The organism is Sphingomonas aerolata, from assembly GCF_023935825.1.
GTDB classification, from domain to species: Bacteria; Pseudomonadota; Alphaproteobacteria; order Sphingomonadales; family Sphingomonadaceae; genus Sphingomonas; species Sphingomonas aerolata.
Window position 1 is genome coordinate 3911590 of record NZ_CP098762.1, and the last position, 55375, is coordinate 3966964.

Consider the following 55375-nt stretch of genomic DNA (forward strand, 5'->3'; position numbering starts at 1 on the left):
GTCACCGGCCGCGGCATGCTGAGCTTTTTCAAGAAGCTGCAGCAGCAGGAATATCGCTTCGGCACCGCCAATATCGACCCGTTCATGCAGTCGCATCCGCTGTCTGGCGAGCGTGTCTCGGCACTGACCGCCGATCTCCAGGCGTCGCCCGCCTGGGCGAACAAGCCTGATGCTGCGCTCGAGGAACGCTTCCGCCGCGTGAAGGCCAAGCTTGCCGGTTATGTCCTGCCCGCGCCGCGCACGCTACAAAGCTATCCGCCGAGCGACCAGTCGATCTATGCGCACTACGCCCGGGCCTATGCCTATCATAAATCGGGCTATCCCGACAAAGCCGATGCCGAGGCGGACGCGCTGGTGAAGGCCAGGCCCGACGATCCCTATTTTCTCGAGATCAAGGGCCAGATCCTGCTCGAGGCGGGCAGGCCGGTCGAGTCGCTCGTTCCGTTGCGCGAGGCGACCGAAGGCTCGCGCAACAATCCGCTGATCGCCACGACGTTCGGCCACGCGCTGATCGCGACCGAGAACAAGGCGAATTATCCCGAGGCCACGAAGGTCCTGCGCACCGCGGTCGGCCGCGACGATCAGAACCCGTTCGCCTGGATGCAACTCGGCACCGTCTACGAACTGACCGGCGATACCGCGCGTGCGGCGCTCGCCACCGCCGAGCGCGCGAGCATGGGCGGCGACATGCGGACCGCATCGGCCAGCGCGCAATATGCGCTCGCCAACATCCCCGCCAACACCCCCGACTGGATCCGCGCGCAGGATATCGCGATGGCCGCGCAGAACGAGATGGACGACAATCCCAAGCAGTATAAGCGGCGCCGATGAACAAGATGATGTTGCCCGCCATCGCGGCGGTCGGGGCGGTCCTGGGCGGATTCGCGGTGTGGGGCTATGATCGCCAGGGCGGTGGCGTCGAGCGCGCACAGGTCGAGGCGATCGTCCACGACTACATGCTCGCGCATCCCGAGATCCTGCCCGAAGCGATGGAGAAACTGCGCGACCGCGAGTCGGGCAAGACGGTCGCTGCCAACCGCGACGCGATCGTCACGCCGTTCGGCAGCGCCTGGGCGGGCAACCCCAAGGGCGACGTCACGCTCGTCGAATATTTCGATTATAATTGCGGGTATTGCCGCGCGAGCCTGCCGATGATCGCAAAGCTGATCGCCGCAGACCCCAAGGTCCGCGTCGTCTTCCGCGAATTGCCGATCCTCAGCGCGGACAGCCGCGTCGCTGCCCGCGCGAGCCTCGCGGCCGCCCAACAGGGCAAGTTCGCAGCCTTCCACGACGCGCTCTACGCCGGCGGTCGGGTCAGTGACGCGACGATCGCGGCGGCGGCGGCGAAGGCCGGGGTCGACATCAATCCGGCCGGCTTCACCAAGACCGCCGATGCCGAGATCGGCAAGAACATGGAAACCGCGGCCAAGCTCGGCATGACGGGCACGCCGAGCTGGGTGGTCGGCGACCGCATCCTGTCCGGTGCACTGCCGCTCGAAGACCTGCAAAAGGCGGTCGCCGCCGCCCGGGTGAGCTAACGCCCGTCATCCTGACGAAAGTCAGGATCCAGAGCCACAACCGGGACGCGTGTGGCTCTGGATCCTGGGTCGAGCCCAGGATGACGGCAATGGGGGCTGACGGCCCCTATCAATATGACCCCACCGCCCCCATCTTCCCCTCACTTAAAAGGGGCCCCAATGACCGAACCGATCCTGTCCGTTGCGGGCGTCACGAAGACCTACAAAAGCGGTACCACCGCACTCCACCCCGTCGATCTGGACATCCGCAAGGGCGAGATCTTCGCGCTGCTCGGGCCCAATGGGGCGGGCAAGACCACGCTGATCAGCATCATCTGCGGGATCGTCACGCCCAGTGCAGGAACGATCACCGTAGCGGGCTTCGATGCGATCCACGACTATAAACAGGCGCGCAGCCGCATTGGTCTGGTCCCGCAGGAACTGAACGTCGACATGTTCGAGACGGTGCTCGCCACCGTCACCTTCAGCCGCCGCCTCTTCGGTCGCTCGGGCCACAGCGCCTATATCGAACAGGTGCTGCGTGACCTGTCGCTCTGGGACAAGCGCCATGCCAAGATCATGGAACTGTCGGGGGGGATGAAGCGCCGCGTCCTGATCGCCAAGGCGCTGAGCCACGAGCCCGAGATCCTGTTCCTTGACGAACCCACCGCGGGCGTCGACGTCGCGCTGCGCCGCGACATGTGGAAGCTCGTCCACCGCCTGCGCGAGGGCGGCACGACGATCATCCTAACCACGCATTATATCGAGGAGGCCGAGGAGATGGCCGACCGCGTCGGCGTGATCAACAAGGGCAAGCTGCTGCTCGTCGACGACAAGGCATCGCTGATGAAACAGCTCGGCAAGCGCGAGCTCGATCTGGCGTTGCAGGAGCCGATGACCGCGATCCCGCCCGAGCTGGCCGAATGGGACGTATCGCTGCAGGACGAAGGCAAGCGCCTGCGCTATGTGTTCGACGCACAGGCGGACCATACCGGCATCCCCTCGCTCCTGCGCAAGCTTGCCGAACTCGGCATCGGCTTCAAGGATCTCGAAACCAGCAAGTCGAGCCTCGAGGACATCTTCGTCGATCTCGTCGGAGAGCGCGCATGAACACCCCCTTCCTCAACTGGCACGGCGTCTGGGCGATCTATCGCTTCGAAATGGCTCGGGCCCTGCGCACGCTGTGGCAGAGCCTCGTCACCCCCGTCCTCACGACGTCGCTCTATTTCATCGTCTTCGGCGGCGCGATCGGCAGCCGGATGCAGGAGGTCGGCGGCGTCGGCTATGGCAGCTTCATCGTCCCCGGCCTGATCATGCTGTCGCTGCTGACGCAGAGCATCGCGAATGCATCGATCGGCATCTACTTCCCGAAATTTACCGGCACGATCTACGAACTGCTCTCCGCGCCCGTGTCCGCGATGGAGATGGTGATCGGCTATGTCGGGGCGGCGACCACCAAGTCGGTGATCATCGGCCTGATCATCCTGGCGACCGCCGCCTGTTTCGTGCCGCTGCATATCGCGCATCCGTTCGCGATGTTCGCCTTCCTGATCCTGACGGCCGTCGCGTTCAGCCTGTTCGGCTTCATCATCGGCGTGTGGGCGAACGGCTTCGAACAGCTGAACTTCGTCCCCGCGCTGCTGATCACGCCACTGACGTTTCTGGGTGGCGCCTTCTACTCGATCGACATGCTGCCCCAGCCCTGGCGCACGCTCAGCCTGGCCAACCCGGTCGTCTATCTGATCAGCGGGTTTCGCTGGAGCTTCTTCGGGCAGGGTGATGTCGCGGTCGGCATCAGCCTCGCGGTGACCGCGGCGTTCCTCGTCGCCTGCCTCGTCGTGATCGCGTTGATCTTCAAGACCGGTTGGCGGATGAAGAACTAGGCGCGCCACGCCCCGCGCGCCATCGGCCGCACGACCAGCGCGTTGAGGTCGATCGCGATGTGAAACGCGATCGCCATCCATACGCTGTTCGTCAGGCCGTAGAGCACGGACAGCGCCACGCCCGACAGCGTCGTCGCGACGACGCCGCGCCACCCCTGATAGCGGTGCACCCCGCCAAAGCATAAGGCGGCGATGATTGTCCCCGCCAGCGCGCTCCCGGACACCAGCGCGATCAGCAGCGGGAGGAACAGGCGGAAGAACAGTTCTTCGCTGATCCCGGCACTGATCGCGAGGGCGATGGCCGGGAGAATGTCCTCCCGCGTCTTCGGCAGGACATCGGGGAAGGTGCCGATCTGGAACGCGCGCCGGCCGCGGCGCCACAAGGCATGCGTGATCGCCGCGTTCGCGAGCGTGCCAAGCGCCATGCCGAGGATCAGTGGCGCGATCGGCAGGCGCGGCCAGTCGTCCGGCACCAGCGCGATTGCCGCCGGCTGCGCCGCCGCGAGCGGGTTCTGGCCCAGCAGGACAAGGCCAACCAGCGCGGGCAGGCCGAGCGACACCGCCAACCCGACCGCCCAGTCCGTCATGCGCCTTGCGGGGCTACGGCCCGGTCGTGTCGGCAGGCGAACGCGAAACGTCCGCCCCCGCCACAGGATCGCCAGCATGTAGACAGCGACGATCGCGAGCAGTGTCTGCGCGACCATCACCGCAACCGGTCTAGTCGCGCAGCAGGTCGTTGATGCTCGTCTTCGACCGCGTCTGGGCGTCGACGCGCTTGACGATCACGGCACAGTAGAGCGCGGGCTTGCCCTCCCCGCCGCCGATCGAGCCCGGCACGACGACCGCATAGGGCGGCACTTCACCCTTGAAGACTTCGCCGGTCGCGCGGTCGATGATCTTGGTCGAAGCGCCGAGATACACGCCCATCGACAGCACCGCGCCCTCGCCGACGCGCACGCCCTCGGCGACCTCGGCACGCGCGCCGATGAATGCGCCGTCGCCGATGATCACGGGGTCCGCCTGAAGCGGCTCGAGTACGCCGCCGATGCCGGCACCGCCCGACAGATGGACGTTCTTGCCGATCTGCGCGCAGGATCCGACGGTCGCCCAGGCGTCGACCATCGTGCCCTCACCGACATAGGCGCCGATATTGACGAAGCTCGGCATCAGGATCGCGCCCTTGGCGATGAAGCTGCCGCGGCGCGCGACCGCACCGGGAACGACGCGGATGCCGGCCGCGCGGAACTCTGCCTCGCCCCAGCCCGCGAACTTCGACGGCACCTTGTCGAACGCGGGTGCGCCGCCCGATCCGCCGTCGATCACGACATTGTCGTTGAGGCGGAACGACAGCAGCACGGCTTTCTTCAGCCACTGATTGACCTGCCACCCGTCGCCGGCGGGCTCCGCGACCCGCGCGGTACCCGCATCGAGCATCGCCAGCGCGCTGTCGACCGCATCGCGGATCTCGCCCTTCGTCTCCAGACCGAGATTTGCCCGGTCGTCCCAGGCGGCGTCGATGATCGTCTGCAGGTTGCTCATGATGTCTCCAGGATGGTTTCCAGCCACGGCGCGAGCACCGGGATGGTGAAATCGATATGGTCGCGTTCCGCGCCCGGCGACTGTTCGGACCCGTTGTCGACCCACACCGTCGTCATGCCGATCGCCTTGGCGGGCAGCAGATTGCGGACCATGTCGTCGACGAACAGCGATTGCGCGGGGTCGATGTCGAACGCGGTACAAAAGCCTGCATAGGCCGATGCATGCGGCTTGGGCATCAGGTCCATCGCATGGATGTCGTGGATCGCCTCGAAACTCGCGCCAAGCCCGAGACGGTCGAGGATCTTCAGAGCATAGGGCGTGTCGCCATTGGTGAAGATCAGCTTGCGCCCGGGCAGCTTGGCGATCGCCGCGACCAGCGGCGCGTCATGCTCCAGCACGTCCATCTCGATGTCATGGACATGCGCGAGGAACGCGTGCGGATCGACGTGATGCTCGGTCATCAACCCCGACAGCGTCGTGCCGTGATTGTGGAAATAGCCCTTCTGCACGCGCCGCGCCTCGTCATGCTCGAGCCCGAGCAGGTCCTGGATGAACCCGGTCATCCGTGCGTCGACCTGCGAAAACAGATCGGCGCTCGCCGGATACAGCGTATTGTCCAGATCGAAGATCCAGTTGCGGACATGGTCAAGTCGGGCAAGCATCGGAGCGAACCTCTAGGCATCGCCGCGCGCAGGGACAAGCCGGCGCGGTCGGATCGCGCGGGCCCCCCGGCAGCAAATTTGCCGGACACTGGATAAGCTACCGCTCGGTACCTATATCCAATGCATGACACGCTATTCCCTGCTCGATCTCGTCCCCGTCGTCCAAGGCGGCACCGTTTCACAATCGCTCGCCAACGCGGCCGACCTCGCGCGGCATGCCGAGAGCGTCGGATTCCAGCGTTACTGGGTTGCCGAACATCACGGCATGACCGGTATCGCCTCTGCTGCGACCGCCGTCGTGATCGCGCATATCGCCGCCGCGACCAGTACGATCCGCGTCGGATCGGGCGGGATCATGCTCCCGAACCACGCACCGCTGGTGATCGCCGAGCAGTTCGGGACGCTCGACGCGCTGTTCCCGGGCCGGATCGACCTCGGCCTCGGCCGCGCGCCCGGTTCGGACCAGCGGGTGGCCCGCGCGATGCGCCGCACGCTCGAAACCGACGCCAACGCCTTCCCGCAGGACGTGATGGAGTTGCAGAGCTATTTCGCCAATGACGGCCAGACCGGAATCGTCGCGACGCCGGGCGCGGGCGCGGATGTCGAGATGTGGATTCTCGGCTCGAGCACCTTCGGTGCGCAGCTCGCCGCCGCACTCGGCCTGCCCTATGCCTTCGCTTCGCATTTCGCGCCCGATGCGCTCGATGCGGCCCTCGCCATCTATCGTCGCGATTTCCGCCCCTCCGCGCGGCTGGCAAAGCCGCACGTCATGGCAGGGTTCAACGTCTTTGCCGCGGATACCGATGCCGAGGCCGAACTGCTCGCCAGTTCGCAGCAACAGTCGTTCGTCGCGCTCCGCACCGGCAATCCGCGCCAGTTGCCGCCGCCGGTCGCGGGTTATCGCGAATCGCTCGGCGCGCAGGGCAACCAGATTCTCGACCATGTCCTGCAATGCTCGGCCGTGGGCAGCCCGGCCAAGGTCGCGCGCGGGATCGCCGCGTTCGTCGAGCGCACCGGCGTCGACGAGGTGATGGTGACGAGTGCGATCTTCGATCACGAAGCGCGCAAGCGGAGCCTGTCGATCACCGCCGACGTGATGCAGGAGTTGAAGATCGCGGCCTGATCAGCTCGCGGCGGGCAACCTCAGGCGGACCATAAGTCCGCCGAGGTCCTCGCTCTCCTCGAGCCCGACTGTGCCCTCGTAGATCTCGGCGACGTCGCGGACGATCGCGAGCCCGAGACCCGTACCCGGCTTGCCCGTATCGAGCCGGACGCCGCGGTCGAAGATGCGGACGCGCTGTTCCTCGGGAATGCCGACGCCGTCGTCTTCGACCAGGAACTCGACGAACCCGGCCTGCGCGCCGACCGTCACGAAGACGCTGCCACCGCCATATTTGGCGGCGTTCTCGATCAGATTGCCGAGCATCTCGTCGAGATCCTGGCGTTCGACATGAACCTTGAGCGTCTTGTCGCCGGTGATGTCGATGCGGACATGCCGATACAGCCGGGCGACTGCACGCTCGACCGATTCGAGGCTCGGCCAGACATCGGCCCGGCTATGCGCCGAACCGCGCCGGCCGACCGCACGCGCACGCGCGAGGTGATGATCGACCTGGCGCCGCATCGTCCGCGCTTCACGAATGACGGTATCCGCCAGATCGTCCGATTGCGCGGTCGCGGCGTTCATGATCACGGTCAGCGGGGTTTTCAGCGCATGCGCGAGATTGCCCGCATGCCGTCGCGCTTCCTCGGCCTGGCGTTCGTTATGTTCGATCAGCGCGTTCAGTTCCTCGACCATCGGCGCGACCTCGATCGGCATCGCACTGCCCACCCGGTTGGACTGGCCCGCGCGCATCCGGCCGATTTCCTCGCGAACGCGACGCAACGGCCAGAGGCCGTAGAAGGTCTGGAGCGCAGCCAGTACGATGAGCCCGAGCGCGAGCAGTGCAAAGCTGCGAACCAGCGTACGTCGCAGGGTAGTGATCTGCGCGTCAAGACCGTAGCGACTCTGCGCAACCTGAAACCGCCAGCGAACCTTTGATCCCGGAATAACCGCGTCACGCTCGACGATCCGCAGCTTTTCATCCGGAAACTGCGTGCTGTCGTAAAAGTGAACATTGCGATCGTCATGCGCCGATCCGAACGCCAGCCGACGATCCCATAGCGATCGCGAGGTGTAGTCTAGGTCGGCGGCGCCCCTTCCCGCAACTTGATAATAGAGGCCCGACCCTGGCTCGAGGAACCGCTGGTCGGCGACCGCCTCGCGCGAGAATAGCACCTCGCCGTCGGGCCCGATTTCCGAAGAATTGAGCAACGAACGCAGGACGTATTCGAGCTGGTCATCGAAATTGCGCGTCACCGCCTGGGCCAGTACCCGGTCGAGCGCATACCCGCCGCCGCTCAACAAGAGGCCAATCCACACCGCTGCGATCAGGATCATCCGCCTTGAAAGCGATCCCTTCACCGCCGCGGGCACACGAATTGGCCCATCTGATAATGTCGACGCGGTCATAGATTGGGATCAGGCGTCCGGATCTTCGAGGCTGTAGCCCAGCCCGCGGATCGTGGTGATCACGTCCTGACCCAGCTTCTTGCGAATACGCGTCACGAACACCTCGATCGTGTTTGAATCGCGATCGAAATCCTGATCGTAGATATGCTCGATCAGCTCGGTTCGGCTGACGACCTTGCCCTTGTGGTGCAGCAGATAGCTCAGCAGCTTATATTCCTGCGCGGTCAGCTTCACCGGCTCGCCCGCACGCGTCACCTTGCCGCTGCGCGTGTCAAGGCGGATGTCGCCAGCAGTCAGTTCGGAAGAGGCATTGCCGCTCGCACGGCGGATGAGCGCCCGCAGGCGCGCGATGAGTTCCTCGCTCTGGAAAGGCTTGGCGACATAGTCGTCTGCGCCCGCGTCGAGCCCGGCGACCTTGTCGGACCAGCTGTCGCGCGCGGTCAGCACCAGGACGGGCATGACCTTGCCCTCCTTGCGCCAGCGGTCGAGCACGGTAAGGCCGTCGATCTCGGGCAGGCCAAGGTCGAGCACGACGGCATCGTAATTCTCGGTCGAACCCAGGAAATGCCCCTCCTCGCCATCGACTGCGAGGTCGATCGCATAGCCGGCGCCCTCGAGGGTATTCTTGAGCTGAGCCCCAAGATTCGGCTCGTCCTCGACGATCAGAACGCGCATGATAATCCTCTCGCTTGAATTGCCCGCTACCGGGTTACCGGTCGGTGCGGCCGACGATCTGGCCAGTCCGGCCGTCGACATCGACCCAGATCACGGTTCCATCGCGCAGGAACTTGAGCGTGTAAATGGCGCTGCCCGAATCATAGTCGAAGCCAATATACTGCGAGCCGCGCATCGTCGGGATCACCCGCGCCTCGATTTCGCGCAACGACAGGGACCGCCCCGTCTTGCGGGCTTCGAAGGCGGATCGCTGGTCGCCATGCCGCTGATCGGGCGCCTGCGCGACGGCGACGCCCGTCAGCACCGGGAAAGCAGCAAAAGCGGTCAGGAACAGCAGCATCTTCATGGAGGTGGCATAGGCCCGGCGCATTGAACAGCCTGTGAATGAGGGCGACAGCAGGACGACAGCATAGTGTAACTTGCCTGCATCACCCGGCGACCCTAGGTGACCCGGACATGGCAGCACCTATTCTCGCATTCGAAGGCCTCGGCCTTGTCCAGGGTTCTGGATGGCTTTTTCGCAACCTTGACATCCATATCGGTCCGCGCGATCGCCTCGCGCTGATCGGCCGCAACGGCGCAGGCAAGACGACCCTGCTCAAGCTGCTCGGCGGCAGCATCGAGGGCGATGAGGGCCGCCGGACGATCGTCCCGAGCACCCGGGTCGTCATCCTCGAGCAGGAGCCCGACCTGCGCGGCTTTGCGACCCTGCGCGATTACGTGATGGGCGGCGACGATGCGCCGGTCAGCTACGAAGCCGACTCGATCGCCGACCAGCTCGGCATCGATCTGTCGCGTGAAGCCGCATCCGCGTCGGGTGGCGAGCGCCGCCGCGCGGCGATCGTCCGTGCGCTGGCGCAGGACCCCGACGTGCTGCTGCTCGACGAGCCGACCAACCATCTCGACATCGGCGCGATCGAATGGATCGAGGACTGGCTCAAGCGCTTCCGCGGCGCGTTCGTCGTTATCAGCCATGACCGTACCTTCCTGACGCGTCTCACCAAGCAGACCCTGTGGCTCGACCGCGGCGCGATCCGGCGTGCGGAGATCGGTTTCGGCGGATTCGAGGCGTGGACCGAACAGGTCTATGCCGAGGAACAGCGCCAGGCCGAGAAGCTCGACGCACGCCTGAAGCTGGAAGAGCATTGGCTGCTTCGCGGCGTCACCGGGCGGCGCAAGCGCAACCAAGGACGCCTGACCAAGCTGCACGAGATGCGCGCCGAACGCGCCTCCATGATCGGGCCGCAGGGTTCGGCCAATCTCGTGACGGGCAGCGACGACACCAAGTCGAAGGTGGTGATCGACGCCAAGAACGTCACCAAGGCGTATGGGGACCGGACAATCATCGGCGACCTGACGCTGCGCGTCACGCGCGGCGACCGGATCGGTATCGTCGGTCGCAACGGCGCGGGCAAGTCGACGCTGTTGAAGCTGCTGACCGGCGAGATCCAGCCCGACAGCGGCTCGATCAAGCTCGCCCAGACGCTCGACGCGGTCGTGATCGACCAGCAGCGCAGCCTAATGGCGCCTGAAAAGACGGTCCGCGAGGTCGTCGTCGATGGCGGCGAATGGATCGACGTGCTTGGTGTGCGCAAGCACATCCACGGGTATCTCAAGGAATTCCTGTTCGACCCGAACATGGTGGACGCCAAGATCGGGTCGCTATCGGGTGGCGAGCGATCGCGGCTGCTGCTCGCGCGCGAATTCGCCAAGCCGTCGAACCTGCTCGTGCTCGACGAGCCGACCAACGATCTCGACCTCGAAACGCTCGACCTGTTGCAGGAGGTGATCGGCGATTATGACGGCACCGTCCTGATCGTCAGCCATGATCGCGACTTTCTCGACCGGACCGTGACGATCACGCTCGGGCTCGACGGGTCCGGGACCGTCGATGTCGTCGCCGGCGGATATGAGGACTGGGAAAAGCGCCGTGCGACCCAGACCAGCGGCAAGCGGGCCTCGAAGAAGGTTGCCGCGACCGCGCCGCCGGCCCCCGCGCCGCGCGCGAAACTGACCTACAAGGATCAGCGCGATTATGAATTGCTCCCCAAGCGGATCGAGGCGCTTGACGCCCAGATCGCGAGCGATGCCGCAAAGCTTGCTGCGCCGAACCTGTACATGCGCGACAATGCGACCTTCGCCAGGCTGACCGCCGCGATCGAGGCGGCGCGCGCCGAAAAGGAGGCTGCGGAACTCCGCTGGCTCGAACTGGCTGAGCAGGTTGGCGAATAGCGGCGGCTAAACCGTTCCGAACCATTTGGAACTTGACACATGTTACTGCGTTGCAGCATCCCGCCATTGTACGTTTTGGAGAGTCTTATGAAGCTGAAGAACCTGACCGGTAGCGCGCTCGCTATCGCTATGATGTCCACGTCGGTTGCAGCCGTTGCTGCGCCTGCCAACCCTGCGTCGAGCCTGTCGGTTTCGAAGGCACGCGTCGGTTCGGCAACGACCGGCAAGAACAAGGCTGCAGGCGCTGGCGTGATCGCCGGCCTGATCGCAGCTGGCGTCGTTGCGATTGGCGTTGTCGCCATCGTCAAGGACGACAACGACAACGATTCGGACAGCAACTAAGCTGTTCTGTGGGTCGGCGCTTCGGCGCCGGCCCTTTTTACGTTATTTGCTGATCGCGCGCCGGGACCGCCCCGCTAGATCAACGATATACTGCCAGCCAACACGCCCGGAACGACTTCCCCGCTGCGTTGCCCATGTCAGGGCCTCGTCGGGCCGAAATGGCAGATCGTGTAGCGCCGCATAGCCCGCGACGATCGCCAGATAGCCGTCCTGATCGACGGCATGAAACCCCAGACTGAGTCCGAACCGATCCGCCAGCGCCAGTTGGTCGTCGATCGAATCGCGTGGATTGATGGCGCTTTCCTGTTCGGCCATATCGCGTGGCGCCAGATGCCGGCGGTTCGCCGTCACGGCCAGACGCACATTGGCGGGACGTGGCTCTGCACCGCCTTCGAGCACGGATCTCAGCACACGCGCCTCGGACGGAGTATCGATGCCGAGATCGTCGACGAAGACGATGAAGGCGCGATCCACAGGTGCCAGCATCGCGAACAGGTCCGGCAGCGCGGTCATGTCGGCGATCTCGATCAGCGCGACATCGCGCTGTTCGGCCTGGACCGCGGCGACGACGCTTTTCACCAGCGCCGATTTACCGGTACCGCGCGCGCCCCATAGCAGCACGTCATGCGCCGCGTGGCCGTGGGCGACCCGCCGGACCATGTCCAGCAGCAGGTGCTTCTGCCGATCGATACCTATAAGCAGATCGAGCGGCAGCGGGGCGAAACCGCGGATCGGGACAAGCGCCCGGTTGCGCCACACATAGGCGGGAAACGCCAGACAGTCCGCTACTGGCGGCGGCGGCGGCGAGAGGCGTTCGAGGGCGGCGGCGATCCTGTCGAGCGGGTCGGTCATCGCGCGGTCATGACGACACCGCCGCCGTGCGACAAGGTCTAACGGAGCTGGGCGAGATGGCTGGCGATGGCGCGATCCCCGGGGGCCAGCGCCACCGCCTTGGTCAGCACCTGCCGCGCACCGTCCAGCTTGCCCACGCCCGCCAGCGCGATGCCATAGGCGTCGGTCGCCGCTGCATTCATCGGCGCAAGCGCATGGGCGGCGCGCGCATAGCGAAGCGCTGCCGTATCTGCGCCGTCACGCGGCGCCGCCCCGGCATAGGCGCGCGCGAGATCTGTCAGCAGCCCCGCGTCACGATTGCCGATCCGCCTGCGCACCGCTTCGAGCGTCTCGATCGCCGCGGTCCAGTTGCCCGCCATCACGTGCCAATGGCCAAGGATGCGCTGGCCGGTCAGGCTCTGCGGATTTTGCGAAAGATACAGGGCCAGCGCGGTCGATGCCTGGCGCTGTCGCGAGACCCGGCTCAGAGCATCGACCAGGCGCAGCATCGTCGGTTCGTCGAAGCTGAGATCCGCGGCGCGCGCATAGAGCGGTGCAGCGTCCGCGTAACGTCCCGCCACCGCGAAGGTGTCGCCCAGCGTCGACTGGGCGGCGGGCGCGCCGGGGCTTGCCCGCGCAAGGCTGCGCGCGCGGGCAAGCGCATCACCCGGCGCGCGCGCCTGAATCCGGCCACGGATCGCCGCCAGCAGCGCGCCCGGATCCCCCGGGGCCTGCAGGATCGCGGCGTCGAGCGTGCCGACCTGATCGTCGATCGCGAAGGCCGTCGCCATCCCGGTGGCACCCCGGTTGGCGCGATCGAGATCCTGCGCCACAGCATCGTGCTCCCGGTCCGTCGTTGCGGTCGCGGCCGCCGCACGCGCGAAAAGCACGAGCGCATAGCTGTCGGCGTCATCACGGGTGACGATCGGCCTCAGCACCTCCTGCGCGCCGCGCGGATCACCCGACCGCAGCAGTGCGGCCCCCAACAGCCGGCGCATGCTGACATTGAGCGGCTGTTGCCGCGCGAGGCCACGCCACATCGCGCCGGCCTGTTCGAACCGCCCCTCGGTATAGTCGAGCGCACCGCTGAGCAGGATCGCGCCGGGCAGGCTGTCGATCGCCCCGCCGGTCTTCTGGAGCAACCCGCGCGCGAGATCGGTCCGGCCCGCGCGCGCCGCGAGCACCGCCTGGAGATACAGCGCCTGCGGGCTGCCGGGTCGAGCCCGCTGCGCGCGTCGCGTCGCCGCCAGCATGGCGCGATATCGCCCGGCATCGCCGAGCGTGGCGGCATATTCGATCAGCGCCGGATGATAATAGGCATCGCGTGCAAGCGCGCGTTCGAACCAGGGGAGTGCTGCGACTAGGCCGTAGCGCCGTCGGACAATCTCGCCCTGCAACGTCAGCGCCGCGGGCTCATCCGGCAACAGCGCGACCGCACGCGTCGCAGCATCCGCGGCGGTACCGACATCGCCCATAGCCAGCGCCACGCGGCCCAGCGCGGTCCAGCTGCGCCCGTCGCGCGGCTGCTCTGCCACCAGCCGGCCAAGATCGGCGCGGGCCGCAGCGCCGTTACCAAGCAGCGCCAGCGCCGCGGCGCGGATGCGGCGGGCATAGGCGGCCTGGCGCGGTGCGGCGCGGTCGGCCGCCTCGATCGCACCGACCGGATCATTCTGGAGCAGCCGCGCCTGCGCCTGGAACGGGTAGAGCGTGGCGATCGCAATGCCGGTATCGCGCGCGCGGGTCAGTTCGGCCTCGGCTGCGAGCCCGTCTCCCAGTTCGAGCAGGGCGCGTGCAAGGACGACATGCGCAGGCCCGTTCGACGGCGCCGCCGCGATCGCCGCCTGCGCATTGGACCGGGCCGCGCTGTAATTGCCCGACTGCAACGTGATCCGCGCGTCGCGGAGCAAGCGTCGCGCATCGGGGGGATCGCGCCGCAGCGTCAGCAGCGTCGCCGTCCCCGCGACGGCCAGCACGAGCAGCCCGATCGCCAGCAGACGGGCATGGCTCCGCGTGAACACACGCCGGCGCCGGCGCGCGCGTCCGCGGCGCAACAGCGGATATCGCGGGTCACGCATGGAGATCGTAGCTTTTCAGCAGATCGTACAGCGTCGGCCGGCTGATCCCGAGCAGCCTGGAGGCGCTCGAGATATTGCCCCCGGCACGGCTCAACGCGCGACGGATGGCCTTGCGATCCGCCACCTCCCTCGCCGCCCGCAGGTTCAGCCCGTCGGCCGTGTCGGCGGTACCGCCGAGGTCGAGATCGGCAGCGGTAATCAGCTTGCCGTCGGCCATGATCACCGCGCGCTTGATCCGGTTTTCGAGCTCGCGGACATTGCCCGGCCAGCTCCAGCCATCGATCGCCGCGCGCGCATCGGGGGCGAGGCCGGTCACGCCGGCATTCATCGTCCTGGCGTACTTCGCCAGAAAATGCCGCGCGAGCAGCCCCGCGTCGCCGCTGCGCTCGGCCAGCGAAGGGATCCGCACGACGATTTCCGCCAGCCGATAATAGAGATCCTCACGAAAACGTCCCGTCGCGACCATCGCGTCGACATCCTGATGCGTCGCGCAGACGATCCGCGTGTCGACCGGGATCGCCTTGCGGCCGCCGACCCGCTCGATCACCCGTTCCTGCAGGAACCGCAACAGTTTGACCTGCAGCGTCAGCGGCACGTCGCCGATCTCGTCGAGGAACAGCGTGCCACCCGCCGCCTGTTCGATCTTGCCCTCGGTGGTCTTGATCGCGCCGGTGAACGCCCCCTTTTCATGACCGAACAGTTCACTTTCGAGCAACGTCTCGGGAATTGCCGCGCAGTTGATCGCGACGAACCTGCCCCGCGCGCGCGGCGACGCATCATGGATGCCGCGCGCGAGCACTTCCTTGCCCGTGCCGCTCGCGCCCAGCAGCATCACCGCCACATTGGCGGGCGCGACCCGTTCGAGCGTCCGCGTCACCAGCGCCATTTCGGGCGAGGCAGCGATCACGCCGCCAAATCCCGTCCCGCTCGCTGCTACCCGCGCCGCAAGCCGCCGGTTCTCCGCCTCGAGGCCATGGACGTGGAACGCACGTGCGACGATCATCCCGAGCACGTCGATATCGATCGGTTTGGCATAGAAATCCCACGCCCCCTCCGCGATCGCGCTCAGCGCGCTTTCGCGGGCGCCGTGCCCGGACGCGATGATCACTTTGGTATCGGGTTTCAGCGCGAGGATTTCGCGCAGCGTCGCAAAGCCTTCGGTGACGCCATCGGGATCGGGTGGCAGGCCGAGATCGAGCGTGACGACGGCGGGTTCGTGCGCCCGGATCGCTTCGATCGCGGTGGCGCGGTCGCTGGCGACGACGATCTCATAGCCCTCATACGCCCAGCGCAGCTGTCGCTGCAGCCCGAGATCGTCCTCGACGATCAGAAGCACCGGGCGCGCCTCCACAGGGGATGCCGATGCGCTCATGCCGCCGCCTCCATCGCATCGGCCGCCGGCAACGATATGCGGAACCGCGTCCCCTCACCTTCCCGACTGAAGACATCGAGCGACCCGCCCATCGCCTCGACCAGTTGCAGTGCCTCGAACGCGCCGATCCCGAACCCCAGCGGCTTTGACGAGGCGAACGGCCGGAACAGCTGATGGCGGACGAAGCCCGGGCTCATCCCGCACCCCTGGTCGATCACGTCGATCGCGATGGTCGCGCCGTTCGCCGCAACCGCGACGACGATCGGAGCGTCGCGGTCGCTCGCTTCGATCCCGTTCTGGATCAGATGGCCCAGCACCTGTTCGAGCCGTGCCAGCTGCGCCCGGGCGAGCACCTGTCCGGTCGCCTGTGCCGCGATCGGATGCTGTGCGCGACGCGCGCCGACGACGCGGTTGACCAGCGCTGCGACATCGACCGGCTGGAACGGCTCGCCGGGGGCTGCGTGCGTTTGTGAAAGCCGGCCGAGCAGCGCGTTCATGCGATCGACTGAGTCCTGAAGAGTGGCGACCATGTCGACGCGGAACGCCGGATTGTCGGCGTGACGCTCTGCGTTGCGCGCGACCAGCGTCAACTGGCTGACGAGGTTCTTGATATCGTGCAGGATGAACGCGAAGCGGCGGTTGAATTCGTCGAACCGCTGCGCGTCCGCGAGCGCTGCATGCGCACGGTCTTCGGCGAGGTAGCTCGCCGCCTGCCGGCCCGCGACCCGCAACAGGTCGAAATCCTCCCAGTCCAGCGCGCGATCGACCGGCGGACGGGCGAGAATGATCGCGCCAACCAGTGCACCGCCATGCACCAGAGGCACGATCGCCCAGGCGGCGGGGTACGCGCTGAGCCAGTGCGGCACGCTCGCAATTTCCTCCGCCGGGGCCGTGCCGCGTCGTACGGGGTCGAGTTCGATGATCCGCGGGCTGAGACGAAGACGCTCGGCCAGCGCCCGATCCGACATTGGTGCCGGCGCCGTTGCCATCTCCCAGTTCCAGGCGGCGGCGCTGCTCATGCCGAGGCCGTCGGGGACGAGCAAGAGACCGCCCGGGCTGTCGGTCAGGTCCGCCACCGCCTTCACGATGCGCCCGTCGAGCGGCGCGGCGCCGTCGCCCGGTGCGCCCAGCGTCTCGGTGAAACGCTGCCACTCTGCGCGATAATCATAGCGATGGCGAAAGAGGTGCTTGGCGATCTTCACCTTCGCCCATGCGCGCAGCGACGACGTCGCCAGCAGCCCGAACAGCGCGGCGGTTGCACCGCAGATGATCGCGGTCTGGATCAGCCGCGCATGATCGCCGCCATAGGCGTCGGCGACGCTGGTCGCGACGGCGGTGATCCCGACATAGCTGATCACCGCGACCGCGCCGAGCGACCGGGTGGCGACGCGCCGCGACACCGCGAACGTCCAGTCGCCGCGACGGGTGACCGCGACGAGCAGGAGCAGCGCCATGCCGATCATCGCGACACCGCGTACGGCAACGATCACAGGCGTCCAGCGCGGCGCGACATAGGCGCTGACAGCCAGCAGCAGATCGACGCTCCACATGATCGTGACCGCGACCACGACCAGCCGTCCGCCGTGCCACGCCGCGTCGGGCGAGGCCCGTGCTGCCTGATGCAGATGATGGACCAGCACCAGGGCGCTGATCGCCACCATCATCCCGAACACCAGCCGCGCCGACTCGGTCTGTGCCTGCGCATCGGCGTCCATCGGTACCAGTTCAACGACCGCGAGCAGCGCGCTGATCACTGCGATTGCCACGACGGTGCCATAGACAGCACCCAGCGCACGATTGCCGGTGCGTTCCCTGCGTACGAGCGCGAACATGAATCCGAGCCAGGCGATGGTACGTGCACTTTCGGCGATCCGGGTGCTGACATCGCGAAAGTCTATGCCCGACACGGCCAGCGCCCAGAGCGTCGTCAGGATAAGCGGGCCGACAAAGGCCGCGTTCGACCAGCCGCCGGCCGGCCGCTGCGCCTGCCTGAACACGAGCGCGCCGAACAACAGCGCGGCCAGTGCGTGCGTCCACAGGATCAGCAGCGCGATCATGCCACGTTCAGCGCGCGCCAGTTGGCCAAAGGACGACCCGGAGCGTCTGCAAGAGGATCAGCATGTCGAGGAAGGGCGAATAATTCTTGGCGTAATAGAGATCATATTCGAGCTTGTGCCGCGCATCCTCGATCGATGCGCCGTAAGGATAGTTGATCTGCGCCCAGCCCGTGATGCCCGGCTTCACCATGTGGCGCTCGGCATAATAGGGCAGCTGAGTTTCGAGTTCGTCGACGAATTGCGGCCGTTCGGGGCGCGGACCGACAAAGCTCATCTCGCCGCGGAGCACGGTCCAGGTCTGTGGCAGTTCGTCGATGCGGACCTTGCGGATGAAGCGGCCGATCCGCGTGATCCGGGGATCGTCCTCCGCCGCCCAGACCGCCTTGCCCGCGACCTCGGCATCCTGCCGCATCGAACGGAGCTTCAGGATGTCGAACCCCTGATTGTAGAGGCCGACGCGCCGCTGACGATAAAAGGCGGGGCCACGCGACTCGAGCTTGATCGCAAGCGCGGTGACCAGGATGACCGGCAGCGTGGCCGCGAGCAGGATCAGGCTGGCGACGATGTCGAACGCGCGCTTGAACACGCTCGACAGCATCCGGCCACTGGCGAAACCGTCGGAAAAGATCAGCCAAGACGGGTTCACGCTGTTAAGATCGATCCGCCCGGTCTCGCGTTCGAGAAAGGTCGAAATCTCGATGACCTGGACGCCGGTCGTGCGGACACGGAGCAGATCCTTGAGCGGCAGCGCGTTGCGCCGTTCTTCGAGCGCGAGGACGACCTCGCCTGCGTTCAGGTCGACGATATGCGCCGCCAGGTTCGGAATGTCGGCGCGCGGAACTGCGCCGTCGACCACCGCCTCCGCCTCGCCCATCGCGACGAAGCCCGCTGCGACGAAGTTGATCCCGGGCTGTTGCGAGAGCGCGAGGATGCGTGCGGCACGATGGCCCGCGCCGAGCACGACGACCCGTCGCTTGAACGTGTCGCCGCCCAGAGCGCGGCCGAGCACTGCGCGGACCGTCACCAGCAGGACTGCGGCGATCAGCGTCGCATAGAGCAGGTTCGACCGCCAGAAGGTGAGCGCGGGGACCAGGAAGAAGATCAGCGACTGGAAGATCACGCCGAGCGAGAAGGCGACCGCGAGCCGCGCGGCGGCGAACCGCAGCGAGAGGAAGGAGGCGACGCCATAGGCGCCGACCGCGACCAGCGCGATCTGCAACGCCGCGGCGAAGGTCGCGAGCTGGAGCACGCGCGTGTGGATCGGCTCGACCGCCATGCCGATCTGATGCGCGCGGACCACCCAGCCGATCTCCCCTGCAACGACCAGCAGCACGGCGTCGACGATGCCGAGCAGCAGCACCGCATAGGGGACGTAGTGTTTAAAGAGCCTGATCATCGTTCGGCGGGATCCCGACAGGGTGACTGTAAACGCACCCGACACCTAGCTGTCTCTTTGCACCAATTCGCAAACAAAGGCTGAAGACCGCGCGCTGGCGGGGTGGTTTGCGATTGGAAGTCCCGGATTGGTCGTTATACGGTCTCCCGAGTGGAGGTCGCATGACAGTTCGAACGATTATACCCGTGATTCTGTCCGGCGGTTCCGGCACCCGGCTGTGGCCGATGTCGCGTCCCGAAATGCCCAAGCAGATGCTCGCGCTGACCGCGGACCAAACCATGTTGCAGCTGACCGCAGGCCGCGCGCAGGGCGAACGCTTCGCCGCGCCGATCGTCGTCGCCAACGCCGCGCATGCCGATCTGGTCGAAGCGCAGCTGGCAGACGCAGGCGCCGAGGCACAGGCGCTGATCCTCGAGCCGATGGGCCGCAACACCGCGCCCGCGATCGCACTGGCGGCGATCGCCGCGGGCGAGACCGGTGCCGGCAGCGGCGACGCGATGCTCGTCATGCCGTCCGATCACGTCATCGCCGACCTGCCCGCCTTCCACGCCGCGATCGCCGCGGCGCTGCCGATGGTCGCGCAGGGCTGGCTGGTAACGTTCGGCATCGCCCCTGACGCGCCTGAAACCGGCTATGGCTGGATCCAGGTCGGCGAGGAGCTGGCCGCGGGTGTCCACCGCGTCGCGCGCTTCGTCGAGAAGCCGCCGCTCGACAAGGCGGAGGCGATGCTGGCTTCGGGCGATCATGCCTGGAACGGCGGCATCTTCCTGTTCCGCGCCGATGCCTATCTCGCTGCCCTTGCGCAGCATGATCCCGGCATCCTGGTCGCGACGACCGATGCGATGAAGCTCGCCCGTCGCGAAGGCACGCGCGTCTATCCCGACGCCGAGGCCTTTGCCGCATCGCCCGATGATTCGATCGACTATGCGGTGATGGAAAAGGCCGACCGCGTTGCGGTAGTGCCGGTGGCGATGGGGTGGAACGATGTCGGCAGCTGGGACGCGCTGCATGCGATCAGCGCGCGCGACGCGGACGGCAATGCGCATCGCGGCGATGGCGACGGCAGCGTGCTGGCGATCGACACGAAGAACTGTCTGGTGCGCAGCGACGGCGTCAAGGTGGCGCTCGTCGGGGTCGAGGACCTGATCGTGGTGGCGAGCGGCAACGACGTGCTGATCATGCCGCGGGGTCGCAGCCAGGAAGTGAAGAAGCTGATCGCGGCGATGAAGAACCGCTGAGGCTTTTTCGTCAATAGTGAGAACGGACAAAGGGCCGGGGATTGCTCCCCGGCCCTTTTGCTTTGGGTGGTGTTTGGCTTGGAACCGAGCAGCGGCGAAGCCGCTGCTTTCGTCGGACGGGACTGGTGGCTTTCGCCGCCAGCCCGCCGGCCGTCCTTGGGCGAGTCCGTAGCCAATCTGGCTACGGCCGCCCTTCGGATCAGAAGTCCATGCCGCCCATGCCGCCCATGCCGCCGCCCATGGGCATGGCGGGCTTGTCTTCGGCCATTTCGCTCACGGCCGCTTCGGTCGTGATCAGCAGGCCTGCGACCGATGCCGCGTTCTGCAGCGCGGTGCGGACGACCTTGGTCGGATCGATCACGCCGGCTTCCACCAGGTTCTCGTAGGTGTCGGTCGCGGCGTTGAAGCCGATGTTCGAGTCGTTGCCGTCGAGCAGCTTGCCCGAAACCACCGCACCGTCATGACCCGCATTCTGCGCGATCTGGCGAACAAGAGCGGTCAGCGACTTGCGGACGATGTCGATACCGCGCGTCTGGTCCTCGTTCGCACCGGTCAGGCCGTCGAGCACCTTGGTCGCGTACAGCAGCGCCGTACCACCACCGGGGACGATGCCCTCTTCGACGGCTGCGCGGGTTGCGTGCAGCGCGTCGTCGACGCGGTCCTTGCGCTCCTTGACTTCGACTTCCGACGAACCGCCGACCTTGATCACGGCAACGCCGCCGGCGAGCTTGGCAAGACGCTCCTGGAGCTTCTCCTTGTCATAGTCGCTGGTGGTGTTCTCGATCTGGCGACGGATCGCTTCGGTACGGCCCTTGATCGTCTCGTGATCGCCGGCACCGTCGACGATGACGGTGTTGTCCTTGTCGATCGTGACGCGCTTGGCGGTGCCGAGCATGCCGAGCGTGACGGTCTCGAGCTTGATGCCGAGGTCTTCCGAGATCATCTCGCCCTTGGTCAGGATCGCGATGTCCTCGAGCATCGCCTTGCGACGATCGCCGAAGCCGGGTGCCTTGACCGCTGCGACCTTCAGGCCGCCGCGCAGCTTGTTGACGACGAGCGTGGCGAGTGCCTCACCCTCGATGTCCTCGGCGATGATCAGGAGCGGACGACCCGACTGAACGACGGCTTCCAGGATCGGGAGCATCGCCTGCAGGTTCGAGAGCTTCTTCTCGTGGATCAGGATGTAGGGATCCTGAAGCTCGACGGTCATCTTCTCGGGGTTGGTGATGAAGTAGGGCGAGAGATAGCCGCGGTCGAACTGCATGCCTTCGACGACGTCGAGCTCGAATTCGAGACCCTTGGCCTCCTCGACGGTGATCACGCCTTCCTTGCCGACCTTCTCCATGGCTTCGGCGATCTTCTCGCCGACTTCACGGTCGCCATTGGCCGAGATGATGCCGACCTGCGCCACTTCCTTCGAACCCGAAACCGGCTTCGAACGCGCCTTGACGTCCTCGACGACCTTGACGACGGCGAGATCGATGCCGCGCTTCAGATCCATCGGGTTCATGCCCGCTGCGACCGACTTCATGCCCTCGCGGACGATGGCCTGCGCCAGGACCGTCGCGGTGGTCGTGCCGTCACCGGCGATGTCGTTGGTCTTCGAGGCCACTTCGCGCAGCATCTGCGCGCCCATGTTCTCGAACTTGTCCTTGAGCTCGATCTCCTTGGCGACGGTGACGCCGTCCTTGGTGATGCGCGGTGCGCCGAAGCTCTTGTCGATGACGACGTTGCGGCCCTTGGGCCCCAGGGTCACCTTGACCGCGTCGGCGAGGATGTCGACGCCGCGGAGGATGCGCTCGCGCGCGTCACGACCGAATTTTACGTCCTTGGAAGCCATGTCAGCTACCCTTTCAAACGAATGTTGTGAATGTTGAGACGAAAACGGTATTTTTGAGCGCGGTCCGGACCAGCCCTAAAGGGCGATCCAGGCCACGTCGGCGTCAGCCGACGATGCCCAGAATGTCCGATTCCTTCATGATCAGCAGATCTTCGCCGTCGACCTTGACCTCGGTGCCCGACCACTTGCCGAACAGGATCTTGTCGCCAGCCTTGACGTCGAGCGGGGTGATCGTGCCGTTCTCGGCGCGGGTCCCGGTGCCGATGGCGACGACTTCGCCTTCCTGCGGCTTTTCCTTGGCGGTGTCGGGGATGATGATGCCGCCAGCCGTCTTCTCTTCGGCTTCGAGGCGCTTCACCAGCACGCGGTCGTGCAACGGACGAAAGTTCATGGGATCCATGTCCTTTAGGTTTGTGACAGATTTCTGGCACTCGACGATATCGAGTGCCAACAGCCGTCATATGTGCCGCGTCCCCGGCATCGTCAACGGGCGTCCAAACGAAAATCGCGTCAATCGTTACATTCCGCGGGTCAGGACGAGCCCCAGCCGATCACGTCGCGACCAGCGCCACAGCAGCAGCACCGACACGACCGCGAGCCCTGCGAACAGCCCCCACCACACCCCCTCGCCCGCAAGCGGCGTGCGGAAGCCGAGCAGGATCGCGGTGCCGAAGCCGATCACCCAATAGCCGAACAGCGCGATCAGCATCGGCGTCCGGGTATCCTGCAACCCGCGCAGCACGCCCGCCGCGACCGCCTGCGCGCCGTCGACGAGCTGGAACACCGCGGCGACGCCGAGAAACCGCAGCGCGAGCGCGACGACGACCGCGTTCTGCGGCAGGTCGGGATCGACATAGACGCCGATCATCAGCCGCGGCACCGCCCAGATCAGCAGCGCGCTGGCCGCCATGAAGCCGATCCCGACGACCAGCGCGACATTGCCCGCGCGGGTGATCCAGACCCGGTCCTGCGCGCCGTACGCCATGCCGACGCGGATCGTCGCCGCCTGCGCGACGCCGAACGGCACCTGAAACGCGACCGCGGCGATGTTGAGCGCGATCGCATGCGCCGCGACCTCCGCGACGCCGATCAGCCCCATCAGCAGCGCCGCGCCGCCGAACAGCGCGCCTTCGAAGATCCAGGTCAGCATGATCGGCGTGCCGAGCCGGACGATCTCGTGGAAGCGCGACCATTCGGTCCGCCACCAGCGGCCGAACAGGTGGAAGCGCCGCAGCCGCCGGTCGGTCGTCAGGATCACGCCGTACGCGATCATCATCACGCCGAGGCTGGCGACGCTGGCGAGCGCCGAGCCCTCCAGCCCGAGCGCGGGAAAGCCGAGATTGCCGAACACCAGCAGCCAGTTGCCCGCGATCCCGACGAGCAGCGACAGCCCGGTGACGAGAAACGCCCAGCCCGGCCGGCCGAGCGCCGCCGCCGCGGTGCGCATGACGCCCGCGAGCACGCCGGGCAGCAGCGCAAAGGCGATGATCGTCATGAACCGGCCGGCGCGGCGCGCGACCTCCGGGTCCTGGCCGGCGAGCCGCATCAGCGTTTCGCCCTGCGTGAGGATCAGGATGACGGGGAGCGAGCCGAGGATGCCGAGCCACAGCGCCATCCGCACGCTGCGCCGGACCTCGCGCACCGCATGCGCGCGGCGGCCGAGTTCGGCGGCGATCAGCGGCGCCGCCGCGCTGGTCAGCCCGATCAGCGCGAACATCAGCAGGTTGAAGACGAACACGCCGAGCGTCGCGGCGGCAAGATCGACCGTGCCGAGCCGCGCGACGAAGATCACATCGACCGCGGACACCGCCATCTGGATCAGGTTCGCCCCGACCAGCGGCGTGGCGAGCCGCAGCAGCGCGCGAAACTCGGCGCGGGCATCGGCGGGCGCCGGGCCGGTGGCGATGGGAACGGGTTCGATCACCCGGCCGCCCCTAGCGGGATTTGCGGCGTGGGACACCTGAGATCTGTGCGGGGGGCTTGCGGGGGGCGCGGCGGGGCGCGGGCGGGCTGGCGGGGCTGACTGGCCAATGCCGTAGCCGTCTTGGGAAGGATCGGGGTTGAGCGTCTCCGCCTCCGCCCTCGTCATCCTGACGAACGTCAGGACCCAGGGTTGCGCGGCGCTGCCCTGCTTGGCTCTGGATCCTGACTTTCGTCAGGATGACGGGATTGGGGTGGCGGTGCGGCGTGATGGGGCGGCGGTTTGTGCGGGGCGGTTGCGGCGGGCGGGGTTGGCGGCCCTGCGCTTTCCGCTCGTCAGCCTGACGCAGGTCAGGATCCAGGGTTGCAGGGCGCTGTCCTGTTTGGCTCTGGATCCTGACTTTCGTCAGGATGACGGAAGTGCGGGAGCGGTGCGGTGTGATCGGGGCGGCGGGTTGTTTGGAGAGCGTTGCGGCGGGGTTGGCGGCCCTGCCCTTTCCACTCGTCATCCTGACGCAGGTCAGGATCCAGGGTTGCGGGGCGCTGTCCTGTTTGGCTCTGGGTCCTGACTTTCGTCAGGATGACTGGCTGGGGTGGCGGTGCGCGCGGGGCCGTGGCGGCGGAGCGGTTGCCGGCGCGCGCGGCGCAGCGCCGGCGGGCGACCGCTGGGCGAAACGGAGAAGCGTATTGCTCCCGCATGACACACGCGGCTATCGTCGATGTGAACCGGCGTTGCCGGCATCGCACCAACCGGCCGTGCCGGTATGAGGAGACGCAGGTGAAGCTGGTACGCGGCGCATGGAAGCTGTTGGTCGGGATCAAGGACGCACTCGTCCTGATCGCGATGCTGCTGTTCTTCGGTCTGGTCTTCGCGGCGCTCAATGCGCGGCCGGGGACCAAGGCGATCAAGGACGGGGCACTGGTGCTCGACCTGAACGGCTCGATCGTCGAGCAGCCCGCCGAACCCGCCGCCTTTGCCGCGCTGTCGGGACAGAATACGCCGAAGCAGTTCCGCCTGCGCGACGTGGTGCGCGCGATCGATACCGCGCGGACCGATGGCCGGGTGAAGGCGCTGGTGCTCGATCTCGACGGCTTTACCGGGGCCTATCCCGCCGCGCTGGGCGAGATCGGCGATGCGATCGCGCGCGTCCGCGCCGCCAAGAAGCCGGTGCTGGCCTATGCCACCGCCTATACCGACGGCAGCTACCGGCTGGCGGCCAATGCGAGCGAGGTCTGGGTCAATCCGCTGGGCGGCACGCTGTTCATGGGGCCGGGCGGCAACCAGCTTTACTATAAGGGGCTGATCGACAAACTGGGGATCACGACGCATGTCTACCGCGTCGGCCGCTACAAGTCGTTCGTCGAGCCCTATACGCGCACCGACCAGAGCGACGATGCGCGCGCGGCGAGCCAGGCGCTGTACGGCACGCTGTTCGACCAGTGGCGCGAAGCGGTCGCCAAGGCCCGCCCCAAGGCGCAGATCGCGCAGTTCCTCGCCCGCCCCGACGCACTGGTGCTCGCCGCCAATGGCGACATCGCGACCGCGAACCTGCGCGCAGGGATCGTCGACAAGCTCGGCGACCGGACCGCGTTCGGCAAGCGCGTCGCCGCGATCGCCGGCGCCGACACGAGCAAGCCTGCGGGCAGTTTCAACACCATCACCTATGATTCCTGGGTCAAGGCCAATCCCCTGCCGACCGGCGGCGACGCGATCGGCGTGCTGACCGTGGCGGGCGACATCGTCGACGGCGAAGGCGGCCCCGGCACCGCGGCGGGCAAGACGATCGAGAAGGCGATGCTCGACGGGCTCGCCAAGAAGAACCTCAAGGCGCTGGTCGTGCGCGTCGATTCGCCGGGCGGATCGGTGCTCGCGTCCGAACGGATCCGGCTCGCGATCCTCGAGGCCAAGAAGAAGGGCCTGCCGGTGGTCGTGTCGATGGGCGGGCTCGCCGCATCGGGCGGATACTGGGTGTCGACGCCCGCCGACGTGATCTTCGCCGAGCCCGGCACGATCACCGGGTCGATCGGCATCTTCGGGATCATCCCGACGTTCGAGACCGCGCTCGCCAAGATCGGCGTCACCACCGACGGCGTGAAGACGACGCCGCTGTCGGGGCAGCCCGACATCACCGCCGGCACGACGCCGATGTTCGACACGCTGATCCAGGCGGGGATCGAGAATGGCTATCGCCAGTTCATCGCGCGCGTCGCTGCGTCGCGCAAGCTGAGCCCCGCGCGGGTCGACGCGATCGGCCAGGGCCGCGTCTGGGATGGCGGCACCGCGCGCCAGATCGGGCTGGTCGACCGGTTCGGCACGCTGAAGGACGCGATCGCCGAGGCCGCCCGCCGCGCCAAGCTCGATCCCGCCAAGATCCATGCCGAGTATCTCGAAAAGCCGCCGGGCGTCCTTGCCCAGCTCGCCGCCGGTTTCGACACGGGCGACGACGACACCACGACCGGCAGCGACGCGTTCGGCCGGATCGCGCTCGACCGCCGCCAGATGGTCGCGCGCGCGGTCGGCGACATGAAGCGGCTGGCGACCTCGGGCTCGATCCAGGCACGCTGCCTCGAATGCGGCGGCATCGGCCCGAGTGCCGGCGACGGCGGCGACGCAAGGCTGCTCGACCTGCTGCTCGCGCGGATCGGCCTGTAATGCCGGGCGCGTCGCCCGCGATCGGGACGGCCGGGGCCATCACGATCCGGGCGGCGCAGCCCGAGGACGCCGCCGCGATCGCCGCCATCTATGCGCCGCACGTGCTGGTGGGGACGGTCTCGTTCGAAACCGAGGCGCCCGACACGCGGCAGATGCGGACGCGGATGGCGGCGTCGGACGGGCTCTATCCCTGGCTGGTCGCGACGGTGGGGGATGCGGGCGGGGTGATCGCGTTCGGCTATGCCGGACGGTTCCGCGAGCGCGCCGCCTATCGCTTCGTCGTCGAGACCACAGTCTATGTCGCGGATGCGGCGCAGCGCCAGGGTGCGGGGCGGCTGTTGTACGAGGCGCTGATCGACACGCTGCGCGCGCAAGGCTTCACCCAGGCGATCGGGGTGATCGCGCTGCCCAATGACGGATCGATCCGGCTGCACGAATCGGTCGGGTTCCGCCGCGCGGGCGTCTATCGCGCGGTCGGGTACAAGAACGGCCAGTGGATCGATGTCGGCCATTGGCAATGCGCGCTGAACGACGCGGCGGTGCCACCGGTCGAGCCGCGCCGCTTTGCCGAGGTCGGCGTCGTGCGCGGCTGACTGCGGACTAGCGGCGTGCGCGGTAGGCGGGCAGCGCGAGGTGGAAGCGGATCGCGGCGGCGCGCAGGCTGAACCCCGCGCTCGCCGCGACGACCGCGGACCAGCCGATCGGCACCCCCAGCAGCACCAGCCCGACATAGCTCGCCGCGGCGAGCGCCGCCGCGGTGACATAGAGTTCGGGGCGCATCAGGATCGAGGGTTCGCCCGCGAGCACGTCGCGGATGATCCCGCCGAAGCAGGCGCTCATCACCCCCATCAGCACCGCGGGCACGGGCGGCACGCCGTAACCGAGCGCCTTGGCCGCACCGAACACCGCATAGGCGGCCAGCCCGATCGCATCGAACCAGCCCAGCGCCTCGTCGCGCCACCAGCGTTCGGGCGTGATCCAGATCACCAGCGCGACGATCAGGCACATGCTGGCGGCGCGCGCGTCGTGCACCCAGAAGACCGGCGCATCGATCAGCAGGTCGCGCACCGTGCCCCCGCCGACCCCGGTGATCAGCCCGAAGAAGATCGCGGTGACGACGGTCTGCCCGCGCTTGGCCGCGGCGAGCGCGCCCGAGGCGGCGAACACCGCGAGCCCGGCGAGATCGAGCCAGCGCGCGGCGGCGGGGAGGACGTCGGGCGACAGGATCGTGGCGGGCAGCATCCCCCCGGCCTAGCCGCTGTGGCGCGCGACACAAGCGAGGGAGCAGCCGCAACCGGATTTTGCGCGATTTCCCGACTGATGCCGAACTTATCCACAGGCGGGGATAATATTTTGTGGATAACGGGGAAAAGTCCCCGGGCAGCCCGTGTGCGGGGGGCGATTTTGCCGGTTCTTATCCTTTTGTGCACAGCCTGTGGATAACTTGCTGTGGATAACGGGGACAGATTGCTGTGCCTGCACGACCCAGGATGCCCGGAGCGAAGATGAACGCGACGTTGTTTTGGGTTCATGCAACCGGGGGTAAACGCCGGCCGTTACGGACACAGATCATTACAAACGGGAGTAGATTTTATGCGTAAGTTGATCATGGCACTCAGCGCGACCGCCCTCGTCGTGCCGACGCTCGCGGTGCCGATCTCGGCAGCGGATGCGCAGCGCGGCAAGCGCGAATGGCGCGGTCGCGACGGCCGGACCTATTGCAAGAAGAGCAACGGCACGACCGGCACGATCATCGGCGGCGTCGGTGGCGCGCTCCTCGGCCGCACGGTCGACACGCGCGGCGACCGCACGGTCGGCACGCTCGGCGGCGCGGTCCTGGGTGGCCTGGCCGGTCGCGCGATCGACAAGGGCACGAGCAACAATAATCGTCGTTGCCGCTAAACCACGCACCGCATTGCGGACTGATGCGTTGAAGGAGGGCGTCGCGGGAAACCGCGGCGCCCTTTTTCATGTTTCGAAGGATCCGAAAATGACGACACGCAGCGGTTCGGCCAGCTATGAAGGCCTCGGCAAGAGCGGCAAGGGCCATGTCTCGACGCAGTCGGGCGTCCTGTCCGACTCGCCTTACGGCTTCAACACGCGGTTCGAGAACGAGCCCGGCACCAACCCCGAAGAACTGATCGCCGCCGCGCATGCGAGCTGCTTCACCATGGCGCTGAGCTTCGCGCTCGCGGCCAAGGGCTATGAGGCGGGTACGCTCGAGACGAGCGCGAAGGTGACGCTCGACAAGGATGGCGACGGGTTCAAGATCACCAAGTCGGCGCTGACGCTGAATGCGAAGGTCGAGGGCATCTCGGCCGACGAGTTCGCGACGATCGCGGCGGATGCCAAGGCGAACTGCCCGGTGTCGAAGGTGCTGAACGCCGACATCACGCTCGACCACACACTTGCCTGATCGACGCGCCGGCATGCGGATCGCCGCGACCGTCGCCCTCGTCCTGCTCGGTGCGGGGCTCGAGGCGGGGGTCGCCGGTGCCGCCGCGGCCGGTGCACAGACGATCGCCGGTGGCGCACGACGCGACGCCGGCGACTGGCAGCGGTACCGCGCCTATGATCATGATCGCCCCGAACCGGGGCAGCGCGGCTATTTCGCGGACCGGTATTTTCGCGATGGCCGCTATTATGCGGTGCGCCGGCTGAGCCGGGCGGATCGGCTGTATCGCGGCGCCGATGGCCGCTATTATTGCCGCCGCGAGGACGGGACGACCGGGCTGATCACCGGCGGGCTGGCCGGCGGCGTGCTCGGCAACGTCATCGCACGCGGTGAGTCACGGCTGATCGGCACGCTGGTCGATACGCGCGGCGGCGCGCTGCCCGGCCGGTCGGTCGATCGCGGCCGGATCCGCTGCCGCTGACCCCAAGACTCCTGTGATCAGATGATGCCGCCGCCGAGCATCAGCCGCAGCGTGAAGATGATGATCAGCACGATGTTCAGATTGCGCCCGGCATTGCTCGACGACAGTGCACCCACCGCAGCGCCGACGATGCCGATCGGGATGACCAGCCAGTTCATCCAGCCGAGCAGCGGGAAGAAGGCGACGAGACCCAGTGCGAGGGTGACGAGGCCGATGAGGATCGAGACGAGGTTGAGCATGACCCAAACATGGCGTCTCGGCAGGTCGCAGGCAAGATCGCGGGCCGGCCGGTCGCGCATACCGCGACAACGCTTTCTTCATCCGCGTTCCGGCATTGATGGCGGGTGATGACCCGTTCCGCCCGCATGATCCGCCTGCCCGCCCTCGCGCTTGCCCTGCCGCTCGCGCTGATCGCGTGCGGCGAGCCCGCGGTCGATCAGCAGGACCCGACGAACCTGGAGGCGGACCCTGGCACCGGCAATGCGGGCGACCCGGCGCTGAACGCCGCGCTCGCGGGTCAGATCATGGTCGACCCGACGCTGACCCAGTCGTCGAACGACGACGCGATCCGCCCGCCACCCGAACCGATGGGCGGAGCGATGCCGAGCGAGGAAGCGGGCCGCCGCGCCGATACGGTCGATCCGCGTACGCTGAAGCGCGCGCCCGCCGCTGGCGGCGACTGTCCCGCCTGCCGCACGGCCGACGCGGCGCTGACGCTGGGCGCGCTGGCCGAGCGGCAGACGTTTCCCAACGCGGCGGCGTGCGCGCGGACGATCGGCTATTCCGCGCTGTGGGCGAATCGCCTGCCCGCCGACCTGCCGCTCTATCCCGATGCGCAGCTGACGGAGGCGGCGGGTTCCGACCAGGCCGGCTGCCGGCTGCGCGTCGTGCATTTTTCGAGTCGGGCGACGCCGCAGCGGCTGCTCGACTTCTATTATACGCGCACCGCCGACGCGGGCTATTCGGCCGACCACCGCAGCGACGGCCGGCGGCACGTGCTCGGCGGGCTGCGCGGCGGCGATGCCTATAAGGTGTATGTCACGCCGCGCATGGGTGGCGTCAGCGACGTCGATCTGGTCTCCAACGCCGGGCGCTGAACACCGCGACCAGGTCTGCGGGCAAGCGCCGCGCATGCCCGTCAAGCGCGGCTTTCCGTTTTCCGCGATTCGCGCTAGGGCGCGGGCATGTCTCCCCTTCTCTATGTCATGGTCGGTGGCGCGGTCGGATCCGGCGCGCGCTATCTGACCGGGCGCGCGATGACCGCGCTGCTCGGTGCCGGCTATCCGTTCGGCACGCTGGCGGTGAACCTTGTCGGCGGGCTGCTGATGGGCGTGCTGGTCGGCGTGCTTGCGCGCCATTCGGCGCCCGAAGGCTGGCGGCTGCTGCTGGGCGTCGGCGTGCTCGGCGGGTTCACGACCTTTTCCTCCTTCTCGCTCGACGTCGTCACGATGATCGAGCGTGGCGCGCCGGGCCTCGCGCTCGGCTATGTTCTGGTGTCGGTGATCGGTTCGATCGCCGCGTTGTTCGCGGGTCTCTCCGCAGTAAGGGCCGTCGCATGACTGCGGGCAAACACGATAGCGATACGAATTTCCGCGAGTTCAACGTCGGGTTCGACGATGATGGCATCCGGCTGGACCGGTGGTTCAAACGGCACCTGCCCGAGACGAGCTTCACGACGGTGGCGATGTGGGCGCGGACCGGCCAGCTGCGCGTCGACGGCGCGCGTGCGACGCCGGGCGACCGGATCGCGGCGGGCCAGATGCTGCGCGTGCCACCGCCCGAGGCGGACAAGGCCACCGCCGACGTCGACGCGCCGCGGCGCGTGCGCGAGCGGGTGATCCTGTCGGACGAGGAGACCGAAGCCGCGCAGGCGATGGTCATCCACAAGGATTTCCAGGCGTTCGTGCTGAACAAGCCGCCGGGTCTGGCGACGCAGGGCGGCACCAAGACGACGCAGCATGTCGACGGGCTGCTCGATGGGCTCCAGTATGACAATGAGGGCCGGCCGAAGCTGGTCCACCGGCTCGACAAGGATACGTCGGGCGCGCTGCTGGTGGCGCGGACGTCGCGCGCAGCGGCGTTCTTCGCCAAGGCGTTTTCGGGCCGCACCGCGCGAAAAGTCTATTGGGCGCTGGTGGTCGACGTGCCGTCGATCGAGGACGGCATGATCGAGCTGCCGATCGGCAAGCAGCCCGGCACCGGCGGCGAGAAGATGCATGTCGACGAGGCCGAGGGCGCGCCCGCGCGGACCCGGTACCGCGTGATCGAGCGCGCGGGCAACCGCGCCGCCTGGGTCGAGCTGCAGCCCTTTACCGGCCGCACCCACCAGCTGCGCGTCCACATGGCGGCGATCGGCCATCCGATCGTCGGCGACGGCAAATATGGCGGCGCGGCGGCGTTCCTGACCGGCGGGATCTCGCGCAAGATGCATCTCCATGCGCGCCGCATCAAGGTGGACCATCCCGATGGCGGGTCGATCGACGTGACCGCCGAACTGCCGACGCATTTCGCGGAAAGCCTGAAGCAGCTGGGCTTCGAGGAGTCGCTCGGCGACGCGCTGGTGCTCGACGAGAAGACCGCGCCGTCGCGCGAGGAGATCAAGTCGCGCGCGCGGGCGCATGCGAAGTCGGTGCGCAAGGAGCGCCGCGGCGAACGGCGCGGGCGCGGTGTGGTCGAGGAGAAGACAACAGCGGGCAAGCCTGCGGGGCCGAAGACGGGTGGTTCGCGGACCGGCGCGGGGTCGAAGTTCGGCGCGCCCAGGAGTGGGCCGCGGGTCGAGGGTGGCAAGCCTGGTGGCCGCGGTCGTCCGGGGGGGAAGCCGAGTGGGCCTAGGAGTGGGCCGGGGTCGCGGTAATCTAGCGGGGTGGTCTCGCCCATATCCACTACCACCCCGGCGAAGGCCGGGGTCCAGTTGGGGAGGTTGCAGTAGCCGGGTGCTGTGCGCCGTTAGCACCGTCCCCCAACTGGGCCCCGGCCTTCGCCGGGGTGGTGGTGATTGTTGGGTGCCCTCCCGTTCCCCCGCGGGGGCGGGGGTCCAGTTGGGGAGGTTGCAGTAATCGGGTGCTGCGCTTCGTCAGCAACGTCCCCCAACTGGACCCCGGCCTTCGCCGGGGTGGTGGTGGTGGTGGTGCCCCCTGCCCGTTCCCCCGCGGGGGCGGGGGTCCAGGGGGCATGATCGGCAGCTCTGCTTAACGTCAGTCCCCCGCCTTTGCGGGGGAACATGACGATGCGCGTTCCGGTTTGGCGTTCCCTCGTTCGCCCGGCTGATCTACGAGACGGGGATGCGCTGGAAAATCTCATGATCCGCCTCGCCGTGTTCGATTGCGACGGGACGCTCGTCGACAGTCAGGCGAATATCTGCGTCGCGTGCGAGCGGGCGTTCGAGACGGCCGGGCTCGTCCCGCCGCCGCGCGCCGCGATTCGGCGGATCGTCGGGCTCAGCCTGGTCGAGGCGATGCAGATCCTGGTGCCGCAGGGCGACGAGGCGCTGCACCGCACGCTCGCGACCGACTACAAGGCAGCCTTCCATGCGATGCGGACGAGCGGCGAGCTGATCGAGGAGCCGCTGTTCGAGGGGATCGCCGACGTGCTGGCGACGCTCGCCGACGATGGCTGGAGGCTGGGCGTCGCAACGGGCAAGTCGGACCGCGGGCTCGCGCATGTCCTCGCCGCGCACGGCATCGCCGACCGGTTCGTGACGCTGCAGACCGCGGACCGGCATCCCTCCAAACCCGACCCGGCGATGCTGTTCGCGGCGATCAGGGAGGCGGGCGCGACCCCCGCCACGACCGCGATGATCGGCGATACGAGCTATGACATGGCGATGGCACGCGCGGCGGGCGCACGCGCGGTCGGCGTCACCTGGGGCTATCACGCGGTCGACGAGCTGGCGGAGGCCGGCGCGGACGTCGTCGCCGAGACGGTGCCGGCGCTGCATCATCTGGTGAGCGCATCGTGACGGAGGCCGATCGCCTGGCGCAGCGGCGCTGGTTCGTGCTGGTCGGCGTGCGACTTGCCGGGGTGGCGGGCGCGGTGCTCGGACTGGTGCTGATCGCGCGCGCCTATAGCTGGGGGCCGAAGATCCTCGGCACCGCGATCGTGCTGTCGGCGATGGCGATGATCGCGATCGTGCCGCGCAGCCTGGCGCAGCGCTGGCGCACGCCCACCGAATGACCGGACAGGACGCATGAAGAGATTCTGGACAGACGTCGCGATCGATGCGGATCGCGTGGTGACGCTCGACGGCAAGCCGGTCCGCACGCCCGGGCGTCGGCCGCTCGCGCTGCCGACCGATGCGCTCGCGCAGGCGGTGGCGGAGGAATGGCGCAGCGTCGGCGAGACGATCGATCCGCGGACGATGCCGCTGACCGGCCTTGCCAACGCCGCGACCGATCCGATCGCGAACGATCCGGCGCAGTTCGCCGCACGGCTAGCAGCCTATGGCGAGAGCGACCTGCTCTGCTACCGCGCGGACGGGCCGCCGCCGCTGGTCGAGCGGCAGGCGGCACGCTGGGACCCGCTGCTCGACTGGGCGCGTGCGCGGTACGACGTGACGTTCGCGGTGACGGCGGGGGTGATGCACGTCGCACAGGCCCCCGCGACGATCGCGCGGCTGCACGAGGCGGTCGCGGCGCATGACGATTTCCACCTCGCCGGGCTGTCGCCGGTCGTCACGCTGACGGGGTCGCTGGTGATCGGGCTGGCGCTGGTCGAGGGAGAGATCGACGGCGATGCGGCCTGGGCGGCGGCGGGGATCGACGAGGACTGGTCGATCGAGATGTGGGGCGAGGACTGGCAGGCGGCGCAGCTGCGCGAGCTCAAGCGCCAAGAATTCGCGCGCGGCGTCGCGTTTCTGGCGATGCTGTAGGCTTTCGTCATCCTGGACCCGATCCAGGATGACGGGGGGTCAGCGCGTCAGGCGGCGGATGAAGCCGATCAGGCCGGTCTGGCGCGAGCGCTTGAGGCGTTCGGCGGCGAGGATCGTCTTCACGCCGCGGATGCAGCTGTCGACGTCGTCATTGACCAGGACGTAATCATAGCCGTCCCAGTGGCTGACCTCGTTCGCGGCGCGCGACATGCGCGCGTCGATCACTTCGGTCGAGTCGGTGCCGCGGCTGGTGAGGCGGCGGTGGAGTTCCTCCATCGACGGCGGGAAGATGAAGACGCGGACGACGTCGCCGCCCGCGATCTGGAACAGCTGCTGCGCGCCCTGCCAGTCGATGTCGAACAGCACGTCCTTGCCGGCGGCGAGCATCTCCTCGACCTGCGCGCGCGGGGTGCCGTAGCGATGGTTGAAGACATGCGCCCATTCGAGGAACTCGTCCTTCGCGACCATGTCGCGAAAGCCCTCGAGATCGGTGAAATGATAGTCCTTGCCGTCGACTTCGCCCGGTCGCATCGCACGGGTCGTCACCGAGACCGACATCTCCAGCTCATGCTCGTCGGCGAGCAATCGGCGCGCGATCGTCGACTTGCCGGCGCCCGATGGCGAGGACAGGACGAACAGAACGCCGCGGCGACGAAAACCATGCGGGTCGGACGGAAGTGTGTGGGGCATGCGCGCCCTTGCCGCGGACTGCGCATGGGCGTCAACCCATGCACAGCCCGCGCGTGTCATTCTGGCGGCGGATCAGTAGCCCGACTTGCGCGCCCGGTTGCGGTCATAGGCCTTCTTGGCCGCATAGCCTCCGCCGAGGATCATGCCGAGCGGCCCCATGCGACGCAGCACGCTCATCGCGACCACGCCCTTGACCGCGCCAGATGCGCCGCCCGAACCGTCGCGACGGCCCATTTCGCGGCCAACCAATGCACTGATAATACGCCCGATCATGACTTAACCTCTCCGAAAACCTGGTCCTTGAGTTCCGCTGCACCGCGCAGCACCGCCCAGCCGATCGCGTAGGTCACGGCCAGCGGCACGACGATCTTGAGCACGTTGGCGGTGACCGCACCGATAATCGCGCCGTCCGCATTGCCGTCATCGCCGCTGAGCGAGTCGATGCCTGCGCCGATCAGCGCGCCTATGGTCGTTGCGCCCACGTAATTTCTCCTTCGCGTGTGGCGGGTTAGCGCGCGAACCGCGTTTGGGTTCCCCGCCTCACCACCATCCGTCATCCTGACGAAAGTCAGGACCCAGAGCCACGATCGTCTCGCTGAGTAATCCTGGATCCTGACTTTCGTCAGGATGACGGGGTGGGTCGGTTAGCGGCCGAGCATCGACTCGGGCCGCACGACTCGGTCGAAGGTCTCCGCATCGACCAGCCCGAGTGCGAGGCCCGCCTCTTTCAGCGTCAGTCCCTCGGCATGCGCGTGCTTGGCGATCTTCGCGGCCGCGTCATAGCCGATCTCGGGGGCGAGCGCGGTGACGAGCATCAGCGAGCGGTCGAGCAGGTCGGCGATGCGGTCGCGATTGGGTTCGATGCCGTCGACGCAGCGCTCCGCGAAACCCTCCATCGCGGTCGCGAGCAGGTCGATCGAGCGGAGCACGTTCGCGCCGATCAGCGGCTTGAAGACGTTCAGTTCGAGATGCCCCTGCATCCCGCCGATCGTGGCCGCGACGTGGTTGCCCATCACCTGGCCGGCGACCATCGTCAGCATCTCACACTGGGTGGGGTTGACCTTGCCGGGCATGATCGAGCTGCCGGGCTCGTTGGCGGGCAGGTCGATCTCGCCGAAGCCGCAGCGCGGGCCGCTGCCCAGCAGGCGGATGTCGTTGGCGATCTTGGTCAGCGCGACCGCGAGCGTGTTGAGCGTGCCCGACAGATGGACGAGCGGGTCGTTCGAGGCGAGCGCCTCGAAGCTGTTCTCGGCGGGGATGAACGGATGGCCGGTCAGGTCGGAGACCGCCTTGCAGAAATCCGCGGCGAACCCCCTGGGCGCGTTGAGCCCGGTGCCGACCGCGGTGCCGCCCTGCGCGAGCCGGTTGGTGCCGTTGGTGACGCCCGGCTCGATCCGGCGGCCACAGCGATAGACCTGATTGGCATAGGCGCCGAATTCCTGCCCGAGCGTCAGCGGGGTCGCGTCCTGCAGGTGCGTGCGGCCGATCTTGACGATGTCGTCCCACGCATCCGCCTTCGCCTGCAGCGCGGTCCGCAGCCGGTCGAGCGCGGGAAAGAGCCGGCGCGTCACGGCGAGCGAGGCGGCGATGTGGAGCGCGGTCGGGAAGCTGTCGTTCGACGACTGGCTCATGTTGACATGGTCGTTGGGATGGACCGGCGACTTGCCGCCGCGCGTTCCGGTGAGCAGCTCGTTGGCGCGGCCGGCGATCACCTCGTTGACGTTCATGTTCGACTGGGTGCCGCTGCCGGTCTGCCAGATGACAAGCGGGAACTGGTCGTCGAGCGTGCCGTCGATGACTTCCTGCGCGGCGGCGTCGATCGCGTCGGCGATTGTGGCGTCGAGGCCGTGCGTGCGGTTTACGCGGGCGGCGGCCTGTTTGACGAGCGCGAGGGCGTGGACGATCTCGATCGGCATGCGTTCGCGGGTACCGAACGGGAAATTCTCGACCGATCGCTCGGTCTGCGCGCCCCAATAGGCCTGGGCGGGGACTTGGATCGGGCCGATCGAGTCGGTTTCTGTGCGGGTGTTGGTCATAACCTACCTACGCCGTCATGCCGGGCTTGTTCCGGTATGGCGGCGTAGAGCAGAAGGCCGACATGGGAGTAAATCCCATGTCGTCGACCGCGCGGTGCGCGTCGGCCGGCCGTTCGCGTCGCTGTGCGACCGGCGATCAGCTTTGCCTGATCGCCTCGCTCCAGCTCATTTCTTCCGCTTGAAATCCACGGCGACGACGTTCGAGCCGTCTTCGATCGGCACCGCGGTCGGGCCGTCATTCTCGGCCGGGTCATGCTCGCCGAGCGACTCGTCTGCGCCTTCCTGCGCCTGGAAGCGCAGTTCGAAGCTGACCGCGGGATCCTGGAATGCGGTGATCGCCGAATAGGGGATGACCAGCTTCGACGGGACCTGGTTGAACGACAGGCCGATCGAGAAGCGCTCGTCGTCGACGACGAGGTCCCAGTAGCGGTTCTGCATGACGATCGTCATCTCGTCCGGGAAGCGTTCGATCAGCCGCTTGGGGATGTCGACGCCGGGCGCCTGCGTCTTGAAGGTGATATAGAAATGATGCTCGCCGGGAAGCCCGCCGGCCTCCGACACGGAACCGAGCACGCGGCCGACGACGGCACGCAGGGCTTCTTGCACGATCTCGTCGTACGGAATCAGGCTATCGGGCAGTCCATCGCTCATTCCCCTTGGGTAGCGGTATTCGGATGGCGGTCAAGATTGCATGCGTCGTGGCGCACGTTATGGGAGGTGGCATGCGCACCGCCACGATTTCCCGCTCCACCGCCGAGACGGCGATCGACGTCACCATCAACCTCGACGGGACCGGCGTTTACGACGTCGAGACCGGCGTCGGCTTCTTCGATCACATGCTCGAACAGCTCTCGCGCCATTCGCTGATCGACTTGCACGTCCGCACCAAGGGCGACCTGCATATCGACGAGCATCACACCGTCGAGGATACCGGCATCGCGATCGGCCAGGCGTTCGCGCAGGCGCTCGGCGACAAGCGGGGCATCACGCGCTACGGCGACGCGCTGTCGCCGATGGACGAGACTCTCACGCGGGTTGCGCTCGACATTTCCGGGCGGCCCTGGCTCGTCTGGAAGGACCTGTTCTCGCAGACGCGGCTGGGCGGCATGGACACCGAGATGTTCGAGCATTTCTTCCACAGCTTCGCGCAGGCCGCGGGCATCACGCTGCACGTCGAGACGCTGTACGGCACCAACAACCACCATATCGCCGAGGCCGCGTTCAAGGGCGTCGCGCGCGCGCTGCGCACCGCGATCGAGATCGACCCGCGCAAGGCCGACGCGATCCCGTCGACCAAGGGGATGCTGTGACGCTCGCGCTGATCGATTACGGCGCGGGGAACCTGCATTCGGTCGAGAACGCGCTGCGCACCGCGGGCTGTAGCGACCTGATCGTTACCGCCGATGCGGACGTCGTCGCGAAGGCCGAGCGGATCGTGCTGCCCGGCGTCGGCGCTTACGGGGCGTGCGCGGCGGCGTTGCGCGCGGTGCCGGGGATGGTCGAGGCGCTGAACCGGCGCGTGCGCGACGAGGGCGCTCCGTTCCTCGGCATCTGCGTCGGCATGCAGCTGATGGCGGACGCGGGCGAGGAGATGGGGACGCATGCCGGGCTCGGCTGGGTGCCAGGGCGCGTGCGGCGGCTCGAGCCGGGGACGATGGACGCGAAGGTGCCGCATATGGGCTGGAACGACGTCGTGCCGGCCACCGCGCATCCGCTGATCGAACCGGGCGAGGCGTATTTCCTGCACAGCTTCGCGTTTGAAGGCGCCGACGTGCTCGCAACTACCAATCACGCCGGTCCCGTCACCGCGGCGATTGGTCGCGACACGATGATCGGCGTGCAATTTCATCCTGAGAAGAGCCAGCGCTACGGTCTGGCCTTGCTCGAACGTTTTCTGGAGTGGCGGCCGTGAGCCTTATCGTTTTCCCCGCGATCGACCTCAAGGCCGGGCAGGTCGTCCGCCTCGCCGAGGGCGATATGGACCGCGCGACCGTCTATGGCGACGATCCCGCGGCGCAGGCGATGCTGTTCGCGAACGCAGGCGCCGAGCATCTGCACGTCGTCGATCTCGACGGCGCGTTTGCAGGGGCTTCGGTCAATGGCGACGCGGTGCGCGCGATCGTTTCGCAGTTTCCGGGGCATGTGCAGCTTGGCGGCGGGATCCGCACGCGTGCCAATGTCGAGGGCTGGTTCGATCTGGGCGTGTCGCGGGTCGTGATCGGCACCGCGGCGCTCGAGGATCCCGACTTCGTGCGCGGCGTGGCGAAGGATTTCCCCGGCGGCATCGTCGTCGCGGTCGATGCGAAGGACGGCATGGTCGCGACCAAGGGCTGGGCCGACGTCTCGACCACCAGCGCGGTCGATCTCGCGCGGCGGTTCGAGGATGCGGGGGTGGCGTCGCTGCTGTTCACCGATGTCGGGCGCGACGGGATGCTGAAGGGCTGCAACGTCGAGGCGACGGTCGACCTTGCGCGATCGGTCGACATTCCGGTGATCGCGAGCGGCGGGGTCAAGGGGATCGCCGAGATCCACGTTCTCGCCTTGCATGTGCGTGATGGGGTCGAGGGCGTGATCACGGGGCGGGCGTTGTACGACGGGCGGCTCGATCTCGCGGCGGCGTTGAGCGTGGCGAAGGCGGCATGAGGGTTCACGCGGAGACGCGGAGACGCGGAGAGTCTTTTGGCGCCGCAGGCAGATATGGGTTCACGCGAAGGCGCGAAGGCGCGAAGAGCGAGAAAGGCAGAGGAGGAAGTCTGCTTTCTCTTCGCGCCTTTGCGCCTTCGCGTGAATCAATCTTAGCGGCTTCGCCGCGTCTCCGCGTCTCCGCGTCTCCGCGTGAACCCCTTCTTCGAGACCCCGCATGACCGTCCGCGCCCGAGTCATCCCGTGTCTCGACGTCGCCGATGGCCGCGTCGTGAAGGGCGTGAACTTCGTCGAGCTGCGCGACGCGGGCGATCCGGTCGAGCAGGCGCGTGCCTATGACGCCGCCGGCGCGGACGAATTGTGCTTCCTCGACATCGGCGCGAGCCATGAGGGCCGGGGCACGATCCTCGACGTCGTGCGGCGGACCGCGGCGGTGTGCTTCATGCCGCTGACGGTCGGCGGCGGCGTGCGGACCGCGGACGATGCGCGCGCGCTGTTGCTGGCGGGCGCGGACAAGGTCGCGGTCAATTCCGCCGCGGTCGAGCGGCCGGAGCTCGTCGCCGATATCGCCGAACGTTTCGGCAGCCAGTGCTGCGTCGCGAGCGTCGATGCGCGGCGCTCGGGCGAAGGCTGGGAGGTGTTCACGCATGGCGGCCGGCGCGCGACCGGGATCGACGCGATCGCGCATGCGGTGAGGCTCGCCGAGCTCGGCGCCGGGGAACTGCTCGTCACCTCGATGGACCGCGACGGCACGCGCAGCGGCTATGACCTCGACCTGATCCGCGCGATCGCCGACCGCGTGGCGGTGCCGGTCGTGGCGAGCGGCGGGGTCGGCGGACTCGACGATCTGGTCGCCGGGATCCGCGACGGGCATGCGAGCGCGGTGCTGGCCGCATCGATCTTCCATTTCGGCCAGGCGTCGATCGGCGACGCGCACGCCGCGCTGGCGGCTGCGGGGATCCCGGTGCGGACCCCCTTGCGGTCGGCCTGACCGGCATGGCGACGCTGCCGCTGGTCGCGGTGCAGTCGGGGCATAGCGGCGTGGTGCATCCGCGCACCGGCCCCGAGACGTCGGACATCGCGCTGTTCGCGGTCGCCGCGATCGGCGTCTGGCTGGTCCGCCGCGCGCTACGCAAGCGGTTCCTGAAGCGGCCGCCGCGCGCAAAGGATTGACCCGCCCGCGCGCCTGCGTCAGCACGCGCGGCATGGCAGACCCCGTTTTCGACCGCCTGGAGGCGACCATCCGCGCGCGTCGCGATTCGCCCGCCGACACCTCCTACACCGCCAGCCTGTTCGCGCGCGGCCGCCCCAAGATCGCGCAGAAGCTCGGCGAGGAAGCGGTCGAGACGGTGATCGCGGCCTGTTCGGGCGACGAGGCGAGCATCGTCCCCGAGGCCGCCGACCTGATGTTCCATCTCGCGGTGCTGCTGGCCGACGCGGGGCTGAGCCTCGACGATGTGCGGGCCGAGCTTGAGCGCCGTGAAGGGGTCGGCGGGTTGGTCGAGAAGGCTGCGCGGACTGCCTGATCCGCCACCTCCGTCATTCCCGCGGAGGCGGGAACCCGGACTGGCTGGCCACGCGGATGGATCGCGATCCGCCGAGGATATGGATCCCCGCCTTCGCGGGGATGACGAAGGTTGGTAGGATGCCCCGAAAGGAGCAAGCCCCATGCCGATCGACGCCACCCAGCCTTATGACGACCAGAACATCTTCGCGAAGATCCTGCGCGGCGAGATTCCGTCGAACCGCGTCTATGACGACGACTTCGCGATCGCGTTCCACGACATCAATCCGCAGGCGCCGACGCATCTGCTGGTGATCCCCAAGGGCGCCTATGTCTCGTGGGACGATTTCTCCGCGCGTGCGGGCGATGCGGAGATCGCCGGGTTCATCCGCGCGGTCGGGACGGTCGCGCGCGCCGCGGGGCTGGTCGAGCCGGGCTATCGCCTGCTCGCGAACATCGGCCAGCACGGGCATCAGGAGGTGCCGCATCTGCACGTTCATGTCTTCGGCGGGCGTCCGCTTGGCCCGATGCTGGCCGGATAGCGCGGCTTTCCGCCACTAAAGGATTGCGCGTAATAAAATTGCCATTAGGCTTCCCGGCTTGAGCAAGGGGGCCAGTGAACCGGCCCTCACAACCCCCGGGGGGAACCGAATTGATTTTTGGTCGCGTTAAGTCACTGGACGCCATTCTGGCGACGGCGGAGAAGAAATCGCTCCACCGATCGCTGGGCGCGTTCCAGCTAACCATGCTCGGCATCGGTTGCGTGATCGGCACGGGTATCTTCGTGCTGACCTCCGCCGCCGCGCAGAAGGCCGGGCCGGGCATGATCCTGAGCTTCGTCGTCGCCGGCGCGGTCTGCGTCGTCGCCGCGCTCTGCTATGCCGAGATCGCGGCGATGGCCCCGGTCGCGGGCTCCGCCTATACCTACACCTATTCGGTCATGGGCGAGCTGCTCGCCTGGACGGTCGGCTGGGCGCTGATCCTCGAATATGCGGTGGCCGCGAGCGCCGTGTCGGTCGGCTGGTCCGGCTATTTCGCGGGCTCGATATTGCACGAGACGTTCGGGATAACACTCCCGACCTGGCTGTCGCACGGGCCGTACATGCCGGGCGGGTTCATCAACCTGCCCGCGGTCGTCATCTCGCTGCTGATCACCTGGCTGCTGATGATCGGCACGACCGAGAGCGCGCGCGTCAACGCGGTGCTGGTGACGATCAAGGTCGTCGCGCTGACCGCGTTCGTCGCGCTGACGCTGCCCAAGACGCATGGCAGCAATTTCGAGCCGTTCCTCCCCACCGGCATCCTCGGCAGCAACGGGCTGGGCGTGGTCGGCGCGGCGGCGACGATCTTCTTCGCCTATGTCGGCTTCGACGCGGTCTCGACCGCGGCCGAGGAGACCAAGGATCCGCAGCGCAACGTGCCGATCGGGTTGATCGCCTCGCTCGGCATCTGCACCGTGTTCTACATGCTGGTCGCAGCGGGCGCGATCGGCACGATCGGCGGACAGCCGCTGTTCGGCGCCGACGGCGTGCCGTTCACCACCGGGTCGGCCGAGCTCGCCCGCGCCTGCCTGATCCCCGCCAACGCGCAGGCGCTGGTCTGTTCGAACGAGGCGCTGGCGCATGTCCTGCGTCAGGTCGGCTATGCCAATGTCGGCAACTGGATGGGCTATGCCGCCGGTCTCGCGCTGCCGTCGGTGATCCTGATCCTGATGTTCGGCCAGACGCGCATCTTCTTCGTGATGAGCCGCGACGGCCTGCTGCCCGAAGTGCTGAGCCGCGTGCATCCGAAGTGGAAGACGCCGCATATCGTCACCGCGATCACCGGCGTGTTCGTCGCGTTCGCCGCCGCGTTCCTGCCGGTCGGGCAGCTCGCGGACATCGCCAATGCGGGCACGCTCTACGCGTTCATGATGGTCGCGATCGCACTGCTGATCCTGCGCAAGCGCGAGCCGAACCGGCACCGTCCGTTCCGCACGCCGGCGGCCTGGATCGTCGCGCCGCTGACGATCGTCGGCTGCATCGGGCTGTACTTCTCGCTTCCCTACGAGGCGATGGCGGTGCTGCCGATCTGGGGCGCGGTCGGCCTCGTGATCTATTTCCTCTATGGCTACCGCAAGAGCTATCTCGGGCGCGGCATGGCCGATGGCGGCGAGCCGATCGACATGGCGCCCCCGGGCAGCCACTGAGACGGGACGCAGCAAAAGGGCCGCGGGAGGAAACTCCCGCGGCCCTTTTTTTGTGCCTGCTGCCGGACCGTCATCCCCGCGAAGGCGGGGATCCCTTTCCTCCAGCGTTTGCGAGTCTATCGCGCGGCCCGCCAGTATGGGTTCTCGCCTGCGCGGGAATGACGGTTCGGTTCGTCAGCCGATATGCTTGGCGGCGAGCGCCTTCATGTCGACCATCGGGCGGGCGCCGACATGGCTGATGATCTCGGCTGCGCAGACCGCACCGAGCTTGAGCGAGGCGTGGAGGTCGTGGCCCTGTGCCTGGCCGTGGAGGAAGCCCGCCGCGAACAGGTCGCCCGCACCGGTCGTGTCGACGACCTTGGCGATCGGCTCGGCCTTCACTTCGGCGCGCGTGCCGGTCTGGATCGCGCAGGCACCGTGTTCGCCGCGGGTGACGACCAGCGTCGGGACCTGGGCCGAGATCTTCGCGACCGCCGCGTCGAAATCCTCGGTCTCGGCAAGCGCCGCGAGCTCGCTCTCATTGGCGAACAGGATGTCGATCAGCCCGTCCGACAGCAGCTGGCGGAAATCGCCGCCGTGGCGCGAGATGCAGAACACGTCGCTGAGCGTGAACGCGACCTTGCGGCCGGCGCCACGCGCGCAATCGATCGCGGCGCGCATTGCGGCGCGCGGCTCTTCGGGATCCCAGAGATAGCCCTCGAGATACAGGATCGCGCTGTCGGCGATCATCGCGGTGTCGATCGCCGCGGCGGGGAGGAACTGCCCTGCGCCGAGGAAGGTGTTCATCGTCCGCTGGCCATCGGGCGTCACGAAGATCAGGCAGCGGCCGGTGGTCGGGTCGCCGGCGCGGACCGGGGTCGCGAACTCGATGCCGATGCTGCGCACGTCATGCGCGAAGACCTGGCCGAGCTGGTCGTCGGCGACCTGGCCGATGAAACCGCACTTGCCGCCGAGCGCCGCGACGCCGGCGACGGTGTTGGCGGCCGACCCGCCCGAGATTTCCATGCCCGGCCCCATCTTGGCGTAGAGCGCATCGGCTTCTTCCGACGAGAACATCAGCTGCATCGAGCCCTTGGCGACACCGATCTCGGCGATGAAGGCGTCGTCGGCGGTGCTCAGAATGTCGACGATGGCATTGCCGATCGCGACGACGTCATAGGTAGGCGTGCTCAAGGGGAGGTCTCCGGACCGAACGGGAAAAGCCCGCCGTAATTCGCGCGGGCAGCAGGCGCAACCGCTGCGGCGCCGGATGCCCGGACCGTGGACGTCAGCGCAGATAAGCGACGAGGCTGAGCCCGGCGACCTTGCCGAACACCGAATAGCTCGCCTCGAGCATCGTCTTGCGCTGCATCAGGTCCATCGAGATCTGGCCGTAATCCGCATCCTCATTGTCCGAGACGATCTTCTCGAGCAGCGCGGCGCGATCGGCCGCGCGCGCGCCGAGCGTCTCGATCTGCGCCTGGCGAAGGCCGTTGGTGGCGTTGAGCCCGCGGACCTGCGGCAAGGCGGCGTCAAGCTGCGCGATCGCGGTCTTGAGCGCCGCGGCCTGGCCTGCGCTGGGGGTGGCGCCGATCGGTCCGGCTTCGGCCAGCGTCCGGAACGCGGCGAGCACGCCATCGCCGAGCTCGCTCGCGGTGACGCCATAGGTCAGCGTCGCGCCGCCGCCGATCGACGCCGAGGCGCGGACGTCGTCATTGCCGAATGCGGCCTGCGTCGTCGTGCCCGCGGTCTCGGCCAGCGTCGCGGGCTTGAACGGGATCGCGTCGCCCTGCGCGCCGGCGAACAGCGGCTCGCTGCCATCGGTCGCGTTGAGCGCGGAGCGGAACTGGCTGAAGGCGCTCTCGATCGCGCTGCCGAGCGCGGGCGTCGCGCCGGTGCCGACCGCGGTCATCAGCTGTGTCCGGAGGTCGCCGGCGATCGTGTCGATCGCGGTGATATTGGCCTCGTACAGCGACAAGATCGTGCCGAGCCGGGTCGTCGCCGCACTCTGCGCCGCCTGCATCGACAGCGCACTGCGCGCGGACAAAGTGCGGACCGCGGCGCTGCCGAGATCGGCGAGATCCTTCGCCTTCTTGCCCGAATTGAGCTGCAGCTGCGTCTGCGCGAGCCGCTGCTGCGCCTTCTGGACCGCGTCGGTCAGCGTCCGCTGGAGCGGGATGGTGGCGATGCGGGTCATCGATGCTGGTCCTATCTGATCATGCCGAGGAGCGTGTCGTACATCTCGCTCGCGGTGGTCATGACGCGCGCGGCGGCGGCATAGCTGTTCTGGAGCACGACCATCTGGCCGAGCTCCTCGTCGATATTGACGCCCGAGACGCTGTCGCGGCGGTTGATCGCGTCGTCGCGGCGTGCGCCCATCTGGTCCGCACGATCGGTGGCGCGCGACGCGGCGGATCCCGCATCGCCCAGCACGACCGCGGAGAAGCGCGCGATCGTCATCGTCCCCGCATCGCCGAGATCGACCGCGCTCGCCAGCGCGTCGACCAGCGCGGTCGCGCCACGCCGGTCGCTCGGTCCCAGCGCCTTCGTCCCCACCGCTACGGGCTGGAGCCGTGCGAGCGGAAGGCGGGTCGGATCGGCGAGCACGTCGCGGCGGACCCCCGCGCTGTCGAGCCCCGCCCCCGCCGCGCCCAGCCCGGTGATCGCCGCAAAGCCGCGTCCGGTGCCGCCGCGGTCGGTCGTGTCGGACAGGACCGAGAGCATCGCCCCCGATTCGGCGCGGGTGGCCGAGAACCGCAGGCGCCCGACATCGTCGAGCGCGAACTGGCCATAACCGCCGAGCGGACTGGCGTTGAGCTCGTCGATCAGGTCGCCATAGCTCGGCCCCGTCGCCCCCGTCAGTGCATAGCGCGCGACCAGCCGGCCCGACGAATCGCGCAAGGCGAAATCCACCGCCTCGCCGGCGGCGAAGCGATGCGGATCGGCGGTGGTGAACCCCGAGGGCACGAGCATGCTTGTGTCGCTGCGGACGATGTCGTTCAGCCCGAAATAGTGCGACAGGCCGATCCCGGCCCGCGCGCTTGGGCGTGCCGCGTCCTGCGCGACCGCGACGCCGGTCCCTGCGCCGGTCGCGGCGATGGTGAGCGTGCCGTTGGCGAACGACGCGATCGCCGCACCGCCCAGGCCGGTATTGATCGCCGCGATCGCATCGTCGACGGTTGCTGCCGCGCCGAGCGCGTCGAAGTCGAGCGTGGTGCCGGCGACCATCGTGCCGTCCGAGCGCGTCACCGCGATCAGCGCCGCGCCGGTGAACCCCAGCCGGTCGCCACCGGTCAGCGCGGTCGCGCGGCCGGTGAGCGTCGCGGGCGGCGGCACCGCCGACCCGGTGTTGGACGCGGCGTTGATCGTCCGCGCGAGTCCTGCGAACAGCGTCTCGACCCGCGCCGAGAACGCCGGCAACTGCCGGTCGCGCAGGTCGAGCAGCCCGCCGAGCCGCCCGCCCATGGCCGGGGTGTCGAGCGTCGTACCGGTCGCCGCGCCGAGCGTGCCGTCCGCCTCGGCGAACCGCACGTCGATCGTCGGATAGACCGGCTGCGCGCTGCCCACCCCGCTGGCGGGATAGGAGAGCTGGCGCAGCCGCTGGTCGAGCAGCGGGACGCCCGAGGCGGTATCGATCGTCACCCGCCCGCTCGGCTGTTCGCGCGCGGTGATGCCGATCAGCGCGCTGAGCTCCTCGAGCGCGGTGGTGCGGCGGTCGGCGGGGCCCGACGCGCTGCGCCCCAGCCCCTGCAGCCGCGAGATCGAATCATTGAGCGTGTCGACCGTGCGCAGCAGCGCGTTGACCCGCTCGACCGTGTCGCCGACCTCGCCCTCGATATCGCCGCGCAGCACGTCGACGTCGCGACCGAGCTGGCGCATCGATCCGATCGCGTCCTCGACCATGCCGACAAAGGGCGCGGTGACCGCGGACCCGCCATTGGCGCCCGCCATCGCGGTCGCGGTCGCAGCGATCGCGTCGAGCCGCGCGGGCAGCGCGGATTCGGACCCGGTCGCGCCGAGCAGCGACTGCAACCGGTCGAGATAGCCCGCCTCGACCTCCGCACGGCCCGCATCGCCGCTGCGGCCATAGACGGTCGCCTCGAGGAACTTGTCCGCGACGCGGCCGGGTTCGCCGACGACCACGCCGTTGACGCGGCCTGCGGTGACCCCCGTCTGCAACGCGACCGTCTCGCGCGCATAGCCCGGCGTGTTGACGTTCGCCAACATGAACACCACCGGGTTCAAGCGCCAGCGCGCGGCGTTCCAGGACCTGCTCTATCAGCAGGAGACGCGCCCGGGTTCGGCGGCAGGCGGCGACGGCCAGGCCAAGGTGCCGACCGGGATCCAGATCGGCGCGGGCGTGAAGACCGGCGGCGTCTACCGCATCACCGAACAGGGTGCGCCGAACCAGACCGGCAACCGCTATGACATCGCGATCCAGGGACGCGGCTATTTCCAGGTGACGTTGCCCTCGGGGCAGATCGGCTTCACCCGCGACGGATCGTTCCAGCTGTCCGAACAGGGCGAGCTGGTCACCGCGGACGGCTTTCGCGTCGAACCCGCGATCGTCATTCCGCCCGAGGCGGTCGACGTCGCGATCTCGAAGACCGGCGAGGTCCAGGTCAAGCTCGCCAACGATCCCGCGCTGCAGACCGTCGGCCAGATCCAGCTCGCGACCTTCGTCAACGAGGCAGGGCTCGAGGCGCAGGGCGGCAACCTCTTTCTCGAAACCGCCTCGTCGGGGCAGCCGACCGTCGCTTCGCCGGGCCAGCCGGGCTTTGGCGACACGCTGCAGGGCTTTGTCGAGGCGTCGAACGTCAATCCGGTGTCCGAGATCACCGCGCTGATCACCGCGCAGCGCGCCTATGAGATGAACAGCCGCGTGGTGAAGACCGCGGACGAGATGCTCGCCACCTCGAGCCAGCTCCGGTGAGCCGCCTGACGATCGCCGTCGCGACCCTGCTGGCATCGGGGGCTGCGCTCCCGGCGCAGGCGGCGGATCCCGCCGAGACGCCCGTCGCGGTGCTCACCCGCGCGATCGCGCGCGGCGACATCCTGAGCGCGACCGATTTCGAGCTGCAGCCGCGGGCCGCGGTCGCCGCGCGCGGCGTGCTGGCGGCCGACACGGCGAGCGGACGCGAGGCGGTGCGCGCGCTGCCCGCGGGCACGATGGTCCGCGCCGGCGATCTCGTCGCGCCCCGGCTGGTGCGTCGCGGCGAGGCGGTGACGCTGTCGCTCCAGGGTCGCGGGTTTGCGATCACTACCGCCGCGCGGGCGCTGGCGGCGGGCGGCATGGGCGATGTCGTCCGCGTCGTCGCGCTGTCCACCAACCACAGCGTCGACGGCGTCGTCACGGGCGCGGGCAGCGTCCGCGTCGCCGCGCAATGAGGAGACATGCGATGACCAGACCCGCGACAATGTTCCTGATCCTCGCCGGCGCGACCGCCCTGTCGGGCTGCGGCACGATCGGCCAGCTCAAGACGATCGGCAAGGCGCCGAAACTCAGCGAGATGACCGCGGTCGACACCCCGCTGACCGAGGATTCGCTCGGCCAGCCGAGCCGTCGCCCGGCTGCGCCGCCACTGGCCCTGGCGCCCCCCGACGCATCGCTGTTCCGCGCGGGCGCTGGTGCGTTTCTCGGCGACCAGCGCGCCGCGCGCAAGGGCGACATCCTGACCGTGCGGATCAACGTTCAGGACCGCGCCGAGGTCGGCAACACGACCGCACGCACGCGCGGCGGCTCCGAGAATGCGGGGCTGACCGCAGCACTCGGGCTCGGCGTCGCGACGCCCGATCCGCTGATCGCCGGCAATTCGAAGTCGCAGTTCAACGGATCGGGCAATATCAGCCGGTCGGAAACAATCAGCATGACGATGTCGGCGATCGTCACCGACGTGCTGCCCAACGGCAATCTGATGATCCGCGGCCGCCAGGAGATCCGCGTCAATTACGAGCTGCGCGAGCTGATCGTGACCGGCATGGTGCGCCCGCAGGATATCAGCCGCGACAACAGCATCCGCCACACGCAGATCGCCGAGGCACGGGGCCGCGGCCAGCTGACGCAGGCGCAGCAGGCACGCTGGGGCCAGCAGATCTACGACGCCGTCTTTCCGTTCTGAGGCGCGTGCCCACGCTGCAAATAATCCGCGCAGCGCGACCAACTATCCGGATTTCTTCCCAGAATAAGGAGCGGGTCGGATCTGACCGCTCCGTCGGCGAGCCGCCGTACGGCTCAAGGACGCAGAAGCGACCGACTATTCCAGAAGGAAGAATATCATGGGAATGTCCGTTAACACCAATGTTGGCGCGATGGCGGCCCTTCAGGCCCTCAACGAGACCAGCAAGGGTCTGTCCGTCGTCCAGAGCCGCATCAACAGCGGCCTGAACGTCGCATCGACCAAGGACGATTCGGCAGCCTTCACGATTGCCCAGGGCCTTCGCGGCGATCTGGGTGGCCTCAAGGCGGTCAACTCCTCGCTCAGCCGGGCGAAGAGCGTGGCCGACGTTGCGGTCGCAGGCGCAGAGCAGATCTCGGACGTCGTCAACCAGATGAAGACGCTCGCCAAGCAGGCGTCGGACGATGGCATCAGCGACGAGAGCCGCGCTGCGTACAACAAGGACTTCACCGCCCTTCGCGACCAGATCAGCACGATCGTCGATTCGTCCGAGTTCAACGGTACGAACCTGCTCAAGACCGGCGGCGGCACCGTGAGTGCGTTGCAGTCGCTGACCAACAAGGCAACCGGCACCGACACCTACGATCCCGATACGCTCTCCATCGCCAACCAGGAAATCGACCTGCCGGCGACGGAAACCGCGTCCGCGGGCGTGGGTACCGGCGTGCTCGGCCAGGATTCGGAAATCGACACGGCTGCCAAGGCCAAGGCGATGGTCGATACCCTGGACACGCTGGGCAGCTCGCTCAACACCAAGCTGAGCGATCTCGGCTCGGGGTCGCGCAAGATCGACGCACAGATGACGTTCACCAGCAAGCTGTCGGACGCGATCGAAAGCGGCGTCGGCAAGCTGGTCGACGCGGATCTGGCCAAGGAATCGGCGAAGCTGCAGGCACTGCAGGTCAAGCAGCAGCTTGGCGTTCAGGCGCTGTCGATCGCCAACCAGGCACCGCAGACGATCACCTCGCTGTTCCGGTAAGCCGGTACGAGACACGATCCCGCCAAGTCCCCCAAGCACATCGGCGGGGGGTCGTGGAAACCGGGGTGGCCGATCGGCCACCCCGGTTTTTTAATGCCTGTTTTCAAGCGGCGGGGCGCCTGGATACGGGTAATCCCTTAATAGCCGTGCGGGCCGGTTCGACTAGGGTCGAGCGAACCGGCGGGCGGGCCAGCCACGAACGGCCGGAGAGGATGAGGTCATGGACTACCGCGTTTCGCTGTCGCTCTCGGTCACCGACCCGCATGCGCTGTGGTCCGCCGCGGCGGCCTGTGCGCTGACCGCGCCGGGCATGACGCTCGACGACGTCGTCGAGACGATCGGCAGCGAGCATGATCCCGACATCGCCGACTGCATCGCGCTGCTACTGCTGTCGCCGCGGATCACCGGCGCGCGGATCGAAGACTTCGCCTGCCGTCGCGCCGGCAGGCCCGAGCGCGTGGCCGACGTCACCCCGCTGCCGACCCGCCCCCGCGCGACGCGGCACGGCCTGAACGCCAACGCCTGAGATACGCCGGGCCGGGGTTCGGCGCAGCGCGCGGACGCCAGCGCGATCAGGCGCGGCGCGCCGCCACCTCGACCAGCAACACCGCCGCGATCGTCGGATCGACCCGGCGCAGGGCCGTGGAGACGTCCTGCGCCAGTCGTCGTGCATCGACCGGCGTCGACGCGGAGGCATGCAACCGCGCAAATTCGATCGACGCGACCAGCGCCGCCTCGCGCAGTTCGGGCCGACGCGTCTCGATCGCCCCCGCGCCCGCGACATCCGCGGCCTGGAGCACGAGCTTGACCTTCAGCCGCCCGTCCGCGCGATCGCCCTCGACAATTGGCACGTCGAGTGGATCGAGCATCACGAACAGCGGCGACGGCCTTACGGGTTCACCTTCCGCCCCGCCTCCTTCCGCCCCGCCCCCTTCGGACGCCGCCGCGCCCGGCGCCACGACCGGCGCGGTCAGCAGCGCCGCGATCAGCAGCGCGATCTGCTTGGGTGAAGGGCGGGTGCGCATCGCTCGGGCTCCGGTTCGTGGTTTCGTCGGGACGTCGCCCCGAATGCCGGCCGATGCCGACGATCCGCAGGTCTTTGCCTCTATAATAGGAGGATAGCGGAGGGATGGAGCGCAAGTGAGCCACGATCAGAAACCCGCGCGCGTCAGGATCGTCGCGAACGGTGCCGAGACGGACGCCCGTCGGCGCGGCGATGCGACGGCGATCGCGCCGATGCCGACCACCGGACCAGTCGATGGTCATCATGCCGCTGCAGGCAACAGGGTCGCGACGATCGTGTTCGCGCTGCTGTTCCTTGGCGCCGCCGCCGCTGCCGCGGTCGCGGTGACGCTGGCCTTCGCATGATCCGCCTCGCCATCGCGCTGGCGATCGGCGCGGGGCTGGCCGGACCGCATGCCGCACGTGCTGCCGAACCGTCGCATCCGAGCGCGCCGCACCCGAGCACGCCGCACCCAAGCACGACGCCCGCGCAACCGTCGCCACCCGCCCCCGCCCGCCCGGCGCCTGTACCCTTTGCCGCCGAGCTCGCCGCGCAGCCGCTGCCGCCGGCGCGCGCCGCCTGGACCGCGATGAGCGAGCAGGCGGCCTGGGCGGCGCTCGCGACCGCCACGCCCGCGACACGGCAGGCGACACGCTGGCGCTATGCGGTCGCCCTGATCGCGCGCGACCGCGCCGGCGAGGCGCTCGGCGTGCTCGACGTGATGGCGGCCGACGATACCGGACTTGCAAAGGTCGCCGCGTGGCGGCGCGCGCGCGGCGTCGCGCTCGGGCGCCTCGGGCGGACCGATCCGGCGATCGCGGCGCTCGACGACCCTGCGCTCGCGACCGATCCCGAGACCTGTCTGTGGCGGATGCGGATCCTGGCGGAGGCGGGTCGTGCGGCGCCGGCGCTGGGCGTCCTCGGCTGTGCGATGCCCGCGCTGAACGCGCGTGGCGCCAAGGCGCGCCGCCCCTTCATCCTCGCTGCCGCGCGCGCCGCGATCGACGCAGGGAGGCCCGGCCCGGCGCGCGACTGGCTCGATCGCCTCCCGGCGACCGCGGTGTTGCACGGCGAGGCCGACCGCGCGCTCGGCGCCGCCACGACGAGCCGTCGATGGTTCGATCTGGCCGCACGCACCGGCGATCCCGAACAGCGCGCCGCGGCCACGCTCGGGACGATCGAGACCGATCTGGCCGCGCGCATGCTCGCCCCGCCGGCCGCGGCGCGGCGTCTGGCGGCGCTGCTGTTCCGCTGGCGGGGGGGCATGGTCGAACGCCGCGGGCTGACGCTGGCGATGAGCCTCGCCACCCGCCGCGGCGACGAACCCGCATTGCTGGCGGCCGCCGCCGCGCTGCTGCGCTATGGCAATATCGGCGCCGACGCCGCCCCGCTGTCGGCGACCGTCCAGGCGCATCTCGTCGCACTGGTGGCGCCGCAATCGACCATGCCGCTCGGCACCGCCGCCGGTCTGCTCTGGGATTACCGCGACCTGATGCCGACGGGGGCGGACGGCGACCGCGTGGTGTGGATGCTCGCCGACCGGCTGCAACAGGCCGGGCTCTATCGCCGCGCCGCCGAACTGCTCGAACGCCGGCTGTCCACCACGCAGCGCGACGTCGAACAGGGCCCCTTGTCGATCCGCGTCGCGACGCTGCGGATCCTGGCGGGCGCGCCCGACGCCGCGGTCCGCGTGCTGCGCGAAACCGCGATGATTCCCTATCCCGATGCGATCCAGGACGAGCGCCGCCGCCTCCAGGCGGTTGCGCTCGAACTGCTCGGCCGCCACGCCGAAGCGGTAGCGACGCTCGCCGACATCCGCGACGCGACGCCGATCCGCGCCGAATTCGACTGGCACGCGCGCGACTGGTCGGGCTTAGCCGCCAGCGGCACCGCGCTGCTGCCCGCCCCCGGAGCGCGCGGCGGCCTGTCCGCGGAGGGCCAGGCGATCGTCCTGCGCCAGGCGATCGCCCATGCGATGCTCGGACAGGAGGCCGCGCTGGCGCGGCTCAACCGGCGCTATGCCCGCGCCTTCGCGCCGCTGCCGACCGCGCCGGTGTTCGCGATGCTGACCGCGCCGGTCGGAGGCTTCGACCCGGCGCGGCTCGACTCTGCAATGACCGCGCTGTCCGCGACCGGCCCCGCGGGCGCGATCGGCGACCTGCTGACCGCGGGACAGGCGGCGCGGACGTCGACGCGGCTGGACTAGGGCGCCGCGCCCCTGCCCACGGATCATGCGCGCCGCCTGCGAGTTAACCCTGTTCACCAGGAGAGCCGCATGCCCAGCACGATCGCGCAGATCATCACCGAGATCGCCGCCGAGATCACCGACGACGCCGCGCGGATCGAGGCATCGGCGGACCGCAAGGAGGAGGCCGCGCCCGGGCCGATCGGCATCGCGGTCGCGCTGACGTCGGGCACGCTGCTGACCGCGGGCGCGGCGACGACGGCATTCCCGATCCAGAGCATCTCGAAGCTGTTCGCGCTCGACCTCGCGCTCGCGGCGATCGGCGACGACGTCTTTGCACGCGTCGGGAAGGAGCCGTCGGGCGACCCGTTCAACTCGATCGTCGATCTCGAGCGGACCAAGGGCGTGCCGCGCAACCCGTTCATCAACGCAGGCGCGCTGGCGGTCGTCGATATCCTGGTCGAACACCGGCCCGAGGACGGCGACGATCCGGCGGTCGCCCGGCTGATCGGGCGCGAGACCGGGTCCGATGGCGTCACGTTCGACGAGGACGTGATGGCGTCCGAGCAGGAGGGTGGCGATCTCAACCGCGCGATGATGAGCTTCATGCGGCATCACGGCAATCTCCATGCCGATCCCGATGCGGTGATGGCCGCCTATGTCCGCAACTGTGCGATCGCGCTCGATTGTCGTGGCCTTGCCAAGGCGGGCGCGTATCTCGCGGCGACGCGGCGGACGCCCGATGACCCGGAGGCCGACGCGGTCGCCAAGCGCCACCGCACGGTGCTCGGCCTGATGATCACCTGCGGTCATTATGACGGGTCGGGAGATTTTGCGGTGCGGGTAGGCTTGCCCGCCAAGAGCGGCGTCGGCGGCGGCATTCTCGCGATCGTGCCGGACCGGGCGGCGATCGCGGTCTGGTCGCCCAATCTCGACCAGCACGGCAACAGCATCCTCGGCATCCGCGCGCTCGAGATGATCGCGCACCGGACCGGCTGGTCGGTGTTCGGGCCGCCGCTGGTCTGACGCTCAGGCGGCGAGCCGGGTAACCGCCACCCCCGAGGATCGCGGGTCGGTGTCGCCGGGTGCGCCGATGATCGTGTCCCCCGGCAGCTCGGCAAAGTCCGCCGTCGCATCGGTGAACGGCACGACCGGCCGCCCGAGCAGATAGCCCTGCGCCACGTCGCAGCCGATATCGTGCAGCACGTTGAGCTGTTCGCGCGTCTCGACCCCCTCGGCATGCGTCAGCACGCCCAGTTCCTTGCCGATCGCGACGGTCGCGCGCAGCACCGCCATGCAGCGCGGATCATTCGCCGCCTCGGCGACGAAGCTGCGGTCGATCTTGATCCGGTCGAAACGGAAGTCGCGCAGATGCGCGAGCGACGATTGACCGGTGCCGAAATCGTCGAGCGACACCTTGATGCCGAGCTTGCGGATCCGGTCGAGCATCACCGCGGTTCGGCCCGCATCGTCGATCAGCGCGGTCTCGGTGATCTCGATCTCGA

The 55375-nt window shown here is 68.2% G+C and carries 61 protein-coding genes (2 of these 61 running past the window's edge); 35 read left to right on the plus strand and 26 right to left on the minus strand.

From position 1 onward, the window contains the following. The 4 genes from NEF64_RS17895 to NEF64_RS17910 all read left to right on the plus strand — a co-directional run. Positions 1-831, plus strand: partial view of a M48 family metalloprotease gene (locus NEF64_RS17895; protein WP_031394473.1) — the 3' portion only. It extends 525 nt beyond the left edge of the window; the window shows 831 of its 1356 coding nt (coding positions 526-1356); the start codon falls outside the window, past its left edge; its stop codon occupies positions 829-831. Beyond that, a complete protein-coding gene (locus NEF64_RS17900) occupies positions 828-1538 on the plus strand; it encodes a DsbA family protein (protein WP_031394472.1) in 711 nt (236 codons plus the stop codon). Before NEF64_RS17895 ends, NEF64_RS17900 begins: the two co-directional genes overlap by 4 nt. A 159-nt stretch (positions 1539-1697) precedes the next feature. Beyond that, positions 1698-2627, plus strand: a complete 930-nt coding sequence (locus tag NEF64_RS17905) for an ABC transporter ATP-binding protein (protein ID WP_056408873.1) — start codon at positions 1698-1700, stop codon at positions 2625-2627. Further along, positions 2624-3400 carry an ABC transporter permease gene (locus NEF64_RS17910; protein ID WP_031394470.1) on the plus strand — a complete coding sequence of 259 codons (777 nt, stop codon included), beginning with the start codon at positions 2624-2626 and terminating at the stop codon, positions 3398-3400. Before NEF64_RS17905 ends, NEF64_RS17910 begins: the two co-directional genes overlap by 4 nt. Here the strand turns inward: NEF64_RS17910 and NEF64_RS17915 are convergent. The 3 genes from NEF64_RS17915 to NEF64_RS17925 are packed head-to-tail and all read right to left on the minus strand — an operon-like array spanning position 3397 to position 5601. Then, positions 3397-4104, minus strand: coding sequence for a CPBP family intramembrane glutamic endopeptidase (locus tag NEF64_RS17915; RefSeq protein WP_056408871.1), 708 nt, complete (start codon positions 4102-4104; stop codon positions 3397-3399). The genes NEF64_RS17910 and NEF64_RS17915 overlap by 4 nt on opposite strands. 13 nt (positions 4105-4117) lie before the next feature. Then, entirely contained in the window at positions 4118-4939 is an 822-nt protein-coding gene (gene dapD / locus NEF64_RS17920) for a 2,3,4,5-tetrahydropyridine-2,6-dicarboxylate N-succinyltransferase (protein ID WP_031393494.1), read from the minus strand. Beyond that, positions 4936-5601, minus strand: coding sequence for a pyrimidine 5'-nucleotidase (locus NEF64_RS17925; RefSeq protein WP_031393493.1), 666 nt, complete (start codon positions 5599-5601; stop codon positions 4936-4938). Before NEF64_RS17925 ends, dapD begins: the two co-directional genes overlap by 4 nt. 124 nt (positions 5602-5725) lie before the next feature. On the opposite strand from NEF64_RS17925, the gene NEF64_RS17930 reads away from it, so the two are divergent. Beyond that, positions 5726-6724 (plus strand): LLM class flavin-dependent oxidoreductase, encoded by a 999-nt coding sequence (locus tag NEF64_RS17930; protein ID WP_031393492.1) that lies wholly within the window; start codon positions 5726-5728, stop codon positions 6722-6724. On the opposite strand, the gene NEF64_RS17935 is transcribed toward NEF64_RS17930, so the two are convergent. The 3 genes from NEF64_RS17935 to NEF64_RS17945 all read right to left on the minus strand — a co-directional run bounded on the left by NEF64_RS17935 (position 6725) and on the right by NEF64_RS17945 (position 9134). Then, positions 6725-8041 carry a sensor histidine kinase gene (locus tag NEF64_RS17935; protein ID WP_056408868.1) on the minus strand — a complete coding sequence of 439 codons (1317 nt, stop codon included), beginning with the start codon at positions 8039-8041 and terminating at the stop codon, positions 6725-6727. A gap of 81 nt (positions 8042-8122) precedes the next feature. Further along, entirely contained in the window at positions 8123-8788 is a 666-nt protein-coding gene (locus NEF64_RS17940) for a response regulator transcription factor (protein WP_031393490.1), read from the minus strand. Positions 8789-8822: 34 nt separating this feature from the next. After that, positions 8823-9134, minus strand: a complete 312-nt coding sequence (locus NEF64_RS17945; protein ID WP_031393489.1) for a hypothetical protein — start codon at positions 9132-9134, stop codon at positions 8823-8825. Between the two features lie 110 nt (positions 9135-9244). Here NEF64_RS17945 and NEF64_RS17950 point away from each other — a divergent pair, with 110 nt between their 5' ends. Together NEF64_RS17950 and NEF64_RS17955 are read left to right on the plus strand one after the other, a co-directional pair. Beyond that, positions 9245-11020 carry an ABC-F family ATP-binding cassette domain-containing protein gene (locus tag NEF64_RS17950; RefSeq protein ID WP_056408866.1) on the plus strand — a complete coding sequence of 592 codons (1776 nt, stop codon included), beginning with the start codon at positions 9245-9247 and terminating at the stop codon, positions 11018-11020. Positions 11021-11107: 87 nt separating this feature from the next. Then, entirely contained in the window at positions 11108-11362 is a 255-nt protein-coding gene (locus NEF64_RS17955; protein WP_031393487.1) for a hypothetical protein, read from the plus strand. A gap of 42 nt (positions 11363-11404) precedes the next feature. Here the strand turns inward: NEF64_RS17955 and NEF64_RS17960 are convergent, their stop codons facing one another. Genes NEF64_RS17960 through NEF64_RS17980 form a run of 5 tightly spaced genes read right to left on the minus strand, consistent with a single transcriptional unit; the run spans position 11405 to position 19093 of the window. Beyond that, on the minus strand, positions 11405-12214 hold the full coding sequence (locus NEF64_RS17960; protein WP_031393486.1) for an ATP-binding protein: 810 nt from the start codon (positions 12212-12214) through the stop codon (positions 11405-11407). A gap of 38 nt (positions 12215-12252) precedes the next feature. Next, a complete protein-coding gene (locus NEF64_RS17965; RefSeq protein WP_056408864.1) occupies positions 12253-14268 on the minus strand; it encodes a tetratricopeptide repeat protein in 2016 nt (671 codons plus the stop codon). Then, positions 14261-15640 carry a PEP-CTERM-box response regulator transcription factor gene (gene prsR, locus NEF64_RS17970; RefSeq protein WP_056408862.1) on the minus strand — a complete coding sequence of 460 codons (1380 nt, stop codon included), beginning with the start codon at positions 15638-15640 and terminating at the stop codon, positions 14261-14263. The genes NEF64_RS17965 and prsR overlap by 8 nt, the downstream gene beginning before the upstream one ends. Beyond that, positions 15637-17697 (minus strand): XrtA/PEP-CTERM system histidine kinase PrsK, encoded by a 2061-nt coding sequence (gene prsK / locus NEF64_RS17975; protein ID WP_056408860.1) that lies wholly within the window; start codon positions 17695-17697, stop codon positions 15637-15639. Before prsK ends, prsR begins: the two co-directional genes overlap by 4 nt. Positions 17698-17704: 7 nt before the next feature. Beyond that, a complete protein-coding gene (locus tag NEF64_RS17980; RefSeq protein ID WP_056408859.1) occupies positions 17705-19093 on the minus strand; it encodes a TIGR03013 family XrtA/PEP-CTERM system glycosyltransferase in 1389 nt (462 codons plus the stop codon). 161 nt (positions 19094-19254) lie between these two features. Here NEF64_RS17980 and NEF64_RS17985 point away from each other — a divergent pair, with 161 nt between their 5' ends. Next, positions 19255-20331 carry a mannose-1-phosphate guanylyltransferase/mannose-6-phosphate isomerase gene (locus NEF64_RS17985; protein ID WP_082447034.1) on the plus strand — a complete coding sequence of 359 codons (1077 nt, stop codon included), beginning with the start codon at positions 19255-19257 and terminating at the stop codon, positions 20329-20331. A gap of 199 nt (positions 20332-20530) precedes the next feature. On the opposite strand, the gene groL is transcribed toward NEF64_RS17985, so the two are convergent. The 3 genes from groL to NEF64_RS18000 all read right to left on the minus strand — a co-directional run bounded on the left by groL (position 20531) and on the right by NEF64_RS18000 (position 24095). After that, entirely contained in the window at positions 20531-22171 is a 1641-nt protein-coding gene (gene groL / locus NEF64_RS17990; RefSeq protein ID WP_252574372.1) for a chaperonin GroEL, read from the minus strand. A 103-nt stretch (positions 22172-22274) separates the two neighbouring features. Beyond that, entirely contained in the window at positions 22275-22562 is a 288-nt protein-coding gene (groES, locus tag NEF64_RS17995) for a co-chaperone GroES (protein ID WP_031394281.1), read from the minus strand. A gap of 126 nt (positions 22563-22688) precedes the next feature. Continuing rightward, the gene (locus tag NEF64_RS18000) at positions 22689-24095 is read right to left on the minus strand and encodes an MATE family efflux transporter (protein WP_320466410.1); all 1407 of its coding nucleotides are present in this window, start codon (positions 24093-24095) and stop codon (positions 22689-22691) included. A gap of 774 nt (positions 24096-24869) precedes the next feature. Between NEF64_RS18000 and sppA the strand changes: the two genes are divergently transcribed. Both sppA and NEF64_RS18010 read left to right on the plus strand, forming a co-directional pair. Continuing rightward, positions 24870-26744 (plus strand): signal peptide peptidase SppA, encoded by a 1875-nt coding sequence (sppA, locus tag NEF64_RS18005; protein ID WP_056409227.1) that lies wholly within the window; start codon positions 24870-24872, stop codon positions 26742-26744. After that, positions 26744-27337 carry a GNAT family N-acetyltransferase gene (locus NEF64_RS18010; RefSeq protein ID WP_056408857.1) on the plus strand — a complete coding sequence of 198 codons (594 nt, stop codon included), beginning with the start codon at positions 26744-26746 and terminating at the stop codon, positions 27335-27337. The genes sppA and NEF64_RS18010 overlap by 1 nt, the downstream gene beginning before the upstream one ends. 7 nt (positions 27338-27344) lie before the next feature. On the opposite strand, the gene NEF64_RS18015 is transcribed toward NEF64_RS18010, so the two are convergent. After that, positions 27345-27986, minus strand: coding sequence for a trimeric intracellular cation channel family protein (locus NEF64_RS18015; RefSeq protein WP_056408854.1), 642 nt, complete (start codon positions 27984-27986; stop codon positions 27345-27347). Positions 27987-28337: 351 nt separating this feature from the next. Between NEF64_RS18015 and NEF64_RS18020 the strand changes: the two genes are divergently transcribed. The 3 genes from NEF64_RS18020 (at position 28338) to NEF64_RS18030 (ending at position 29620) form a co-directional block, all read left to right on the plus strand. After that, positions 28338-28646, plus strand: a complete 309-nt coding sequence (locus NEF64_RS18020) for a glycine zipper 2TM domain-containing protein (RefSeq protein WP_056408853.1) — start codon at positions 28338-28340, stop codon at positions 28644-28646. An 88-nt stretch (positions 28647-28734) separates the two neighbouring features. Further along, entirely contained in the window at positions 28735-29160 is a 426-nt protein-coding gene (locus NEF64_RS18025; protein ID WP_031395930.1) for an OsmC family protein, read from the plus strand. After that, complete coding sequence (locus tag NEF64_RS18030; RefSeq protein WP_252574374.1) at positions 29153-29620, plus strand: hypothetical protein; 468 nt, start codon at positions 29153-29155, stop codon at positions 29618-29620. Before NEF64_RS18025 ends, NEF64_RS18030 begins: the two co-directional genes overlap by 8 nt. Positions 29621-29637: 17 nt before the next feature. Here the strand turns inward: NEF64_RS18030 and NEF64_RS18035 are convergent, their stop codons facing one another. Continuing rightward, on the minus strand, positions 29638-29859 hold the full coding sequence (locus NEF64_RS18035) for a hypothetical protein (protein ID WP_031395999.1): 222 nt from the start codon (positions 29857-29859) through the stop codon (positions 29638-29640). 108 nt (positions 29860-29967) lie between these two features. On the opposite strand from NEF64_RS18035, the gene NEF64_RS18040 reads away from it, so the two are divergent. From NEF64_RS18040 to NEF64_RS18065, 6 genes are all read left to right on the plus strand, one after another. Next, the gene (locus NEF64_RS18040; RefSeq protein WP_156360466.1) at positions 29968-30717 is read left to right on the plus strand and encodes a hypothetical protein; all 750 of its coding nucleotides are present in this window, start codon (positions 29968-29970) and stop codon (positions 30715-30717) included. An 87-nt stretch (positions 30718-30804) separates the two neighbouring features. Further along, positions 30805-31179: a fluoride efflux transporter CrcB gene (gene crcB / locus NEF64_RS18045; RefSeq protein WP_031441014.1), complete on the plus strand. Its 375-nt coding sequence runs from the start codon at positions 30805-30807 to the stop codon at positions 31177-31179. Next, positions 31176-32474 (plus strand): RluA family pseudouridine synthase, encoded by a 1299-nt coding sequence (locus NEF64_RS18050; protein ID WP_056408848.1) that lies wholly within the window; start codon positions 31176-31178, stop codon positions 32472-32474. Before crcB ends, NEF64_RS18050 begins: the two co-directional genes overlap by 4 nt. A gap of 444 nt (positions 32475-32918) precedes the next feature. Continuing rightward, complete coding sequence (locus tag NEF64_RS18055; RefSeq protein WP_056408846.1) at positions 32919-33578, plus strand: HAD-IA family hydrolase; 660 nt, start codon at positions 32919-32921, stop codon at positions 33576-33578. Further along, positions 33575-33793 carry a hypothetical protein gene (locus NEF64_RS18060; RefSeq protein ID WP_037532554.1) on the plus strand — a complete coding sequence of 73 codons (219 nt, stop codon included), beginning with the start codon at positions 33575-33577 and terminating at the stop codon, positions 33791-33793. Before NEF64_RS18055 ends, NEF64_RS18060 begins: the two co-directional genes overlap by 4 nt. 13 nt (positions 33794-33806) lie before the next feature. After that, entirely contained in the window at positions 33807-34487 is a 681-nt protein-coding gene (locus NEF64_RS18065) for an ATP12 family chaperone protein (protein ID WP_056408843.1), read from the plus strand. Between the two features lie 39 nt (positions 34488-34526). Here the strand turns inward: NEF64_RS18065 and gmk are convergent, their stop codons facing one another. The 5 genes from gmk to NEF64_RS18090 form a co-directional block, all read right to left on the minus strand. Continuing rightward, positions 34527-35177, minus strand: a complete 651-nt coding sequence (gene gmk / locus NEF64_RS18070) for a guanylate kinase (RefSeq protein WP_031394372.1) — start codon at positions 35175-35177, stop codon at positions 34527-34529. A 72-nt stretch (positions 35178-35249) separates the two neighbouring features. Then, on the minus strand, positions 35250-35450 hold the full coding sequence (locus NEF64_RS18075) for a hypothetical protein (protein ID WP_031394373.1): 201 nt from the start codon (positions 35448-35450) through the stop codon (positions 35250-35252). After that, complete coding sequence (locus tag NEF64_RS18080; protein ID WP_037530644.1) at positions 35447-35659, minus strand: hypothetical protein; 213 nt, start codon at positions 35657-35659, stop codon at positions 35447-35449. Before NEF64_RS18080 ends, NEF64_RS18075 begins: the two co-directional genes overlap by 4 nt. 162 nt (positions 35660-35821) lie before the next feature. Beyond that, positions 35822-37213 (minus strand): class II fumarate hydratase, encoded by a 1392-nt coding sequence (gene fumC / locus NEF64_RS18085; protein WP_056408841.1) that lies wholly within the window; start codon positions 37211-37213, stop codon positions 35822-35824. Between the two features lie 165 nt (positions 37214-37378). Further along, positions 37379-37864, minus strand: a complete 486-nt coding sequence (locus NEF64_RS18090; RefSeq protein ID WP_031394376.1) for an SspB family protein — start codon at positions 37862-37864, stop codon at positions 37379-37381. A 71-nt stretch (positions 37865-37935) separates the two neighbouring features. Between NEF64_RS18090 and hisB the strand changes: the two genes are divergently transcribed. The 8 genes from hisB (at position 37936) to NEF64_RS18130 (ending at position 43548) form a co-directional block, all read left to right on the plus strand. Beyond that, complete coding sequence (gene hisB, locus NEF64_RS18095) at positions 37936-38523, plus strand: imidazoleglycerol-phosphate dehydratase HisB (protein ID WP_056408839.1); 588 nt, start codon at positions 37936-37938, stop codon at positions 38521-38523. Continuing rightward, a complete protein-coding gene (gene hisH / locus NEF64_RS18100; RefSeq protein ID WP_056408837.1) occupies positions 38520-39125 on the plus strand; it encodes an imidazole glycerol phosphate synthase subunit HisH in 606 nt (201 codons plus the stop codon). The genes hisB and hisH overlap by 4 nt, the downstream gene beginning before the upstream one ends. Continuing rightward, the gene (gene hisA / locus NEF64_RS18105) at positions 39122-39856 is read left to right on the plus strand and encodes a 1-(5-phosphoribosyl)-5-[(5-phosphoribosylamino)methylideneamino]imidazole-4-carboxamide isomerase (RefSeq protein ID WP_056409225.1); all 735 of its coding nucleotides are present in this window, start codon (positions 39122-39124) and stop codon (positions 39854-39856) included. Before hisH ends, hisA begins: the two co-directional genes overlap by 4 nt. A gap of 217 nt (positions 39857-40073) precedes the next feature. After that, the gene (gene hisF, locus NEF64_RS18110) at positions 40074-40847 is read left to right on the plus strand and encodes an imidazole glycerol phosphate synthase subunit HisF (RefSeq protein ID WP_056408835.1); all 774 of its coding nucleotides are present in this window, start codon (positions 40074-40076) and stop codon (positions 40845-40847) included. Positions 40848-40852: 5 nt separating this feature from the next. Further along, complete coding sequence (locus NEF64_RS18115; protein ID WP_183936834.1) at positions 40853-41029, plus strand: hypothetical protein; 177 nt, start codon at positions 40853-40855, stop codon at positions 41027-41029. Positions 41030-41061: 32 nt separating this feature from the next. Beyond that, a complete protein-coding gene (locus NEF64_RS18120; RefSeq protein WP_056408834.1) occupies positions 41062-41382 on the plus strand; it encodes a phosphoribosyl-ATP diphosphatase in 321 nt (106 codons plus the stop codon). 142 nt (positions 41383-41524) lie between these two features. After that, positions 41525-41902 carry a histidine triad nucleotide-binding protein gene (locus tag NEF64_RS18125; protein ID WP_056408832.1) on the plus strand — a complete coding sequence of 126 codons (378 nt, stop codon included), beginning with the start codon at positions 41525-41527 and terminating at the stop codon, positions 41900-41902. A gap of 110 nt (positions 41903-42012) precedes the next feature. Beyond that, positions 42013-43548, plus strand: coding sequence for an amino acid permease (locus tag NEF64_RS18130; protein ID WP_056408830.1), 1536 nt, complete (start codon positions 42013-42015; stop codon positions 43546-43548). A 174-nt stretch (positions 43549-43722) separates the two neighbouring features. On the opposite strand, the gene NEF64_RS18135 is transcribed toward NEF64_RS18130, so the two are convergent. The 3 genes from NEF64_RS18135 to NEF64_RS18145 form a co-directional block, all read right to left on the minus strand. Then, a complete protein-coding gene (locus NEF64_RS18135; protein ID WP_056408828.1) occupies positions 43723-44721 on the minus strand; it encodes an adenosine kinase in 999 nt (332 codons plus the stop codon). Positions 44722-44815: 94 nt separating this feature from the next. Further along, a complete protein-coding gene (locus tag NEF64_RS18140; RefSeq protein ID WP_252574376.1) occupies positions 44816-45724 on the minus strand; it encodes a flagellin in 909 nt (302 codons plus the stop codon). 11 nt (positions 45725-45735) lie between these two features. After that, on the minus strand, positions 45736-47754 hold the full coding sequence (locus tag NEF64_RS18145; protein WP_082447032.1) for a FlgK family flagellar hook-associated protein: 2019 nt from the start codon (positions 47752-47754) through the stop codon (positions 45736-45738). On the opposite strand from NEF64_RS18145, the gene flgG reads away from it, so the two are divergent. The 5 genes from flgG to NEF64_RS18170 all read left to right on the plus strand — a co-directional run bounded on the left by flgG (position 47753) and on the right by NEF64_RS18170 (position 51208). Next, positions 47753-48460 carry a flagellar basal-body rod protein FlgG gene (flgG, locus tag NEF64_RS18150; protein WP_082447031.1) on the plus strand — a complete coding sequence of 236 codons (708 nt, stop codon included), beginning with the start codon at positions 47753-47755 and terminating at the stop codon, positions 48458-48460. The genes NEF64_RS18145 and flgG overlap by 2 nt on opposite strands. Then, positions 48457-48915, plus strand: coding sequence for a flagellar basal body P-ring formation chaperone FlgA (gene flgA / locus NEF64_RS18155; protein WP_056408822.1), 459 nt, complete (start codon positions 48457-48459; stop codon positions 48913-48915). Before flgG ends, flgA begins: the two co-directional genes overlap by 4 nt. Positions 48916-48926: 11 nt before the next feature. Beyond that, the gene (locus NEF64_RS18160) at positions 48927-49646 is read left to right on the plus strand and encodes a flagellar basal body L-ring protein FlgH (RefSeq protein WP_252574382.1); all 720 of its coding nucleotides are present in this window, start codon (positions 48927-48929) and stop codon (positions 49644-49646) included. Positions 49647-49803: 157 nt separating this feature from the next. Then, a complete protein-coding gene (locus tag NEF64_RS18165) occupies positions 49804-50682 on the plus strand; it encodes a flagellin (protein ID WP_031395278.1) in 879 nt (292 codons plus the stop codon). Between the two features lie 220 nt (positions 50683-50902). After that, positions 50903-51208 (plus strand): hypothetical protein, encoded by a 306-nt coding sequence (locus tag NEF64_RS18170; protein ID WP_107045108.1) that lies wholly within the window; start codon positions 50903-50905, stop codon positions 51206-51208. Positions 51209-51254: 46 nt separating this feature from the next. Here the strand turns inward: NEF64_RS18170 and NEF64_RS18175 are convergent, their stop codons facing one another. After that, entirely contained in the window at positions 51255-51707 is a 453-nt protein-coding gene (locus NEF64_RS18175) for a flagellar basal body-associated FliL family protein (protein WP_056408818.1), read from the minus strand. A gap of 115 nt (positions 51708-51822) precedes the next feature. On the opposite strand from NEF64_RS18175, the gene NEF64_RS18180 reads away from it, so the two are divergent. The 3 genes from NEF64_RS18180 (at position 51823) to glsA (ending at position 54896) form a co-directional block, all read left to right on the plus strand. Next, positions 51823-52050, plus strand: a complete 228-nt coding sequence (locus NEF64_RS18180) for a hypothetical protein (RefSeq protein ID WP_056408817.1) — start codon at positions 51823-51825, stop codon at positions 52048-52050. After that, complete coding sequence (locus NEF64_RS18185) at positions 52047-53891, plus strand: hypothetical protein (protein WP_056408814.1); 1845 nt, start codon at positions 52047-52049, stop codon at positions 53889-53891. The genes NEF64_RS18180 and NEF64_RS18185 overlap by 4 nt, the downstream gene beginning before the upstream one ends. Before the next feature lie 69 nt (positions 53892-53960). After that, positions 53961-54896, plus strand: coding sequence for a glutaminase A (gene glsA, locus NEF64_RS18190; protein ID WP_056408812.1), 936 nt, complete (start codon positions 53961-53963; stop codon positions 54894-54896). 3 nt (positions 54897-54899) lie between these two features. Here the strand turns inward: glsA and NEF64_RS18195 are convergent, their stop codons facing one another. Continuing rightward, positions 54900-55375 carry the 3' portion of a bifunctional diguanylate cyclase/phosphodiesterase gene (locus NEF64_RS18195; RefSeq protein WP_056408810.1) on the minus strand. 1960 nt of this gene lie beyond the right edge of the window, so the window shows 476 of its 2436 coding nt (coding positions 1961-2436); its start codon lies beyond the right edge, outside the window — the gene reads right to left on this strand; the stop codon is at positions 54900-54902.

Coding starts and splice junctions, on each gene's coding strand:
- NEF64_RS18115 (WP_183936834.1), top strand. CDS start 40,853: ATGGCGACGCTGCCGCTGGTCGCGGTGCAGTCGGGGCATAGCGGCGTG.
- NEF64_RS17940 (WP_031393490.1), bottom strand. CDS start 8,788: ATGCGCGTTCTGATCGTCGAGGACGAGCCGAATCTTGGGGCTCAGCTC.
- NEF64_RS18075 (WP_031394373.1), bottom strand. CDS start 35,450: ATGATCGGGCGTATTATCAGTGCATTGGTTGGCCGCGAAATGGGCCGT.
- NEF64_RS17980 (WP_056408859.1), bottom strand. CDS start 19,093: ATGATCAGGCTCTTTAAACACTACGTCCCCTATGCGGTGCTGCTGCTC.
- NEF64_RS18035 (WP_031395999.1), bottom strand. CDS start 29,859: ATGCTCAACCTCGTCTCGATCCTCATCGGCCTCGTCACCCTCGCACTG.
- NEF64_RS17910 (WP_031394470.1), top strand. CDS start 2,624: ATGAACACCCCCTTCCTCAACTGGCACGGCGTCTGGGCGATCTATCGC.
- NEF64_RS18185 (WP_056408814.1), top strand. CDS start 52,047: ATGATCCGCCTCGCCATCGCGCTGGCGATCGGCGCGGGGCTGGCCGGA.
- fumC (WP_056408841.1), bottom strand. CDS start 37,213: ATGACCAACACCCGCACAGAAACCGACTCGATCGGCCCGATCCAAGTC.
- NEF64_RS18015 (WP_056408854.1), bottom strand. CDS start 27,986: ATGCTGCCCGCCACGATCCTGTCGCCCGACGTCCTCCCCGCCGCCGCG.
- hisB (WP_056408839.1), top strand. CDS start 37,936: ATGCGCACCGCCACGATTTCCCGCTCCACCGCCGAGACGGCGATCGAC.
- NEF64_RS18020 (WP_056408853.1), top strand. CDS start 28,338: ATGCGTAAGTTGATCATGGCACTCAGCGCGACCGCCCTCGTCGTGCCG.
- NEF64_RS17950 (WP_056408866.1), top strand. CDS start 9,245: ATGGCAGCACCTATTCTCGCATTCGAAGGCCTCGGCCTTGTCCAGGGT.
- hisF (WP_056408835.1), top strand. CDS start 40,074: ATGACCGTCCGCGCCCGAGTCATCCCGTGTCTCGACGTCGCCGATGGC.
- crcB (WP_031441014.1), top strand. CDS start 30,805: ATGTCTCCCCTTCTCTATGTCATGGTCGGTGGCGCGGTCGGATCCGGC.
- NEF64_RS18145 (WP_082447032.1), bottom strand. CDS start 47,754: ATGTTGGCGAACGTCAACACGCCGGGCTATGCGCGCGAGACGGTCGCG.
- NEF64_RS18125 (WP_056408832.1), top strand. CDS start 41,525: ATGCCGATCGACGCCACCCAGCCTTATGACGACCAGAACATCTTCGCG.
- NEF64_RS17915 (WP_056408871.1), bottom strand. CDS start 4,104: ATGGTCGCGCAGACACTGCTCGCGATCGTCGCTGTCTACATGCTGGCG.
- NEF64_RS18090 (WP_031394376.1), bottom strand. CDS start 37,864: ATGAGCGATGGACTGCCCGATAGCCTGATTCCGTACGACGAGATCGTG.
- NEF64_RS17955 (WP_031393487.1), top strand. CDS start 11,108: ATGAAGCTGAAGAACCTGACCGGTAGCGCGCTCGCTATCGCTATGATG.
- NEF64_RS18160 (WP_252574382.1), top strand. CDS start 48,927: ATGACCAGACCCGCGACAATGTTCCTGATCCTCGCCGGCGCGACCGCC.
- NEF64_RS17930 (WP_031393492.1), top strand. CDS start 5,726: ATGACACGCTATTCCCTGCTCGATCTCGTCCCCGTCGTCCAAGGCGGC.
- NEF64_RS18050 (WP_056408848.1), top strand. CDS start 31,176: ATGACTGCGGGCAAACACGATAGCGATACGAATTTCCGCGAGTTCAAC.
- NEF64_RS17985 (WP_082447034.1), top strand. CDS start 19,255: ATGACAGTTCGAACGATTATACCCGTGATTCTGTCCGGCGGTTCCGGC.
- NEF64_RS18170 (WP_107045108.1), top strand. CDS start 50,903: ATGGACTACCGCGTTTCGCTGTCGCTCTCGGTCACCGACCCGCATGCG.
- NEF64_RS17900 (WP_031394472.1), top strand. CDS start 828: ATGAACAAGATGATGTTGCCCGCCATCGCGGCGGTCGGGGCGGTCCTG.
- NEF64_RS18140 (WP_252574376.1), bottom strand. CDS start 45,724: ATGACCCGCATCGCCACCATCCCGCTCCAGCGGACGCTGACCGACGCG.
- groL (WP_252574372.1), bottom strand. CDS start 22,171: ATGGCTTCCAAGGACGTAAAATTCGGTCGTGACGCGCGCGAGCGCATC.
- NEF64_RS18010 (WP_056408857.1), top strand. CDS start 26,744: ATGCCGGGCGCGTCGCCCGCGATCGGGACGGCCGGGGCCATCACGATC.
- NEF64_RS18040 (WP_156360466.1), top strand. CDS start 29,968: ATGACCCGTTCCGCCCGCATGATCCGCCTGCCCGCCCTCGCGCTTGCC.
- flgG (WP_082447031.1), top strand. CDS start 47,753: ATGAACACCACCGGGTTCAAGCGCCAGCGCGCGGCGTTCCAGGACCTG.
- NEF64_RS18025 (WP_031395930.1), top strand. CDS start 28,735: ATGACGACACGCAGCGGTTCGGCCAGCTATGAAGGCCTCGGCAAGAGC.
- NEF64_RS17960 (WP_031393486.1), bottom strand. CDS start 12,214: ATGACCGACCCGCTCGACAGGATCGCCGCCGCCCTCGAACGCCTCTCG.
- NEF64_RS17925 (WP_031393493.1), bottom strand. CDS start 5,601: ATGCTTGCCCGACTTGACCATGTCCGCAACTGGATCTTCGATCTGGAC.
- NEF64_RS18175 (WP_056408818.1), bottom strand. CDS start 51,707: ATGCGCACCCGCCCTTCACCCAAGCAGATCGCGCTGCTGATCGCGGCG.
- groES (WP_031394281.1), bottom strand. CDS start 22,562: ATGAACTTTCGTCCGTTGCACGACCGCGTGCTGGTGAAGCGCCTCGAA.
- NEF64_RS17965 (WP_056408864.1), bottom strand. CDS start 14,268: ATGCGTGACCCGCGATATCCGCTGTTGCGCCGCGGACGCGCGCGCCGG.
- gmk (WP_031394372.1), bottom strand. CDS start 35,177: ATGCCCCACACACTTCCGTCCGACCCGCATGGTTTTCGTCGCCGCGGC.
- NEF64_RS18065 (WP_056408843.1), top strand. CDS start 33,807: ATGAAGAGATTCTGGACAGACGTCGCGATCGATGCGGATCGCGTGGTG.
- prsR (WP_056408862.1), bottom strand. CDS start 15,640: ATGAGCGCATCGGCATCCCCTGTGGAGGCGCGCCCGGTGCTTCTGATC.
- NEF64_RS18120 (WP_056408834.1), top strand. CDS start 41,062: ATGGCAGACCCCGTTTTCGACCGCCTGGAGGCGACCATCCGCGCGCGT.
- NEF64_RS18165 (WP_031395278.1), top strand. CDS start 49,804: ATGGGAATGTCCGTTAACACCAATGTTGGCGCGATGGCGGCCCTTCAG.
- NEF64_RS17945 (WP_031393489.1), bottom strand. CDS start 9,134: ATGAAGATGCTGCTGTTCCTGACCGCTTTTGCTGCTTTCCCGGTGCTG.
- prsK (WP_056408860.1), bottom strand. CDS start 17,697: ATGATCGCGCTGCTGATCCTGTGGACGCACGCACTGGCCGCGCTGTTG.
- NEF64_RS18055 (WP_056408846.1), top strand. CDS start 32,919: ATGATCCGCCTCGCCGTGTTCGATTGCGACGGGACGCTCGTCGACAGT.
- dapD (WP_031393494.1), bottom strand. CDS start 4,939: ATGAGCAACCTGCAGACGATCATCGACGCCGCCTGGGACGACCGGGCA.
- NEF64_RS17905 (WP_056408873.1), top strand. CDS start 1,698: ATGACCGAACCGATCCTGTCCGTTGCGGGCGTCACGAAGACCTACAAA.
- NEF64_RS17935 (WP_056408868.1), bottom strand. CDS start 8,041: ATGATCCTGATCGCAGCGGTGTGGATTGGCCTCTTGTTGAGCGGCGGC.
- glsA (WP_056408812.1), top strand. CDS start 53,961: ATGCCCAGCACGATCGCGCAGATCATCACCGAGATCGCCGCCGAGATC.